This window comes from Cupriavidus sp. YAF13 (assembly GCF_052113425.1).
Taxonomy (GTDB): Bacteria; Pseudomonadota; Gammaproteobacteria; order Burkholderiales; family Burkholderiaceae; genus Cupriavidus.
Window position 1 is genome coordinate 1 of the sequence record NZ_JBFRDD010000051.1, and the last position, 57189, is coordinate 57189.

Sequence of the window (57189 nt, forward strand, 5' to 3'; positions counted from 1 at the left end):
CTGCGCTCAGGCCTGCCAACATTTTTCGCGACTTGCAGTTCGGTACCAGGCCTCACGAAAATCCTCGACAAATATAGGCGCCAAGACGGTCCCCTCCACGATTGGCCACCCATGCAGCGGGCAGCGTAGAAGAACTTGGCACTGTCCAGGTCTTCACAGTACTTGATGAATTGGTCGACGAAGCAAAGGCGGTTGAGGGTGAGTCCGACGAGCTTCTTCCAAACCCGTCTTAAGCAGGGTCGGCCGGGCGTTGAGCCCACGTCGCCGACTCGGTGCAGCCGGCATTCAGGATATCTAAACCTCACGATGAGCCGGTACGGTCTGCGATACCCTCGACACTAGTCGCCGGAAACGACGGGGCGCTGGCGCCTAGCTGCCCGCAATCATCCGAAATGGTGATGAGGTTTTGGTTATCACTGGCGGCAACACGCTGCTGACCGGTCATTTAACGGAGTTCCTCAAAGGACCGCAACGGGTCGAGAAAAGACAACTGGGTAGCGGCGGGCCGCGGTCGCTTCCCGGCCATCTACAGCCGCTGGCCTCCGCCGTCGCGCGGACGTTTGAACGTCGGCTCCGCAACAGACAACGGACCCTCGTGCGCTGATCAGCGGAAGCCCGGCGTTGATGCCGGGGGTGGAAGCCCGCTGGTTTAGCAGAACCTCTACTCGCACCGGTACCTTGATACCTGGGCACCCACTCGCGGCACGGCCTCCGACACTTGCTGAATCTGCACCGAATTCTGACTGAGCATTGCTTGCTCAGAGTTGGCAAGCAGCCTGATCTGACTGGCGAAGCGACGGACAGAGGATGTTCGACGTGAGCCGCGCCTGCCCGTTCGGATCGAAGACGGACGACGGCTCGGCGCGATACTCGGCGATTCGTTGGCCGGTGGAATTGCTACCCATCTCAGTTCTTGCGACGCTCTGGCACGGGCCATACTGCAACGTGACATATTAATAGTTGGTTTGGCCCGCGGCATTTTTGGTCATAGCTAGGCGCAATGGACGCAACCGGGTCGAGCTGAGCAACGGCTAACGCCCCGGTTGCCCTCCGGTCGGTCACGCAGTTAATGTAGTGCGGTCCAGATCGCCAAGACCCGGATCGATCCAGCGAGGCCGGGCAAAGCAGCGAAGTTCCCATTGGGCGAGCGACTGATTCTCCCTTGACGCCAGTTCACGAAGGAGAGCGATCGCATGGACATATTCGGCTACCGTGATCATCGCCGTCCACCGGATAAGTTCAGACGCCCATGTTGGTGTCAAGGGGCTGCGTGACCGTGAGGAACCTCTCGGGAACCGGCGCACGCAAGCTGCAAGAGTACGCGCCGTCACCGGTTGTGAATCGTGCGGGTCTAAATGGGAGGCAGAAGCCGAGCTTCCCCTGAAAACGCCCCCTATCTCAAGGGTATCCATGCTCGGCGATTGCTTTGTAGTTTTTCGGCGCGGTAAAGCCGTGAAATGCAAATGGCTCGGGGGAACCGTTACTCAACACTGCATCGCGAGATGGAAAAATCGTTATGCATAACAATATTACTTATCTCGCACAACCCATCGATTTCCCAATAGTGTAAATGATAATCATGTCCGATATCGCGTCGCCACGCGACAGCGTTACCTTGAGTTCGTGCGCCGCTATTCCCTCCCATCCCCTTTCTCAACTGATGTGTTTGGGGCAAATTTGCCATAGCAATGGTGTCCAAACACGATTCAAAGAAGGCCTTTGACGCAGTTCTGTCATTCCTTAAAAATAGGGCGTTGAAATTATTGTATAGTTCACCCCCCAATCGCCAGCTTCGTCCTTTAGCTCCTTGAGCGCATCTCTGGGCCACGCCAATACTGAGCAATTCGGCCAATGCGCCAGAATTGTAGCAATGCTCGACCTCATTACAGCAATCCAACGATTCGTGCCATTTCGATATTCTTCGAACATAGGGAAACTCACTTTCCAAGTCAAACGGATATTCGACATCCGGGCCATTGTGCCGACGATGCCACGTTGCAGTGCTTACGCTTCCCTCAACCTTTGCAGAATTTGACCCCTGCTCGGCTATATCCGCAAATAGTATCGTTTTCCCCGCCGTCACTTCTCCGATACTATGAGCAAATGCTAGAGATCCTACTGCCCGATCTTGCGCATCCTTCACATCATCGTCAAAAGAGATTCCCATGCGGGGTGCCATAGAAATATTCTCGAATGTCACATCGGAATTAATAAGGGGCTGCGAAAAAGGCATCTTTTTGACCAATAATTCAAAGACCCGATTTACATCGCGTGGATGATACACAGAATCCAATCCGGTTTCGATCAACAAATATTTTATATCAGAGAACAGCGGGTACAACCCGCTTTCGACAAGCAGATCCGGTAGATTTACATCCCCCCAGAACTGCACAAGGGAAGAATTCAGATTATCTTTTACGAAAATCAAGTCATGAATATATCCCTCCAACTCCTCCGATTTTTCCGTCCCTTCCAATATAGCCATTGGACACGCCAACGAAGATATATCGATATAAATATTCAAAGCCATATAATTATCCAATAGCGATTATTATTTCTTTTTCTTTGCCCGCTTTAGCATTGCAGCCTTGATCGTTTCAGCTGCGATTTCCTCGCTCTCATCAAAAAATCCGGGCGGCCAGTTGGCAATTACCCCAAATTCATTGAATCGCAGCGACTCATATACGGAAGTATCGTTTTCTTTGTTAACAAAATATACGGTAGACATCTCTGCGATACCATCATCATCCGAAACTGCAGCGAGATAGCGTAATTCATTGATTAGGTACTCACTATGAGTTTCAATGATGCATTGTTTTCCAAGCACCGCAACCGACGTAAAAAAATCTGCCAATTTAGTTTGCACCTTGGGATGCAAATGCAACTCTGGCTGCTCAAAGATCAAACATGCGCCAGGATTAACCAAAAGCGCCTGGACCAGAATTGGCAATACCTGACTTACACCAACGCCCACGTGTGTTAGATCATGCAGAGTCTTTGCATTGGAAGCTGTTGAAATGCGCAACTCGTGTCCAAGTTTGCCTTGATCTCGTGTTTGGAGCGCACTCGCAATGCCCATGTACTGCAGCCAATCTAATACTGCCTCGGAAAGCGTCCTAACTATCGCATCTGCCGAGCTTGGTGAATTCTTTACGGCGCTGGGTGGGATGTATAGTACTTCTGTATCCTTGTGCAAATCCAGTACGGCCGCAGTAAACTCTCCTTTTATACCAACATCTACCGAGTCGGTCGTACCTCCGTAAGGATAGATTGGCTTTGGCTCATCCCGAAGAGGACCTAGGTATGAGATCTGCTCCGAAAAAAAAGTGTTCACATAATTGGTGGCAAAATCAATCGGTTCAGGCAACCCACCACCACCGATTTTTCGCTCATCTTTCCTACCCCGCCTTATAGCAGATCGAATGGCGAGTTTCACAGAATTATTCGAAAATCGTTCTTGGAGACCTTGCCGCATATTTTGCGGCAACTGTGCGAGTAGAGCACGGCATCCATCCGGTGTTGCCTGCTCTATTTGCTCTTTATATTTTTGAATCAGCCGATTTATTGGCGGAGAAACAACCTTATTATTAACTTGGCTATCTATTTGGCCCTTAACTTCGCGCAAAAAGATTCCACACGCCTCGTCATTTCCGACCAACGACTCCCACCCCTCTCCATTTCGATCATAAAAAGCCGACGCCGTCCCGGACAGCACATTTTCTACTGCATTACACTCCTCCTCCATAACATCGTATGTGAAACACATCCATCGAGGTAGAAAATGCTGAAGATGCACGCCTAATGTGTACGGATTTTGGACAATTGGTCGGCTGTATCTCGGTCGATATGTGGTGGGGTGATCGACTTCAAATGAAAATGCCTTCTTTTCAACTGGCGTCACGCTTGCGGTTTCGATACGCTCCCGCCTAAAGAAATCCTCCATGTCAGATCTCCTCCGCCGGAGCGACATTGTAGATCTCAGCCCCTCCCCTCCCTCAGATCGCGCAACGCTCTGCAGTTGAACGCGCTCCAGTTCCGGCTGCAACTGCGCGAGACCCGTGCTCTCAGAATCCCCTCCCGAGAAACTCATATCGAACCCAATCCGAGAGACGGATCGAATTTGCTCTTCCGAATAGTAGACCCCACGGACACCGGAATAATTTCCRCCCAAAAGAGTCTGCGGCGAAATCTCAAAGCCGATTGTAATAACCTGCTCTTTGGCATTACTTGATAGAATATCCTGAAAAGTTCCCAATCTGACAATGGACCCGTTCAATACGACAGAGTGCCTATACACAGAACTTTTTAATGTTTGTGCAAGCAGCAATACACTTTGTATAAGAGTACTCTTTCCGGAACTGTTGGATCCAGCAAACACCGTCAGCGGCGTGAAGTCCACCGAGGTTTCCACCGAAATTGATTTGAAATTTTTCAGTTTTAATTTTTTCAGCATAATATACTTATTCCGATTAACCCGCTATCAGCAAGCAAATTTCGAAAAAGCCTCAAAATACTCGCTTTCTCAGCAACGACAAAAAAGCGGCTCACAAAAAAATGATATCACTAGCGACCACGACGCCRCGCGCGCCAATCTCRCCCACCCACTTCAGATGCCAGCCCTTGTCAGGCGATTATCCGACAGCCATCAGGGCGGAATAATCCTAGCCGCTGAGAGGAAGCTAAAATATGGCATTCTTTCACTTTCCGAGCCAGTCTGTCACCCCCCGAAAGCAGCATTAATTCTACCGACAGCAAAAAGCCCCCCATAGTTCAGTGGCGACTCACCTGCTGCTATGCAACTCCCCTCCAAGCAGAGGGCCAGGCGCGTGCCATTCGGCGGGCACAGTCGCGACCTGAGCCTCCACAGGTGTGACTGTTGACCGTTTTGCCACAGAACTTTATTCGGAGTCGTTCCGGCTCGAAGGGTGGAAATGAGTTCACCAGCGCGTGGTCATCGACCCTTCTAGCTAGATGACGCTTATCGGTGCCAATTCGGCCCTTCGACCGTGCACATCCAAATGACTCAGAAGGGTTGCGGATTCAACCGGTCGGCATTCTCAAAAGCATCCATTCGATGGAACCGCAGACTACTATGAGTTCACCATTCGATCTGGCAGTCTGACTTGGAAAGTTTGCCGCAATTTCTCCCGCGGCTTCTCGCAGCAGTGCCTCAAGGTCGTGACGCGGCGACCACCCTCGTCCGGCTCGCGAGTAGCGCAGCAGTGCCGTACGTTGTCGTAAGCCTACCTTCGCCGGCATTAATCGCTATCTTCGCGAAGAACTCGGGTATGACTCCCGCTGATAATCGGGATCCCTAAGCTTACCGGCTGCCTCGCGATCGCAACAGGCCGGCGCGAGGCGCGCCGCGCAGCCCTGCATACTATGGGTCAGAGCTTCGGCCGAAAGTCGATGCGGATGTCCGAGATCTGCTCTTGAGCCTCTGGTGGCAACTGCGCAAGCCGCTCTGGAGGAAGCACTTCGCCAAAAAGCTGCGCGCGCAACAAGTGGATCCGCTCCTGGACCACTGACGAACGCAGGTCGTCGTAGGTGCCCTGGACCGCGAGCGTATACACCTCGAGCTTCGGCGGCGTCACGCGATTTTGCAGCGCGTCTTCGCATGCGTTCATCCATGCGCTGTTCTGCCGGTCCACGCGTCCGATCTGTTGTTCGATCCGCCCCGGGTTCCAGTCCAGATGGAACAGGACCACCGTTCGGCATGCGCGATGGAGGTTCAGCCCTTCGCTCATCACGTCGGCCTGGCCCAGCAGCACTCGCGGATTGAGGCTCGGATGATTGAACGTGCCTTGCCGCGCACGACGCGTGGCCGGTTTGGTATCGCCGATCATCAGCTGCGCGAACGGGCTCATGCGAAAGACATAGTCGCCGCCTTCGTTGCGCTGCAACTCGTCCTTGATCTGGTCGACAATCCTGTTCCAGCTCAGGACTTCTCGACTGGCTTTCTGCTCGTCGCCGTCTTCGGGCGGATCGGGATCGCGCAGGCTCGCGAGGCGGTTGCGAGCTTCCGCGCGCACGGAATCCCGCTCGTCAGGCGCGTCGACGGCCCACAACTGGTCCTCGACACAGAGTTGCTGGACCAGCCACGTGGTCAGCACACCAAGCAGCTCCACGGAGAGCTTGGGAACGAGTCCGGCCTCTTCCAGCACGCGACTGCACACGTCACGCAACTGCTCGCGCTCCCGCTCGTACTGGACCGTGAACCCCGCGGCCTTCTCCGCGAATTGCTGGGCGCTCATTGCGGAGAGACCGAACTCCGGATCGAGACGCCAGCGCTGCATGTCGGGATCGGCGACCCGCACGCCGAGCGGCAACGGGATCGGTTTCTCGTCGCGAACATGCCGCAGGTAGTGGCGAATGTTCAGGCTGCGGTTCAGCGCATGCAGGGAGGCCAAGTATTCGCCGAAAACCAGCACTTTCTCGCCCTCGCGACCGACCGCAAGCTTCTCGATCAACCGCACGGTCTCCCGCACGCGCGGATGCCATTGCAATGCGTAACGCGGATCGGCACCGACCTCGCCGAGCTGCTCGCTATCCTCCCGCTCGGCGACCGCGCGCCAGTATTCGCAGCGCTGCAATCGCGCTTGCATAGCAGGGTCCGCGACGGGCGCCACGACCGCGACCGCCTCACTACCTTCGTGCAGCCTGTTCTTGTCGCCACCCGCGTCCCGAACGGCCTCCGGGAGCTGAGGCAGGGCCTGCGAAAAGCGAATGCCCGCCGTCTTCAGTTCGTGTCCGACGCTCGCACCCCGTGCCGCCGCGGCCAACGCCTCGGACAACGCGAGCTTGCGGCGCTCGTCCGGTTGCAAACAGGCCGGTGCAAGCGAGTGTGTGATGTATTCGCGATGAGGATGCGCGCTGTTCGGCACGCCGGGCAATTCCGAATAACGCTTGACCAACGGATGATCGCGCCACAGGCGCCGCGTGACAATGTCTCGCAACTTCCGCTGAAATTCGCCAGCGGCCTCTTTGAGTTCGACGATCTCCTCCTGCGACCCCGAGCGCAGCTCATCGACCGCGTCGGCGTAGCGTTCTACGACCTCGCCAAGGCTCTCGATCCGATCCGAGTCCAGGCCGAGCCGGCTGAAGATCGCCTTCCATTGATCGACACCGAGTTCCATGGGCGTGGCTGTGAGCGCGACTCGCTTCGACGTTTTTGCCCGCGAGTCCGGCATCAGGATGCGGTCGATCAGCTTGGTCAGCCGGCTGCGCAATTTGCCCTGCGCCTGCTTGTCCGCGAGACTGAGGTCTGCGCCCGCGCGGCTCTTGTGCGCCTCGTCGACGATGAGCAGATCGAAGTCGCCCAGCAGTTCGCCGATCGTGTTCTGAAACAGCTCGGCGCGCTGTTCGTCCTTGAAGGTTTCCGGCGCCGGCTTGCCGAGCGTGGCCGCCCCTAGTCGGTGGCGCAAGCCGGCGCTGCCACGTTCGCCGATATACCGCGCGGCGCGCTTCTGCATCGCGCTGACCACCAGTTTCCCGGCGCCATAGGCGTCAAAGCGCGCGGCTTTCCTGGCAAGGTAAGGCAGTGCCCACAGCTCCTGGTTCACCACCTTGCCCACCGGCGGCAATCCGAATCCGTGCGAGATGAACAGAATCGGGAATGAGTCGGCCAGTGGATACGGGCTGTCGTCGGCATCGTTGTCATCGTTGTCGTCAGCGAACAGATCCGCGTAAGTCCGCAGGAAGCGATGCGGGAGCACGTCCGGCAACCAGGGCAGCGACAGCTCGCCCAAATTCTCGAGGAAGCCTTGCAGTTCCTCGTTCTGCCATTGATAGGCCAGTCCTGGCGGAATCAGCACGGCAACGCGGCCTCCGCTCGCCGCCACGCAGACCGCGAGCGCTACGGCAAGACGCGTCTTGCCGAGCCCGACTTCATCGGCGACCAGCACGCCCGGCTCCTCTCGGAGCCGCTGCGCCATCCAGCGCAACGAAGCATGTTGATTGGCCCGCCACAACGCTTTGCCGCCGGGTAGATGTTCGAAACTGGCGAGCTGTTCGAGCCGCTCCAGCACCTTGGCCCAGTCCAATGTGCTCTTCTTTTTGCAATTTGCCTGGCTTACGCGCACAAGGCCTCCGCGTTCGAAGGCACGCACCATGCCGCGCGCAGGTCTTGAAGGAAAGTCCCGTGCAACTCGAGCAGGTCCGGTTGCTCTGCGAGCCACGTCGGCACGAAGCCCGGCTTGTCCAACGCGTCGAACAAGTCGACGCCGAGTGCCCGGATCGCCTCCCGCTCCGCGGCGGCCGCCTGCTCCAGCAGCAATACGCGCAGCTGCGCCAGCCAGTACGGAAATTCCTCGGGCGTCGTCAGCACGCTGCGCTGCGCGATCGTCTCGACCATCATCGCAAGCGTCCGCAAAGCGTAGCGGGCCGAGCTGGCGCGCGCGGCCGTGTCGGGTGCCACGGCATGGCTGACGTGGTCATCGTCCTCGTGATCGTGCGGCGGGAGCGCGGGGAATACGAGCAGTGCCTGCAGGATGCTCGCCATTTCCAGTTGCGGCATCGCGCGCCTGCACAACAGTCCGTTCGCGGAAAGCACGGCCACGTCCCAGCCAGCTCCGGCGGCTTGCGATGCCGGGTCCACGTTCGTCACACGCACCGACGGTGGACAGACAGCACCCCAACACACGGACTCTTTGTCCGGTTTGACCGGCAACCAGCGGCCGTCGGACGCTTGCAGCCACAGAGTCGCCGGCGGCACTTCGCTGCGAACGAGATGCAGGTACTCGCCAATCTGACGCAGAAGCAGCACGGGCGGCGGATCGAGCGGCTCGAACATCTCTTCGCCCTGGCCCTCGACCGTATTCTTCAGATCCGCCGCCGATGCCAAAGCGCCGCACGCGAGCCGCTGCCAGACGCGCGCGATGCGGTCTTTGGGCGACAGGATCACGCCGGCTTCGACATTGCCGATGCGCGCGGGACTCGAAGCACGGCCTTCGAGATTCGCCCGTGTGAGGAAGCCACGGTGCGAAAGGTTGCCGGAACCGAGATACAGAAAGGCGAGCGTCGCACTGGCATCATCCTCGCCGCGAACGCGATCGAGCCCGGCGATATATTTGGCGTGCAGAAACTTGCGGCCGACCTTCGGCTTCTTCTCCAACGGATCGCGCGGCAGGCATAGCCACCATTGCCCGGCCCGGCCTTGCTTCAGCCCGCGTTCGCCCACCTTTGTCTTGCGCAATTGCTCGAACCAGTCCGCGATGCCACCGGCTCGCTCAGGATTGAATACAATCAGACGCTTGCCTGGATTGCCCAGCGTTTCCAGCTTTTGCAGCACCGTGGGCGCCGAATCCGCAGTCGACTTGCTCGCTTGTTCGAAGAAGCCCGACCCGGCGACCAAGGTCGAGACGCCTTTCTGCGGGAAGCGCGTCTGGACCTGATCGAAAAGCGACCGGTCCAGACTATGAATGAACTGTGGTGTCAGACGCGATGCGGCCCCGTGCCCCTGCAACCGCTCGCGCCAGACTTCCAGCCATCCGGTGACGAGCGCATCGTCGGCGAGGCTGGAGTAGTGCTTGCCGTAGATGCTGTGCAACAAACGCTCGAAAAATCGGAAGGCGGCATGGACGTCGGCCAGCGCCTGGGGCGCGTCCGCCTCGTTGCTTTGCACGTCCCACTCCGTCGTCCAGAACAGGTCGATCTGCGCCTGCTGTCCCCAGGTCTCGGCGGTCCAGTTCCCGGTGGAAACGACGAGACGCCAGCGGCGCGGCGCCCCGAGCGTCGATGGCCCGAAGCCCATGAGTGCCACTTTCGCGTGCATCAGCGTCGTGCGGCTGCGCCATGTCCCCTTTAGGCATGGCGCGAGTTGCAGCAGGCCCGGAGCCGGCTGCGCCTGGGACTGCCGGTTCGATGCGTCGATCAGCAGCAGTCCGCGTACGAGGCCCCGGGCCCGGCGCTGCGCCGGAGTTTCATTGGTGAACGCAGTCAGCGCCCGCTCGAGGGTTTCGGCATCGCTGCTTAGTCCGCAGAGGAGCAGATGCGTGCCATGCTCGCCCTGCGGCGGCAAGAAGAGCGTTTCGAGGTCGCTGCGGTCCTTGACGGCACTCATGGTTGCTCCCCCGCGTCGACGAGCAGCCGTCGCAAACGCAGCAGCGGGCGCGGTACGCCGTAGGTGTCTTCCTGCATATCACTTTCCTGAAGATCGTAGGCGTCGTCGGCCACCAGCGGCTTGCCAGTGTAGGCCACCCCCTGATCGACGCGCCCATCGATCACGGAGAACACCACCGGCGCACGCCCAGCCAGCGACGCGACGCGCTCCTCCAACCCGCGCGAGCCCGATTGCTCCGCACAAAAGCCTGCTGCATCCACCGGCGCCCCCTGGGCAGCGCCCGCTCGCAGCACGTCGCAGTCACGGCCCAGCGCGGCGAAGGCTTCGGCCACATCCTGCCGTTCCGCCAGCGAGTGCACCTCCTGCGCCGAACTGCGGATCGCATTGCTCATCGCCTGCGCAGCCTGCAAGGCGCTTGCACGTACGTCCTCGAACGCGAAACACGTTGCGAGTCGCGCGGCATGGTCGGCGTCCTGCACCTTCGCAAGGAAACTGTCGCGGCCGCTTTTGGTCGCGAGCGTTGCGTCGGTGTGGCTACTCAGCAATCTCTCCAGATCTGCGCGACGTACATCGCCGCGCACGCGCGCCAACACGAGACGCTTTTCCGCATCGCTGGCTAGCGATGGGTTGAGGGCGGCCTTGATTGCTGGCTGCACTTTCTTCGTGTCCTTGTCGCCTTCCTCGATCCAAGCTTTCAGCCAGCGGCGCGCATCGCCGTCCAGTTCCCGCCCGCTTGCGAAGGCCAGCTCGGCGAGCTCGATGCCGGCAGGCGTCAGCTCCAGCGCGCTAAAGCGCGCCTCCTCACGGACGCACAGGTTGAGCCCCGGCAGCGCCCGCGTCGCGGAACGGCGGAACGGGACGGTGACATACGCGCCTCCCTTCACAACGTCGTTGAACGACAGGCTGGTGCGGCCGGCGAATTTGCGCTTGCCCTGGACGCGACGTTCCGACTTTGCTTGCGGGTCGTGGCGCACCACGATCCAGCTCGCGAACGCTTCCAGCGCCTCTGCGATGCGCGCGGGCGTAGCCGGCGTGTCAACCTCCTGCGCAAGACGCAGTCCCATGCACGCCCAGCTGAGCTGGCGCACGAAAGACGCACCGCCCAGGCCCGGCACGGCCCATTCATTGAAGCCCATGATCGCGCGCCGCAGGCCAAAGTCCAGCCGCAAACGCATCTGGGCGAAATCTCTCGGTTCCGCTGCGCCCCACATCTCGCCAATTCCCTCTTCGTGTTGTTTGTCAATGCCACCATCGGTGTCGCTGGTCGACCAACGAGCCATTTCTGGAGCGACCGGTTGCGAGCCGATCAAATTGCCCGGATTCGGATGGGTTCGTGATCGCTCAACTACCAGTCGATGTAGCTGATTCGAATGGCGATTGTAAATTGGAAGACGCCACTACGGTCGCTCAATCGATGAAATCTGTCGCGTCCATCCGAGCGTGATGTGCTTGACGGAAGGTTGTGGCCTTCGCGAATTTGTTTGTCTAGCGGAATAGATATTCTGCCCCTAAAGTGATATCCCAAGAGGTCGATTTGCAATAGGGTGGAGAACTCTTCCGCCGTTTCTCGTTTTCGGTGTGCACGGAGGTCACCGCCTCGAAAAGCGTGGATAAGCCGCTCAGAATGGATGAAAGTCACAACTGATTCACCTTGCACGCGGAGGCGCTGTTCATCCAGAGTCATGGCGAGTGGCGTGTCTGCCTTCGAATGACCGTTGGACTTTGCGGATTCAGCTGGTCGATGCAACACACTACAGATTGCGCGAGCAGTGAGAGGCGTTGAAAATGAGGCAAAAGTTGGTCAAATGTATACCGACCTCCTTACGACCAAGTGGACTGATTGCAAAAACAAAGTCCGCTCAAGGGCGGCCTTAGATCAGGCGCGCAAGCCGTTCAATCGGCCTCGAAGGTGATTGGCTGAGAGACGGTCACCTTAATTGGCTTTCCCCCATCCACATATGGCTTGCAACGCATGCCTTTCACCGCCACTTCCGCAGCATCATCAAGGGCTGGCACTCCGGAAGACTCAGTGACGGTCGTCTTAATAACAGCGCCATCCACGTCGATGAGCATCCGCACAACTGATTTTCCGCTCAGCGGCAACGCACGGCGCGGGTACGTAGGACGCGGCGCAGTACAGGCCACCTCGCTAGAATCCACGCTCGCCGCGTTCGGAATCACCATGGAGTCGACCCGGCCGAATTGGGCACTCTCCTGCTTTGCGGGAGGAACGCGCTCTTGGCGAATGACACGCAAGCGAGCTCGGAACGCATCGCTCTCTGGGCTTGCGAAGAACTCCTGGGTGCCACAGCGCAGAAGCGACTGCTCCAGGACCGACATCATTCCGTCCCATACGCCGGGGAGTGCCTGCAGATCTCCCGTCAGCTTTCGTCCAGCCGACGTGTTCGCGAACGCCCGGATCTCATCCAGTTCGGCGGCCGAGAATGTCGGCCAAACGTTGAATATTCCGTTCTTTTTTTCGATCGGGCGCTGCCGCTCCATGTACTTTCTCCCAGTCGGCGAGGCCAGGAACTGCAACGTGGCCGCGGCTTCAGAAATCGTCAGCACCTTTGCCAGATTGGGGGCCATCATGCCACTCGCGACGTCAGGGGAAAGACCCGCCACGCAATGAGTCATGTCCAAAGGCAGGACGCTCTTCGGGTCCCAGGCAACCGTTCGGAGCATCACCTGGATATCCGGTAGGAATATCGCTCTGGCGATCGGCGCTAGATCAGGATACGGGACCTCCACAACCGGCACGGCCGCCCGCTCTACAGACTTTGTCGGTGCCTTGGCAGGTTTCGCCATGACAGGAAGAGTGAGACCAATTAGTAAAAATGAGACTGCAGTGAACGAGCGACGCATCGTTATGTTCCTTCTGGGTTCTCGGTCCAGACGCTTTCGCGTGCTCGATATGGAGCAAGTCTGAGCCGCCTGGGTCTTTTTAGACAATCTGCCGCTTGTTGTCCGCTGCACAACTTCAAGCGATTGCGCGTTCGCTTCGAACGCCTCGCCATCATTCACGAAGCCTTCCTGAAAATTGCCTGTTGCATCCTCTGCTGGCGGCACCTCAGGAAGTCATCTTGTTAGACGTTCTAAGGGCGGCCGGTCGCACTTGAGACTTCAACTTCCCTGGTGCACTATCGCGTGCCGCGTCTTGCCGCATGATCCGGCGGCGGGGCATGCCGCGTCAAGCGCGGGCCGCCTTGCGATACCTGCGCCATCAAGGTGGGCCATTCAGGAAGCGAACGCCATGGCTTGCATGCTCTGTGGCACGCCAGCGCCTTACCCGGGCTTGCGTGTGTCGCAAGGCCGCCCGCCCAGGCCTTGCAGGGCCTCAGCCAGCGGCAGATTGCCGTTGCGAACCGCTTCGTCATAGGGCGTCGCACAGCCCGGCCCAGGGGCTACCCTGCCATGGATGTCCGCACCATGACTCACCAGAAAGCGCGCCTGCTCCTGGCTTGCTAGCTGACACTCCTTCCATTGGCGCTCAAGGAATTGCGTGGTTCGATGGGCATCCTCCTGCCGCTTGCAGTTGCGCGCCAGCTGGAGCAAGACACCGGCCCGTCCCGGCGCGGGCAATGCATCGGGCGACGCGCCATGGGCCAGCATCGTTTCTCCCAACTGATACTGGCCACGCTGCACCAGCAATCCGTAGGCGGTATCGTCCTTGTCGGGCAGATTGGGGTCAGCGCCGTTGTCCAGCAGTTGTTGCAGCACATCGACGTCTTCGGGGCGTGGGGGGATCCCGGCGGAGATGTTCTGCTTCACGAATTTGGTCAGGTTCACCGCCCTGGCGGATGCACCGTGCGCAAGCAGCAGTTTCACCAGCTCCAGCCGCTTGTCCCTGTAGAGAGAATGCCGCTCGGCCAACTCTTGCAGCAAGGTGTTGGGGTGCGCTTCGTTGATGTCCGGCGTGCGGTCGGCCAGGTAGGCCATGACGGCCAATTGCCGCGGCCGGATCGAAGGTTCGCCACTGCTGTCCCGATAGTAGTAGACCGTGCTTGCCAGGACGTCGAAGGGCTTGGCAGCGTCGGGGTGCATCTGAAGCAGCCATTGCAGTCGTTCGAGCTCGCCCTGCCTGGCCGCGTCAAGGATCAGCTCGCGGGCACTTCTTGGGGTCAGTGCCTGCACTGCCATCAGGCTGCCGCATAAGACCAGACCGAAGGGGCCATCACACAGTTGGCCATCGTTGGAGGCTTGCGCTGCGGGCTGCCAGGCTCCAAAAATCAGGGCGGTCACCAACGTTGGGATCAGGCGGAAGCGATTCATTGGAAGTTTGAGGTCCGTCGGAATCGGTGAACGCCAACGGTCAAGCTGTGACTTGAATTAGATAGTTACGCTGCGTGCATGTGAACAGACCCCACTGCGGGTACCTTGCCTGGATACGAGCGCGATATCGGCGCGGTATCGTGATGCAGGACGGAGTATGCCTTATCCAGGATGGTAAGAAGATGGTCAACGCGCTTTTGGGGGAGCACTGGGCGGCCCGGTTTTTTCCTACGTTGCGGCGATACTCTGATCGATGAGCATGCTTGCGCTGGTGCGCGGATCAGTGGCTCAGTTCGGCCAGAAGCGGTCGTTCGACACCAACTCTTAATTCGTTGACAATCTCACCTCGCCGGAGGGGGCCGGTGCTGCGGAGAAGAGGGTGAGAATTCCGGAAGTGGAGCAAATTGACGCGATATTGTCTGGCGGCGTGTGGAACCTCGTTCAGCGATACTGCGACGGCGCGTGGAATCGCTTGCCGGCGTGCTGGACTGCTTTATTCCCCGATGTCGTCGCGGAAGCGCGACGCCGGGGTCTCCACTGCTTTGTTACGGCAGGGCCGGCGACGGAAGGGTACTGGCTGACCCAAACAGATTCTGGTTACGCTACCTTTTATTTCGAACGAGGGGTTCGGATGTACCACAAAGACTTCATCCATCTTGAACACGCCTTTGACGCATGGCTGGAACAAGAAATGAGTTTCCGGCAACTTCCGATCAGGCGATAGCGCTGGCATATCTCGTATCGCGCACACACTGACATCAGTGGAGCGGCCGCACTGGTACGGGGTGGAGTCGTCGCCTCGCGGCCAGGAACAGTTCCGACTGATCAACTGTAGATATAGGGGGCAGATATGGGAATTTTTGGGTTCGGCAAGAAGCCGAATGCTATTGACAGTTATGAAGGGAAAGGGGACCAACTAGGGCCATCACCATTTTCCTTCCAAACGAATACTGAACTTGAATCTGTGGTGCGCTCCACTACCCAATGCCACCGTTTTGGTCATCCCGAATTCGAAATTCGCTTCTCCAGCCGCACAGTTTCGCAGGACGTCGACTGGCTGCTACGTTTTCTGGAAAACAACGTCTCAGGAGGCAGCATATTTCAAGACGGTGAGACCCTGCAGATCGGCTGGATGATCACCAGGATAGAGAAAGCTGGCGATGGGAAGCTGCGACTCAAAGAGCCCGACATGAAAGTCGTTCCCGTACAGTTTGTCGATTCGGTGACTGAAACGCTGTTGCATCTGCGCACCCAAAAGGACGTGGTCGAAAGTCTTGTGCCGTTGGTCGCCCCCGATTTCCCTTCACTCCTTCAAAGTGTCGTCGTGCATGCCAACTTCAAGACCGCACGCCGAGTTCTTCTGTCACGCGGCCTCGTCCAGGATACGGATTCTGGCTGGTGGCTGTCAGACCTGGATGATCCGGAGGGGGCACAAGATCCAGCACGGTTTCTCAAGACATCCCTATATCAGCTAGGCGTCGACAGACCGGATTTGATCAAGTTCTTCGCAGTGCCGAGTGATCTTCAAGTCGCGATCGATGGCCCTCATATCGGGGTCATCGACGCAAGCGGAGAATTGAAGCAGGCACCCGGGTCTTATTTGAGCGAATTGAATCGAATTCGACGCGGTACAGCGGGGTGACCCGGCACTGCGACGCAGCCCCCTACATCAGGTGGCCTGCGCTTGGTGCGCCGGTCTGGTCTGGCCATGGAGGTTCGCCACCGCGGCGGGAACTGCGACTAGCGTACTTCCGGAATCGGCCAGAAGCGGGCGGTCGCCCTCGCGTCTTGTATCGGTAATAATCACCACAGCGACCGACGCAGTTCTCAATAACTATCGTGAGTGGATACGTGAAGCCCAATTTACTTAATGAAACTGAGCAACCATCATGGTTTGCGTATCCGCGCCACTTTGTCCGGGCAGTTGAACTGAATATTCTCAATCTGGATCCGTGGCAGCTACTTGAGGGAAAATGGCTCCGCGTTCGGCTAGAAGGACTGGCCAAACGATACCCCGATAGGCAGTTGGTTCCCTTCTTCCGAGATATGGGTAGCGATGACATAGCCTGTTGGGAGGCGGGTAAGGGCGAACGAGTGCAGATCGTTCACGACTTCGCAACGCCAGGGTGGGAATGCTCTGGCGAATTCGAAAACTTCGTGAGCTGGTACAAGGCCACCGCAGAGATCGCATTGGACTTTGAGTGACCGTTTGTGGAATAGCCGTGCGACCGCTTCGGGTCGGCAGAAGAGCCGACCGGGGAGCGACCGACGGAGGGCGCTTGCCGGCCAGGAACGGCCGTTAGATCGGAAGCGCAGGTCTGTTTAGGGACTGAATCCGTAGGAGGGCATCTGGTAAAGTGCCGCAGCAGTCCTAGATTCGCAACGAACCTGCCCCCGCAGACAAGAAAAGGAAGGCCATACCGATGGATCTCCGGCTCTTCTTCATCTGCTTTCTCACTTTTGTGATCCACCTGATCGGGACGTTGGCCTATTCCATCCGAATTGCAGGTGTTCGCACAGGACGCATCGCCGTCTCCTTTGCGCTGTTCAGCGTGATGATGCTCATTTCCCGTACTTCCAACTCCTTCCTCGGCCCATTTTTGGCCAAGCGTGTGGAGACAAACCTTATGGGGGAGAGTGCCGGGAATTTGGTGATGGATTTTAGATGGTTACTGATGGCCGCCGCACTGGCGACGCTCTTCGGTGCCTTCCTCATCCCGACCTTTCAGCGTGTCTTTAGTAGGGCTGTTCTCCACTTTCAGGTTCATCGCTCAATCCCAAAGCTAATCCTGCATGGATTCTTCAAGGGAGGCATCAGCTATATCAAAGACGCGGCCACGGTGCCAGCGAAGGCGAACATCGTCGCTGCGCACCGGGGGCACGGTATAGCACCGTCGGTGATCTGCCTCAATATCATCGCTGTCGCACTGTGGACTGTCGGGGTTTTTGCGTCGTTATACGCAGGTTATCTCGATCCGAACGTGAGGGTCACCTCAAGTACGTTGTCGTCGATCATCAATGGAGGTGCGACCATCGCGATGGCGCTGTTCATCGACCCATATATGTCTGCGATGACCGATGATGTCGTCGAGGGAAAGGTTACCCAGTCGCAATTCAGGAAGGCCGTGGTTTGTCTGGTCGGAAGTCGGCTGGCAGGTACTCTGTTGGCGCAACTGCTCTTTGTCCCCGCAGCGGGCCTGATTGCCTATGTTGCGGCGGTACTCTGATTGATGAGCTAGGCTTGCGCCGATGTGCGGATCAGTGGCTCAGTTCGGCCAATAGCCGCCGTTAGAGTATTCTCTGACCGGATCAAAGCTAGCTCTGAAGCTTCAGAAAAACTAGCGTCCCGCAGCCGATGGGCGCTGACCAGCAGTATGTCATGGACCAATTACGCCCTCTGAAAGACAAGATTTGCCAAGCCGAAATCAAGGAGCCTCCTCTGCCGTGGCGAAAAGCAAGTGTATTTGCAGTGGGGGGGCTTGAATCAGTAGGCTTCGATAGAGAGTCCGAACATCTTCTCGTTGTGTCGAGCCAGGGGCGAGGCGTATTCGATTGCCGCGTGGGAAAGCGTGTTGCCCGTGACGATGCAAACCAGATTGGAGACTACCTTCACCTCGAGGCACAAGGAATTGGACCGCTTGACGGCAAGGTCATCCGAATGGCAGGCCTATATGGCGGAGGTCTACCGCTGGCAACCGAGGACCGTTGGTCTCTTGAGATCGTCACGTTAAACTGGCCCGCAACGAGTATTCTCCTGTTTGAGCCGGACTCATGGTTATTTGGCTCTTTGTACGGCAAGCCGGACAGCTTTCACAAGATTGCTCTCGAGTCGGAAGTTCGTGCATGCGGATTCTCGGCGTCCGGAAGATCGCTCGTTATCGCAACTTCCTCCGATCTAACTATTTTCGTACGGTGAGTAGTCGTTGCGACGGCTTGTCGGCCATCGTGCCGCCTGCAGCATTTAGTCTCGCAAATGACCGTTCGGGGGAGTCGCTACCGGCCGCTAAGGGTTGTGGCCGTTCCAGCCCGATATCTACAAATCTCTCCTCTAACTTGATCGCTGCTCTGTAATCGGGGTGATGCCGATAACTTCTACAGACGCGCAATTAATCCTAACATCGAGTCCGGATAGTGGAGTTATGTCGAAGAGCAGGCGCCCGTTAGAGTCCTCGGTTACACGGATCTCAGATATCCATCCGCCTGCCCCAGAATCCTGAATCTCAATATTTGCATATAATGGTCCTCTGCACCGGATTTCAATAATGCAATCGGGCTCATTTCCTGTGAAGGTAGGGTTATCCTGCCCCCAATGATGGATTAAAAGGATAACGTCGGAACCATAAGTATTACAGGATTTCGAGAAATTTATTGAGAGACCTATTATTTCAGCGTCATGGAAGCTTGGCCAATAGCCGAAGGCGTCTTCAACAAGCTTGCTCCCCTTTATTAGAGCGGCTGTCGCTGCACTCTCCTTGCTCATATGCCCTCCCTTGCTTCCAAGATCACTACGTCATAGATCTTCTTAGCCGGTTGCAGGCGTCCGATCCGGCGGGGTTCGCGACCCTGAGCCGCCTTTTGAGCTCGAGACGCCGTAACGACCGCCTCCGATGTACAACCGCCGCTTGCCCGGCCGAGTTGGCCGGAGAATGATTGCTCCAGGCGGATAGCGCTATCCAGCGGGCAGGTTCATCCGACCGGCAGACGAACCCGCTTGGAGCAAGCGGTCGCAATTGGGGCGAGTGCGGGTGACTTGACCTTGGACAGCGCTGCTAGTGATTTCCGCTCATATGCTTTAGCGACCCCAGGTTCTGGCTCGAGAAAAGGCGAGGTGCAGATGTTCGCCAAATCAAATCCATGACCGACCAAAGCTAAGACCCGATTTGGTGCTTTTGGGAGGGCAAACGCCACGGCATAGTCGAGGGCTAGGGATACGCCGGCATCTGAAAATGGTCGAAGAGCGCTTGCAACCTTTAGCCACGATGTGTCGCCGGACTCAATACCAGATAGCACGTGGCCAAAGTCCTTCTCGTGTTCCCACAGATCCCAGAGCACCTTGTGGCCCCCCTCTTTGGCGATGCGAGCAATCAGATTCTCTGCAGAGATTTCCGAGCTACCCGCAGCGAGAGCCGTCATAGGAAATAGTGCAAGGAGCAGAAGGATTTTGGCTAGTTGTCTCATAGAACGCGTTTCCACGTGCCGCACAGTGCAGCCAAACGAGATGGGGGAAGAAAGTGGCCCTCAAATTTCGGATTTTCTTCTCATCACAGCTTCATACAGAATAACAAGGGGCGGCCGGCTTGTGCGTGCGTTGGGAAACACAGGATGCCAAGCGATGCGGCCCGTAGCATGCTGCGATAACCTGACGCACGAGGCGAAGTGCGTAGCCGCCGTTGAAGGCGGCTTTGTGGGTACGCCAGTCGTCCAAACGTCTTAGGCAAGGGAATACCGAGCGACGCGTTATGGCCGATAGCGGCAGCTGACGTCTTCACTCCACAACGCTCCGAACGAGCTGGTCTCATTGCCGCCGCCGTCCCCTACGTGCCATCCTTAGGCCCAACCCCTACCGGATCAACCCAACATGACCCAAGATGAAAGCGCCATCCGCGACGTAGTCAACACATGGTTCACCGCCACCAAATCCGGCGACCTCCCCGCCGTCCTGGACCTAATGACCGACGACGTCATCTTCATGGCCCCCCGCCAGCCGCCCTTCGGCAAGAAAGAGTTCGCCGCAGCCTCCGAAGGCATGAAGAACCTCCAGTTCGACGGCACCTACGACATCCAGGAAGTCCAAGTCCTAGGCAACTGGGCCTACCTCCGCAACCATATCCGCATGACCGTCACGCCGCCTGACGGCAACCCTCCGATGCACCGCTCCGGCTACACCCTCACCATCCTGCGCAAAGACCCCGACGGCCGTTGGCGGCTCACCCGCGACGCAAACCTGCTGGCAGCGGAAACGGCAGCCACCCCGTGACGACAGCATCGCCAAGTGAATTGCAGGAGCGAAACAGTCATTGTGCAGCGCACTACAAAATAAGCGCCTGCTCACAGTCCCCTTCCCCGCATCCCCACCACGTACCTCGTCGCCACCCCGCCCCAGATCAGGATTCACCCCACATGGCGTTCCCACCCCATATCGCCAATAATGATCTCACTGCCATTGCCGGACGAGGGCGACCATGCTTTATAGTCCCGATGCAATTCGTACCGTCGCCCTGCTGGGGCACGCGGGGTGCGGCAAGACCTCCCTGGTCGAGGCGCTGCTGCACAAGGGAGGTGCGCTGCACATGCCCGGCAGCGTGGAGCGCGGCACCACGGTCTGCGACTTTGATCCGCTGGAGCGCAAGTACCACCACTCGCTCACCACCGCGGTGGCCCACCTCCACTATCGCGACACCCGCATCTACCTGCTGGACACACCCGGCTATCCCGATTTCTCCGGGCTGTCGATGAGCGCCCTGGCGGCGGTGGAGACGGCCGCCATCGTCATCAACGCGCAGACCGGCATCGAGATGACGACCCGGCGCATGATGGCGTGGGCGCAGGCGCGCAAGCTGTGCCGGATGATCGTGGTCAACGGCATCGACAAGGAGAAGGTGGATCTGCCCAAGCTGCTGGCCGATATCCAGGAGGCGTTCGGCAAGGAGTGCTTGCCGATCAACCTGCCGGCGGGGCGAGGCGGCGAGGTGGTGGATTGCTTCTTTAACCCGGCTGGCGAGGCGGATTTTCTGTCGGTGGCGTCGGCGCACGAGGCGCTGGTCGATCAGGTGGTGGAGATCGATCCGCAGCTGATGGAGCTGTATCTGGAGCAGGGCGAGCAAATTGCGCCGGAGCAGTTGCATGCGCCGTTCGAGCGGGCGCTGCGCGAGGGCCACCTGGTGCCGATCTGCTTTACCTCGGCGGCCAGCGGGGCTGGTGTCGCGGAGCTGCTCGATGTGCTTGTGCGCTTGCTGCCCAACCCGGCGGAGGGCAATCCGCCGTTGTTTAACCGTGATGCGGGCGAGCGCCAGGTAGCGATTCGCGCCGAGCCGGTGCCGGACAAGCATGTGCTGGCGCATGTCTTCAAGATCACCATGGACCCGTATCTGGGCAAAATGGCTGTGTTCCGCATCCACCAGGGCACGGTCACGCGCGACAGCCTGCTGTTTATCGGCGATGCGCGCCAGCCGTTCAAGGTGGCGCATCTGCTGATGCTGCAGGGCAAGGAGCGCGTTGAAGTGTCGCAGGCTGGGCCGGGCGATATCTGCGCCGTGGCCAAGATCGACGAGATTGCCTTTGATGCTGTGCTGCATGATGCCAGCGAGGACGGCAACATCCACCTGGCCCCGCTGGACTTTCCTACCCCGATCTACGGCCTGGCGATCGAGCCGTCGCGCCGCGGCAACGAGCAGCGCTTGTCGGAGGTCCTGCAGAAGCTTGGCGCGGAAGACCCTTGCCTGCGCATCGAGCATCCGGCGGGCACCAATGAAACGGTGATCCTTGGCCTGGGTGAGCTCCAGCTGCGTTGCGCGCTGGAGCGCCTGACCGGCCAGTACAAGCTGGAGGTGGTGACGCGCCCGCCGAAGATCGCTTATCGCGAAACCATCGGCGGCAAGGCCGAGGGGCATCATCGCCACAAGAAGCAGACGGGCGGTGCCGGCCAGTTCGGCGAGGTGCAGCTGCGCGTGGAGCCGCTGCCGCGCGGCACGGGCTTCGAGTTTGTCGATGCGGTCAAGGGGGGGGCGATTCCGGGCCAGTTCATTCCCGCTGTGGAAAAGGGCATCCGCCAGGTGCTTGAGTGCGGGCCGCTGGCGGGCTTTCCGATGCAGGACGTGCGCGTCACCGTGTTCGATGGCAAGAGCCATTCGGTGGATTCGAAGGAGGTGGCGTTCGCGGCTGCAGGCCGCAAGGCCTTTATCGAGGCCGTGCTCAAGGCGCGGCCGAGCGTGCTGGAGCCGATCGTGGATATCGAGGTGACGATGCCCGAGGCGGCGATGGGCGACATCATCAGTGACCTCTCCGCCAAGCGGGGCCAGGTGCGTGGCACGCGCACCGCGGCAGGCAATAGCGTGCTCGTTGCGGGACAAGTGCCGCTGTCGGAGTTGAACGACTACCAATCGCGCCTGAACAGCATCACAGGCGGCCACGGCAACTACACGATCCAGCTCAGTCACTACGAAGCCGTGCCGCCTGCCCAGCAGCAGCTGATGGCGTCGCACCATAAGGCGCATGGCAGCAGCGTGGACTGAGGGGATGCCAGGATACCGCGATGCCCCGATGGGCATGGCGATGAAAACCGTCGGGCTTGCGCTATGGCTCGGCTGTCTTCTGCCGTCCCCTGCCCTTGCGGCGCTGCAAGACCAGTTTCTGTATTTTCCTGCCAAGGCGGCGTTGCCGGAGCTGGTTGCTGGCGGGCTAAGGGCGTGGCCGTCTTCGCAAGATTTCAAGGGCTTGGTGGCCGAGCCCAGCGGGCCAGTGCGTGCCACCGCGATTGTGTTCCATGGCAATGCCGGACATGCCGGTCACCGTAGGGCATACGCCGCAGCGCTGGCACCGCAGGGCGTGCGCGTGATCCTTGCCGAGTACCCGGGCTACGGGCCGCGGCCGGGGCTGTTGAGCGAAGTCAGCCTTGTGGCCGATGCCGAGCAGATCATCGCGCAGGCCTATCGGCAATACGGCGCCCCGCTGCTGGTGATCGGCGAATCGCTGGGGGCCGGCGTTGCTGCCGCGGCCGCAGCGCGCCAGCGGGACAAGACGGCTGGCCTGATGCTGATCACGCCGTGGGACACGCTGCGGCATGTTGCCGGCTACCACTATCCCTGGCTGCCGGTGTCGTGGCTGCTGCGAGATCGCTATGACAGCGCGGCCAACCTGGCGCGGTTCGACCGGCCGGTTGTGGTGGTGGTTGCGCAGCGCGACAGCATCGTCCCGGCGCGCTTTGGCGTGGCGTTGCATGACGGGCTGACAGCGCCCCGGCAGTTGCGTGTGGTGCCTGGTGCCGAGCACAACGATTGGTTTGAGCGGGTGAACGGAGGCTGGTGGCGCGATGCCGTTCGTTTTTTGCTTGGCGGGGCGGATTGAGTTGGCGCTGCCACGACCCACATTGCATGGGCCGGGCACTCACGGCTTATCTAGTCGTCAACGCACGGATGAGGTTGGCAGCGTCGTTCTGCCGCGAACTATCCGAGCCTTCCCCACGACCGCGTCGACTACCGAAGCGTTCTCAGTCAATCGCTAAAGGGCACACAGCCGCGCGCGTCGCCTTGTGGCGCGCACTGCATGTCGAGGCCGCCCCCCTGCCGCATGTGCTGGAAGACCAAATCGGCCTTAAGCTGCTGGCCCCGGACGAGGGCTGGCGCAGCCGCGGGGATATGGACCCGCAGTTCACGCGTCCCTTTCGCGCTTCAATCGTGGCTCATGCTCACTTCATTGAGGATCTGGTCGCGGAGCAGGCCGCCCCCGGGGTTAGTCAGTATGTCATCCTCGGCGCGGGCCTTGACACCTTCGCACAGCGCAGACTACAAGCAGAACCCAGACTTATTGGCCTGAGGCCGAGTGGAGTGCTCATGGACACATTCAAACGTTTTAATTTCAAATTGAGCTTTGATAAACAAAAGATTTCTCGCGTTCCTGAACAAGTACAAATCGACAGAAGTCTTGCCTTTCTCAAAGCAATAGGCCAGATCGACCCCATTCTCAAGAACTGGTTTTTATGTGCAGATGGGAAAGATGAAGGTCTGACGCACAATGTTCTTCTGGACCGGAGCAGCCTCCTGCGTGAGATAGCGTCCTGGAAAGACTCGGATTCCGATGTCAATGACATGAGTTTTGTTCTTTGGAATGGTGTGTCCGATCCGCTCAAAGGCGGACTTTCGATCACCTACCACGCAAGAAGTGGTGGTTCGCTGCCAGCGGGCATCGAATTTTCCGAAGCAGGGACATTGATTCGTTGTTTACAAGATCCTCGACAGGGCATTGTCGAATTGATGGCCACGGCTACCGATCTCTGGCCGGAGATTTACTGGGGCGTGGCCGCCCCCAGTGAATACTTGCGCAAGCAGCGGACCTTTCAGGACCGGCAGACAGTCGGTTGGATCGGCTACTGCCCTCATCCATTGCCAACGGCCGACTTCCCGGACCTTGCTGAGCTACGACCCACGCGATCCCAAGGAACCATCATCGTTTCCTGTGCCGACATCATGGACGAGAAGAACGTCCAGCACGTGAAGGTCGTGGGTGAATCCGATATCAAATTGATGGAACTCGGGCTTTTGCCTGCGCGGTCTTGAGTCGGAATGCCTATCCGAACCACAGTACCGCGCTCAGAGCGCCCATAACCATGCCGGCCAGCGGCCCAGCCCATCACTGACCGGACATACGTAAGTCATTGCGCCGGCAGGCGAGTTCATTGAACGTCTGATCCTGAAGATACCGAACTTCCGCTTTGGGTCGCGAACGGCAGTTTGTCGCGGCTTGCTGAATGGCCGTTCCTCGGCCAAGGCAGCCATCAATTGAAGATGGCTTCTTGGGCCCAGAGACCTAGTCACCGATGCGCAAGCATTTGGCGGCATGGTTGTTGGCCCAATCACCGTTGAGCCGACGGGCAGTCTTGAACTCACTGGCATGTGTTGCTCTTCAGTGCTAGTCCGCGGCACTGCCGTCATCTCCGGAAGAATGCGACCCTATGGGGCGTATGCGATGGACCGTCCTACGCAAGCACGGGCCGTCATAGCACGCGAGAGAGTTCTTCGATCACGATATCGCCGTAGTCCGGATCCTTGATGGAGAACTCTCCTACGCCACCCACCGGGTCCAGGTTCAGGAAGACTTCACCCTCGCCGCCCCGTAGAAACATCTTCGTCGCGATCCAATTTCCAGCAGGCGTACTCGAAAACGTGCCGGCTATCTGGTTACCCGCAGGCTTGCCCGGCGATGCGCCGATGGTCACCTGCACGTTGCCATCCGTCCTGCTTAACCCGGTCCCCAGAATTGCCACGCCGAAAGGAAGCAACTTGACTTTATCAGTCATGGGCTTCGGCTCCCTGGCCATTAGTGCCGCAGAGAGCCGCTGGACCAATACGCGGGAGTCAGAGCCTTCCACGCCAGCGATGCTGCCTTTCGAGAAGGAAAACGGCATATTCGTGTCGCGATTGGGTTGTGTCATCTGTATGGAGATCAGGAACTTGGCAGTGGAACCCCACGACTCATGGGTAGCCATCCAGGTTTTTTCCTGAAGGTCCCCAACCGTTCTGCTGGAGATCTCGGCGATTTTGAACGACACCGTATTCGGGGCGGACTCTGTAGGTAAACAGGCAGACAGGACCAAAGCCATCATTACGGAAAGCAGGCGGATGGCAGATCCAAGATAGGATTTCATGGTGTTGGCGAGTTGCTTGTGAAGTAAATTCCGGATCGCGGAGGCGAATCGCCTATTCGTTAAAGGGACCTGCCTCAAACGTTACCATCCCGTTCGAAAACTCCCGAGTCCAGATATTGCGAGGGTCCTCGCCTACCCCTCGTACGGCAAAGTTCCTGTTCGGCAAGTGAACGGCCAGCGTGGTGAACAGAGCAATAATTGACCAGCTATCCAGATAGAAGAGCGTATTCGCCAGCTAGAACATGCCTGCGGAACACTATCCTATCGGCAGCACCACGCGGGCTTGCACCCCTACTTAGGAGGGGCCGCCCGAATTTCTCCGGTTCTCGGATTGAGTTAGCGCTGCCGCTACAGGGTGAAGGCGAAACCCAGATGTTGCATGTTCGGGCGGGCCGGCTCCTTCAGCCACTAAAGCGTGGCGCGGTCCTGGCTACCCGGCCTTTTCTCGATATCCGGCCAGACCAAGCCTTCAAACTGATCAGGCGGAACCGGCCGGGAATACAAAAAGCCCTGGGCAAAATCACAACCCACGGCGCTGAGAAAATCGCGTTGCTCTGTCGTCTCCACCCCCTCGGCAATGACCTTCAATCCCAGTTTGTGCGCCAGCATGACCATGGCTTCGCAAAGCGCCTGATTGTCGCCGTCAGAGCCGAGGTTCTGCACGAATGAGCGGTCGATCTTGAGGTAGTCGATGTCAAAGCGCTTGAGATAGGCCAGGGACGAGTAGCCGGTGCCGAAGTCGTCGATCGAGATGCCGATTCCCGCGTCACGGAAGGTCAACAGCTTCTCGTTCAATTCGGCATCCAGTAACAGGCCCTCGGTGATTTCAACCACAACGCTCTGCCCCGGCATCCCTTCGCGCATGAGATAGTCGGACCATCGCGTACAAACCTGGCCGTCTAGCCGAATCTGCATCGGCGACATGTTGACGCTGATCTGGAACGACGGATGGAATCGGCCGCGCCATTGGCGGGCCTGGTGCACGGCCTGCTTGAACACCCAATCCCCGATCGGAACGATGAGCCCCGTGTCCTCGGCCAGTGGAATGAAGTCCAGCGGACTGATGGTGCCGCGTTCGGGGTGCAACCAGCGGATCAGTGCCTCGGCTTTGCGGATTTCCCCGGTGGCCAGGTCTACGATGGGCTGGTAGTAGAGCTGGAACTGTCCGCCAGGCAGGGCGGCACGTAGATCGCTGGTGAGACGCAGGCGCTTTTCTGCGACGACGCGCAAGTCGGGCGTGAAGTAGCTGAAGCGGTTGCGCCCGGCGTTCTTGGCCGCATACATGGCCTGGTCGGCATTCTTGAAGAGAATATCCAGTTCGCTGGTGTCGTCGGGGTAAAGCGTGACGCCAACACTGGCGGAGATGAACGCCTCATCCGCGCCGAGCGCGAACGGCTCGGCCAGCTTGCGGATGATGGCCGTTGCGATCCGTTCAACGCTTTCGGTATCGTCCGTGTTGGGCAGAATGACGGTGAACTCGTCGCCGCCAAGGCGAGCGACGATGTCCGATTCGCGCACGCACGAAATGATGCGCCTGGCCGCCTCGATCAGCAGGATGTCTCCTGTGTCGTGCCCCAAGGAGTCATTGACTTCTTTGAAGCGATCCAGGTCAATCAGCATCAAGGCCATATGCTGCCCGGAGCGATGCGCTATGCTGGCTTCGTGCTCCAGACGGCTGTGAAACATCTGGCGGTTCGGGAGATGGGTCAGCGCATCGAAATTGGCCTGTTTCCAGATTGTCGCCTCGAATGCCATCCGGTCCGATAGATCACGGCCCACGGCCAGCACCGAGTTCACCGTGCCGGACCGGTCAATCTCTGGCGTCAGGCGGATATGGGTGCAATGCTCCTGTCCATCCCTGTTGCGCCATCTCAGCTCGAATTGCCCACTTTTCCCGCTTGAAATGGCTTCGCTGATCTTCTCTTCGTAGATCAGCGCATTGGCGCCGCCGGGGACTTCCGAGGGCCGCTTGCCGAGCGCTTCGGCGAGGCTGCAGCCTGCCGAGTTGCAGAAGGCGGGATTGGCGTAAGTGCGGCGAAGGTCTCGATCGTAGCGGGTAATGGTGTCCGGAGAGTTCTCAATCAACGTTCGCGACTCCTGCTCCCTGCTGACGAGTTCCGCGGTTCGCTCGTCGACGGTCTGTTCCAGGGAGGCGTTGATCTCGTTGATCTTCTGGATCTTCTGCTTGATGGCCCCGCTCATTCTTTCAAAACGCTGCGCGAGCCGGCCTAGTTCATCCTTGCCGCGGGCATCGGTGCGCGCCGGCGCCGGCGCCTCGGCGCCCGCATCGTTGCCGGTGTCGTGCATCCTTCGCACCAGCTCTCTGAGTGGTGCGGAAATGCTGTGGGAAATGAAGTAGGCCAGGAAGATCGAAAGCAGGAAACCCGAAATGCCAACCAGTACGATCTGATTGCGCACGGACTGTGCCTCTGCCGTCAGCTTCTTTTCAGGGACTGTGCTGACCACGAGCCATGTCGTGCCGGGAATTCCTGTGTACGCGGCAAGGTAGCGCTCCTCGCGCTTGCCCTCGAAGTCGACGAAGCCACTCGGCTCCCCATTTAGCGCGTTGTTCGCGATGCGTTTGATCAGGTCAGGCTCGGCCGTCCCGTCGGTGTTCGTGGATATGCCGTCGGTGCGGACAACCAGTTTGTTGTTGCTGGCGTCGAGAACGTAGATCTCTGTTCCGCTCCCCAAGGCGACGTCATTGAAGATGGTCGAGAAATGCTCGGGGCGAATGACCAGGACCAGATTGCCGATTCGCCGATTGTTGCTCTTGCCGATGATGGCACGCACCATCCCAAGGTTTTGTTGTCCGACGCCGTTGTCGTAACTGCCCCAGTAGGGCCGGCCATTGCGGTCAGGGGCCTGCTTGACCAGACGCATGACACCGCGCGTTAGTTGCGCGAACGCCTGGGTATCCATGATCCGGTTGTTCTTGTCGAGCAGATACTTCTGGTTGATGAAATCAACCGAGCCGTAATGCTGCAGCAGCAGCCGGGTCATATCCTGGCGCGCCTCGTTCTGCTCTTTTGCACTGCCATTTACCGCGTTGGTCAGCGCATTTTGCACGCGATCAGAAAGGACGAGAAGGCTGCTTTCCGTCTCGACCTGCTCCATGCGCAACGCGATGTTCTTGGATACCTGCTTGACCATCTCTTTCGAGAATATCTCCGCCTTCTCCTTGATGGCGGCGGTGGACTCCACATACGAGATGTAGCCTGAAATCAGTATCGGTATCAGCGACAGCAGGATGAACGCAGTCATCAACCGGTAGCGAATTTCGACACGGCGCAGCAGGTCCAGCGAGAGATAGGCGAAAGCGCTTCGCAGCGAACCTGGGATTGTGCTCATTTGTAGTGCATCTTTGCTTCATTCTTGACAGACGCGTCGAGGAGTTTGGCTGCCTGTGCGGGTGTGATCTTCCTGACCAGCACGTCCTGCATCAATCGATGAAGCTGCTCGATCGAGTTGGAGGGTAGAACCGAATAGTAGGGGCTGGCGGTCACCGGATAGCGGCTGACCATGTTTGTGTAGTCGACCATTCTCTGATCGCTCACCAGCGTCCCCGCGCCTTGTTTGAATGGGGGGATGTTCTGGCGTTTTCTTTGGAGAATAGAGAACCCCTTCCCGGCAATGAATTCGAGAAAACGCGTGGCCGCGGCCTTGTTGGGCGTCTCGCACACCGCAAACCCGGTTTCGCTGCCGATCACAGGCACCACCCGCTCGCCGGGCGCGTTCCAGGGCGGAATAAACACGCCAACCTCGAAGGGATTGCCGTGCAGCAGAAGGCCGGCCGCCCAACTGCCGTGAAAGGTCATCGCGGCCTTGCCTTCCTTGAACAGCCGTATGCCTTCATCGTAATCCGTCGCCATGAAGGCGTCTTGTACGTAACCAAGTTGCGGCATCAGCGCCATCCTGGCAAAAATATCAGCTACCTGCGGCGTGTTCAGATCCAGCGTGCCATCACCGATTTTCTGCTTCCAGGCTGGCTCGCGCGCCACCACATTGTTGGCAAAGCCGAAGCTGAAGGGGCCGTTGCCGAGCATGTTCGGGAAGCCGCCGCTCCACATGATGGGTGTCAAGCCGGCAAGCTTGAGCTGCTTGCCAACCATCAGGAACTCGTGGAAGTTGGTTGGCAGTTCCTTGATCCCAGCCTTTGCGAACAGTGCCTTGTTGTAGTAGATCAGCGTTGTCGCCACGCCGCCGGATATGCCAAAACGCCTGGATTGGCGACTGGTCCAGTCCCCTTTGAGTGCGCTGAGCATGTTGTGCCATGCCGATGTCGCGCTCACGTCTGTCAGGATGCCCTGATCGGCCAGCTCAGCGGCGTAGGCGTTCGGGTTGACACTCACCAGATCCGGCAAGTTGCCAGAGGCAATCCGGGGCTTGATGTTCTCCTCGACCGAGTTGCCAATCATGAACTGCACATTCACGCGGACGTCTGGATTGAGCTTGCTGAATTCCGCGGCAATCTGGAGCATCTCCTCCGGCCAGTCTGGCGCCCATATCAGCGCGGTAATGGAAGTCCTGGCTGGCTCGGCTGCGCCCGACGCAACGTTGTCTCGCTGTTGGCAACCGCACAAGAGCAAGACAATGAGGCCGAGCAGGCCAGCTAGCCGCGAGGAAAACGCAATGCGTCGCGCTTGGTGGTTCACTGTGCGGCTTCCGGATGGATTGGCCGTGCTTCAGCAGGCACTTTCGACGTGCCGGGAAGCGAACCGCTGGCGCTTGCAATCAGCAACGGATTCCCGACCAGACGGGGCTTGCAAACACAGCATGGATGCACGGCCAACCCGCATCAGGAAACGCTTACGACGGCTGCGATGCGTATGTTTAGCCATGACGTCGGGTTAGGCGAATTAAACGGGATGGTGCCCACATTGCATATCGACAACGAGCGCGAATACTGTACCGGGGCAAACCCGAATTTCCCCGCCACGGCGCGTATACCGGTACGACCGGAGCCAGCATGATAGCCGAATGAGCGCGCCTGACCGGGGATTCAACCGGTGGATTGCTGATTGATCAATGCTTGGTCCCACCTGCCCCACCCGCCCCACCTGCCCTACTTGCCACGCCCGCCCCACTTGTCGCATTTGTCGCATTTGTCGCACCAGGGCCAACGATGCGCAGCGTTTGCACCACCAGCGAAAACGCCGGCGAGGGCTGGCGCCTGCTGGGGTAGTACAGGTGGTAGCCCTCGAATTTCGGGCACCAGTCCTCCAGCACGCGCACTAGCCGGCCGGCTTCGATATGCGGCATCAGCTCATCTTCGGGCAGCAGGGTGATGCCCAGCCCGGCCAGCGCCGCGTCCAACTGGGGCTGTGCGGTGTTGAAGATCAACTGACCATCGACGCGCACGTTCACCCGGCGGCCTCGGCGCTCGAAATCCCAAACGTACAACCCGCCTGACGTGGCCATACGCTGATTGATGCAGCAGTGCGCCGTCAGCTCATTTGGCGTCCTGGGGATGGGGTGAGCAGCAAAATATGCCGGCGAGGCCACCACCGCCAGACGCAACGGCGGGCCGATGGGCACGGCAATCATGTCTTTATCGATGGTGCTGCCCAGGCGTACGCCGGCATCGAACCGGTCAGCCACGATGTCACGGAAGCCGTAATTCACGTCGAACTCCAGCTTGATGTCCGGATACTCGCGCAGCAGCGGCGTGAGCTTGGGCAGCAAAATGCTGTGCAGCACGTTGTCACCGCAGGTAATGCGCACGGTGCCGGCGGGCTTCTCGCGCAATTCGGTCAAGGCATCGAGCTCCGCCTCGATCTCGTCGAAGCGATGGCCGATGGCCTGCATCAGCCGTTCGCCCGCTACGGTTGGCGAAACGCTGCGCGTGGTGCGCGTGAGCAGCCGGATCTGCAATCGCTCCTCCAATCCGCGAATGGTCTGGCTCAGGGCCGATTGCGTCACGCCCAGCACAGCGGCGGCACGGGTGAAGCTGCCTTCGCGCGCCACGGTGACGAAAGCCAAGAGATCGTTGAGGTTGCGTCTGCCCACGGCGCAGTCTCCCAAGGCATATTCAGTAGCCTAGCTTATATCCCATTTAAGTATTCATTAGCTAGTCAAGGTGGCTTGGGTTCGCAAAGATACGGGGCGCTGCCGCTGGGGAATGTGGACGCTGGCCAAACTGACTGTTCCCGACCGCGTGAATCTGATCTCGTCGCGAAAGTGCAGCGTTCTTTAACCGTATATCTGGATGACACAGCGCCTTTCATGACAATGGACGTTTGTACTGCCCCTGCGGGCGACACCGCCGCCCGGCGAGAGGCTGGGGAGCAACCGGCATCTTGGAGCGGCGTCTTTGCGATGACGCTGTGCGTCTTTGCGCTAATCGCCTCGGAATTCATGCCCGTCAGCCTGCTGACGCCCATGGCTGCGGATCTCCATGTCACCGAGGGGATGACGGGGCAAGGCATTGCGATCTCCGGCGCATTCGCTGTGGTGACGAGCCTGTTCATTTCCGCGCTTGCCGGCAGCATGAATCGCAAGACATTGCTGCTGGGGCTGACGGGCGTCATGGCCCTGTCAGGCGCGGTCGTCGCGCTGGCTCCGAACTATTTCACCTACATGGCAGGCCGTGCGCTCATTGGCGTGGTCGTGGGCGGATTCTGGTCCATGTCGGCGGCGACAGCCATGCGGCTCGTTCCAGCCAGTCAAGTGCCGCGCGCCTTGGCCATCTTCAATGGCGGCAACGCACTGGCCACGGTGGTGGCCGCGCCGCTTGGTAGCTACCTGGGTTCGGTCATTGGATGGCGTGGCGCCTTCTTTTGCCTGGTGCCGGTGGCATTGATCGCGCTGGCGTGGCAATGGATCAGCCTGCCTTCCATGCGCGTCGAGCAGCGCAGCGCGGGCTGCGGCAACGTCTTCACGCTATTTCGGAATCCGGTAGTGACCTTGGGGATGCTCGGTGCTGGGCTCTTCTTCATGGGGCAGTTCACGTTGTTCACCTACGTGCGGCCGTTCCTGGAAACGGTGACGCAGGTTGGCGTATCCGCGCTCTCGCTCATTCTGCTGCAGATAGGTGTGGCAGGCTTCATCGGTACCGCGCTCATCGGCACGGTACTCAAGCGGCGCTTCTACCAGACGCTGATTGCCATTCCGATCTTGATGGCTGCCATTGCCGTGGCATTGATCGCCTTTGGAGGCTGGACGGCTGCCGTCGTTGCACTCCTGGGTTTTTGGGGGCTGGTTGCCACCGCAGCGCCCGTAGGATGGTGGGGCTGGGTGGCCAGGACATTTCCGCAGAACGCCGAGGCCGGCGGCGGGCTGATGGTGGCCGTTGTCCAGCTTGCCATTGCCATAGGCTCGACCGTGGGGGGCTTGCTGTTCGACAGCAGCGGCTACCAAAGCACCTTCGAAGCGAGCGTAGCCCTGTTGCTGATCGCGGCCTTCCTGATTTATCTGACATCACGCGCGGAGGCGGCGCAGACCACTTGATCGATGCACGGTATCAGCGTTGTCGCTGTGCAAACCCGTAGCGGGCGGGTAAGCCCGCCGGGTGCCTCAGCGAAGCGCACGGCAAAGTTCTGTCCTTTGTCAATGACGTGCCGGACGCATCGCCCGGCCAGGCTGGCAGCATGGCCATCGGCACGTTCTCAGTCACGGCCCAACAGCACGGCGGTGTCGGCATGCAGCGTGTTTATGCACTGATTGCGACTTGCATCATGTTGGTTGCCTGTGTATCGACGGGCGTCTACGTGAAACCGGAGCAATTGTCGAACTTCATTCCCGATTTCTCTACCCTTGACGACGTTACCGCGCAGCTCGGGGCTCCCACATCCAAGACGACGTTGAGAGACGGGTCCACGATACTGATCTATTCCTTTGCGACCTCCAAGCCTCACCCCGAGAGCTTTATTCCATTCATTGGTCCGCTGTTTTCCGGCGGCGAGATCCGATCGTCGACGGTCCTTTTCGAGTTCGACGTGAACGGTGTCCTCAGGAGTCAACGCAGGACGACGTCGAGTGGTGCTTCGGGGTGGAGCGTATTGCCTGCCGGCGCGCCGCCGTAGTCAGAGCCTGTTCGTGCCTGAAGCCACGGTCAAATGGCACCTTCACAACGGATGGCCGCCCTGAACAGCGTGAGCGGCTTGAGCGGCTTGAGCGGCTTGAGCGGCTTGAGCCGTGCCAGCCGTCTCGTTGCGCATCCATTGGCTGAACGCAAGGATGCGAGGGTCCTGGCTGCTGCGCGCCGGATAGACGAGATGATAGGCGTACGCCGGCGCGACGCTCACGCCGATCTCGAATAGCCGCACCAGGCGGCCTTGGGCCAGGTCATTGGCAATCATGGGCAGTTCCACGAGGCCAATGGCAGCGCCGTCGATCACGGCCTGCACGACATGGCTCGAATCGGCAAAGGCAACGCATCGGCTGTCGTCGAAATCGTCGACGCCGGCCGCGGCCATCCACATGCGCCAGTCGGGCCAGGCCATGCCGTCCACCGGGCAGTCGACATAGCACAGCGTGTGGCCAAGCAAGTCCCGCGGCGTTTGCAGCCGGGCACCGGCTTCGCGCAGTTTCGGGCTGCAGATCGGGGCGACAACCGTGTCGAACAGCCGGTCCGAGCGCGTGTCTTCGTAGTGCCCGGCGCCAAAGCGGATCGCGATATCCACGTCGTCCGCGTCGAAGTCCCGTACCTGATCGGAAATATCGAATGTGAGTTCGAGCGTCGGGTTGGCGGCCCTGAACCGCGCAAGCCGGGGCAGCAGCCAGCTGGTGGCGAACATCGCACCTAGCGAGATGCGCAGATGCGCCGGTCCCCGCGCCATTCTCCGCGCCCGGCTGGTGGCCCGCTGCAAGGTGTCGAGCGCGTCGGCAGCCGCCTCGAACAAGACGGCGCCGGCTGGCGTGAGCTGGATGCTGCGGCTGGTGCGCGCGAACAGCGTGATGCCCAACTGGTCCTCGATCTCCTTGATCTGGTAGCTGACGGCAGCCGGCGTCAAGCCCACCTCCTGCGCCGCGCGGGTGAAGTTCAAGTGCCGCCCGGCCGCCTCGAAGGTCCTCAGTGCTCGTGTGCCCGGCAGCATTCGCTTCATCGATCTTCAAGCCGTTCTTAATGATCCGGCAAGAAATACTCGTTTCTCAAAGCGCGGTCAATAGCAGATAGTTGCGGCCAACCCTGCGCATGCAGGTGGGACGCGATGTTCGCCAAGCCCATTGCACACAACTACCGGAGTCTCAGCGACCCATGTCAGCTAGCCAGTCTTCTTTTATCGTTCAACGCAATGGCCTGCCGGCGACCCTCGCCGCGTTGGCCCCCCTCGCCTTTGCGGGTTATGCGCATTTCACCGCGATGCAGGTGCGCGGCGGCCGGGTCCGTGGGCTGGATCTCCATCTCGAGCGGCTCAGGGCGGCCTCGATGGCGTTGTTCGGCCGCGCATTGCCCGACGATCAGGTGCGGTCCTATCTGCGCGCGGCGCTGGCATGCACGCCAGCGGACGTCTCGCTGGTAGCCACCGTGTACTCGCCGGCGGGTGAGTTCACCGTGGCCGGCGCGGATGCCGAGCCTGAAGTGCTGGTGCGTACGGGGCCGCCCGCGTCCGGCCCACAGGGGCCGTTGGCGTTAGCCGCCGTCCCCCACGAGCGGGTGCTCCCAGCCCTGAAGCACGTTGGCGAAGTGGCCAAGACGTATTTCCTGCGCCAGTCCGTGGGCAAAGGCTTTGACGATGCCGCTTTCGTTGACGCTCGGGGGCGGCTCAGCGAGGGGACCATCTGGAACCTGGTCTTTTGGGACGGAGAAGCGGAGACGGTTGTGTGGCCCGAGGCCGAGATGCTGGCAGGCACGACCATGGGCATGGTGCGCCGGCAGCTGGATCGCCTCGGTGTGCGTCAGCGCGTCCAGCCGGTGACGCTTGCCGATCTGCCTGGCCTGGCCGGGGCGGCGGTGATGAACTCCTGGACGCCGGGGGTGGCGGTGAGCCGGATCGGTTCCGCGCCCATGCCTGAGGCGCCGGGCTTGCTGGCGCTGCTTCACCGGGCGTATCTAGTGGAAGAACCCGTCTCGCCGTGAGCCCATGCCAACGATTGCCCATTGTCGCGGATTGCGGTTGAATAGCCCATGACTTCGGGCCAGCGGCTATGCGGGAGGGCGCATCGATGAAACCTGACGGCCAGGTCCAATCTCCGGGGCAAGCTGATCGTCGCCCCGTGCTGGTCTGGGACTTGCCGACGCGGCTGTTCCACTGGCTAGCGGTGGTGCTGGTAGCGGGGGCTTATGCGACCTGGCGGCTGAACTGGATGGACTGGCATGTCCGGATTGGCGAAACCCTGCTCGCGCTGGTGCTGTTCCGCCTGCTTTGGGGCTGCTTTGGCAGCGAAACCGCACGGTTCCGCAGCTTTGTGGCCTCACCCGGCGCCGCGCTGCGCCATCTGCGGCATGGGTTGCGCCGCGAGGCCGACGTGCAAGTCGGCCACAACCCGGCCGGCGGGTGGATGGTGTTGCTGCTGCTTGCGTTGATGCTGGGCGAGACGCTCAGCGGGCTCTACATCAACAACGACATCGCGGACAAAGGGCCGCTCACCGAATGGGTCCCCGCATCGGTCGCCAATGCGATCACGGCGCTGCACACGATCCTGTGGGACGCGCTGCTGGCCGCGGTGGTGTTGCACGTGCTGGCCATCGCGCTGTACGCGGTGGCCAAGGGCCACAACCTGCTGCTTCCCATGCTGACCGGCCGCAAACGCCTGCCGGCGCGCATCGCCACACCGCGCCTGGCGAGCGCGATGCTGGCGCTGCTTCTGCTGGGAGCCGGCGCCGCCGCGGCGGCGCTTCTCTCGGTGTATCTCTGAGCTGCGGCGTGGCTTCAGTAGCTCTTCGGTGGCAGCACCTGGCCGCGTATCTCGCCGTCCGGATGATCCTTTGTGTGCACGTTGATGTACATTTCGCCGGCAAGGAATTCTTGCGCATCGGCCGGGGACAGCGTGGCCTGGCCCTTGAGGGGACTGGCGACCGGAGCGCCCTTAACGGAGATCCAGATTTTCGCGTTCGCGTTCTTGCCGTTTGTGGCAGGCCCGTGGAAATGCGCCATGGTGGCCTCGCTGGGCAGACCGTTGAGCGTGACTGCCCAGGTGACAACCCGCGTGCCGGGGTCGTAGGTGAGGTCGACGGAACCACTGCCCTTGGTCTGGACAGGAGGTACCTCCTGCGCGCCGCTGAGCGGCACGGTAAACGAGAGTGGCGCCGCATGCACCCAGGTCATCGACCCCGCCAAGGCGAGGCCGGAGAGCCACATGAGGTTTCGCCGCGATATTGAAACACGCATTTGATTGTCTCCTGTCCGGTATGGCACCGGTTGAACAGCGGCCGCCTGCAGCCGTTGCGTGGCGGCGGGAGTACCCGATGCCGGCACTTCCGGCGCCGGGTAAAGCTGTCAGCCAACCGGTCGCTGGCACGAGTCCGAGAAAAGGATAGACCCGGCTGTCTGTCAAATCCAGAACCGTGGTTAGCAGCCAGGCCGACATGGCGCCGCGCGTCCCCGCGCTACTCGACTTCCTGCTGGCGCGCTCCCGCCCGCGCCTGCCGGTTGCTCAGCCCGCAGCGGTCTCCAGCGCCGCTTCATATTGCCCCAGGCAGGCCATGCCATTCAGCCGTGAGCGCTGCAGCAGCGCCCGTTGTGCTTGCGCCACGTTAGCGGCCTCGCCGCGCCAGGCCAGCAGGGGCGGCTCCTGCAAGGCGCGCCCGTAGGAGAAGGACAGCCGCCAGGGCAACGGGGCGAGCCGGTTCATGGCATCGAGATTGGCGGTGGCCTCAGTGGGCGTTTGGCCGCCGGACAGGAAGAAGATGCCAGGCACCGCCGCGGGCACCGTGCGCTTGAGCACCTGCACGGTCTCGATGGCAACCTCGGCCGGCGCCGCGTGCCCGGCCTCCTTGCCGGGGAGCACCATGCTGGGCTTCAGCAGCATGTGTTCGAGCACTACCGCATGCCGGTGCAAGGCGTGAAAGACTTCGTGCAGCACGGCCTCGGTGACCTCGGCGCAACGCGCCATGGCGTGCGCGCCATCCATCAGCACCTCGGGCTCGACGATGGGCACCACGCCCGTCTCCTGGCAGATCGCGGCATAGCGTGCCAGCGCTTGCGCATTGGCCTGGATGGCGAGCCGGCCAGGCAGTCTGTCGGACACGTTGTACACCGCGCGCCACTTGGCAAAGCGCGCGCCTTGCTGGCGATAGGCGGCAAGCCGCTTGGCCAGCCCGTCGAGGCCCTCGGTGATCTCGTCGCCGGGAGCGTGGGCGAGCGCGAGCTTGCCCTTGTCCACCTTGATGCCGGGCACGATGCCTTGGCGCGCAGCCAGTTCTGGCAGCGGCGTGCCATCGTCGGCGCGCTGGCCCAGCGTTTCCTCGTACAGGATCACGCCGCTGATGCATTCACCCAGACCCGGTGTCGACAGGAGCAGTTTGCGCCACGCCCGGCGGCTTTCCTCGCTCGATGCCACACCGATGCGCTCGAACCGCTTGGCGATCGTCGGCCCGCTCTCGTCGGCGGCCAGCAGGCCCTTGCCCGCTTGAACCAGGGCATCCACGGTGGCTTGCAGTTCGCTTCGTGTGTCCATGATGCGGCTCCGTGAAGGTGACATGGGAACAAGCATTGACGCATCAGCGCAATCGCGCAAGCGGGCCGGGGGGCGTGGCCGGTGCTGATGGTGGCCGACCGAACACTTCGCGCAGCTTGCCCTTGGCCTGCCCGAGCGTGGCGCGCGGGGCGTAGTCAGGCCCGAGGCATCTGCGCCGCCTTGGACAGCACACAGACGGGCACCGGGTCATCGCGGCCTCGCACGTGTGCGGCAAGCTGCGGCAGGCCCACGGCCGAAACGCCGGCTTGCTGGAAGACCTGCTCCGAGACGATCGCCTCGCAAGCCATCTCTTTGGTCAACTGCTCGAGTCTCGAGGCCACATTCAACGGGTCGCCAATTGCCGTGAACGTAACATGGTCGCGGAAACCAATCTCGCCCATGACGGCCCGGCCGCAATGCAATCCGATGCCAAAGCGGATCGGCGTTTGCAACTGCTGCTTGAGCGCAGCGTTGAGTTCGTCAATATTGGCGGCAACCAGCGGCACTGCGCTGAGCGCCTGGCGACAGGCCTCGGCCGGCTCGCAGCGCAAGCCAAAGATCGCGAGCACCGCGTCTCCCAGGAACTGGTTGGGCAGACCGCCCGCCTGAACCACCGCGGCGCAGACCGCACTGAGGAAGCGGCTGACCATGAACAGGCTGTCGAACGGCAATTGTGCCGCCGCAAGCTTTGTGGAGTCCCGCATATCCACGAACATGAACGCCGCAAATCGCTCTTGCGGCATGACGTCCCGCTGACGCCGCTGCAGGAAGGCCGCCGATGCGGCCGGCGGCACCAGTGGCCACACGCAGAGATCATGGGTCGGCCGCAACTGGCAGGCCAGGCGCACTGTCTGCGAATCCGCGCCCAGCCGCTCCAGAACGCGCCGCTCGGCCTCCCCCGGCGCGGGCAGCGGCACGGCACTGAGCACACGCACCCGGCACAACGTGCATCGGGCGCGGCCGCCGCAGGTGCTGGCATGGGGCACGCCGCCCATGCGGCTAGCCTCCAGCACCGAGAATCCGAGCGGCGCGAATACCTTTCGCCCGTCCGGATACAGAACGCAGAGCCGCCCGGCCCGGCGCTCCCGCGCCGCGCGCACCAGGCGCGCTGCGAGCACCAGCAGCAGCGCACCACCATCGAAGAGCAAAAAGTCGTTGCGCAGTCCGGCGAGCCAGAGGATTTGCAACCCCGTGCCGACGATCGTCGTCCGGGTCGCCGCGGCGCGCCAGACGGGATCCTGCGCAAGCGCGATCACTTCCCGTCCGCCCTGCAAGAAGCCGAGCAGCGCGAGCACCGGGAGCAGCACGGCGGCGCTCAGCAGCACACTCCGCCACGCCCCGAACCATGGTTTCAAGCGCAACCAGAACCAGATGCCGTAACACCCATGCAGCCAGGCGACCACCAATAGCATCAGTTGCACGCGGCCGAAGAACGGTGAATCGATCCAGAACGAGTACAGCAACTGCGCATAGCCCTTGTTCAGGCCGAACTCGGCAAAGGCGACCCGCGTATTCACAACATGGTTGGCCAGCAGCGGCGGTATGCACAAGCCGAGGACGAGTTGCGCTACCTCACCCGGGGTCCAATGCAACGAGCGCCGTTCGTACAGCGCCCACAGACCCAGGAAGAAATGCGTCAACAGCGCGCTGTACAGCAGGGCCGTTCCAAGCCATCCCTGCCAGATGAACTTCTGCACGAGCAGACCACGCTCCAGCCAGGCGAGCGAGATATTCCCCAGCGAGTGGTTCAGCAGGTGCGTACCCACATAGGTAAACAGCACCAGTCCGGTGGACAGCCGGACCGATCGCACACCCGCCGGCCGCCACCTTTGGAGATAGGGAACGTGTGACATGCTCTACTCTACCCCCCCACGCATCGCGATGCGCCAGCACTTGCGACCAGGCGCCTGAGGCGCCTTGGCGATTTCCGTTTAGGCTCATCCAGCTTTCGTGTGAGTCGATTCATCGCTGGGCTATTTCCAGCGCTGCCGTAGCTCCCCTCTCCCATTTCATGGGAGAGGGGAGCAAAACAGCGTTTTTCTCAGCGCTTTGCTCCCCCCGCCACTTGCACCCGCGTGCAGTACCCACACGACTGCCTGAAGAACCTCTATTCAAGCCGCCGGTGGATCTGGCAGCGTCTTAGCTGTGCGCGCCGTCGGTGAACGGATCGCGCCGATCCGTGATTTTTGCCCCGTCGGAATAAACGTCGAACTTGCCCGCTTTCGCGCCATCCGTGTAGGGATCGCGCGGCCCGACGATATGGGTGTTGCTGTCAGAGGTTGAGGGGACGCTGGACGACTGGGCCAGCGCTGCGAACGAAGCCAATGCCGCGACAGCGGCCGCAATCAGGATTTTCATGACGAGCTCCAAATACAGTAGGGATAGCTTCCAAAGCGCATCTCCGTGAAGGCTACGCCTGGGCACGTAACTCGCTTCCGGTTTCCGGGGGTATCGATCAATCCCGAGAACTGGTTCGCCGTGCATTTGTAGAACCGCGCAGCCACCCGCTTTATTCCCGCACAAGCGGTTGATGCGGTCAGCGGCCAAGGGAAATTCCTGTGCCCCGGTTCATGTTCCTTTGTCCCTCTATCGCTGATGCCGTGGATGCGTTCTTTCTGCGAGGGAAATCGGGGGAATAAGCAGACCGGTGCCGCGGTTTACCCACGCAGAGCGTCCAGCTGCGCAGTCGAGTCGACCGCGGGTATCGCTCGCTCGGACTACCAAGGAGTACTGACATGAAATCGAATTCGCTAAATCGGCTTTTCGTGCTGCCCACGCGCGCCTCGCTCATCGTGAGCGCTGCGTTGATGGCAACGTCCGTTGGTGTCTATGCGCAAACGCCACCGGCGCCCGCCACGCATCCAGTCACTCGTGCGCAAGTGCGACATGAACTCGAGGAATTGGAGTCGGTCGGCTACAACCCTTCCCTAGGCGACAATGGCGACTATCCCGCCGACATCCAAGCGGCGGAACAAAAGCTGGAAGCCAAACATCAGGCGGAAAGGAATGCGTTGATGGGTGGAAACCAGGCAGCACAGACCAGTGACAACCAGACCGCACAGACAAAGGCCGCGCCGTGATTCCGGGCGCAGGGCGCACACGGTTTCTCGAAAGAGGATACGGCTGGCAGGGCAACTGAACGACTTTTTGTGGCGTACCAATCCAGATCGGATGGGATCATGAATCGCGACCAGTTCAAGTTCTGGAACGCCGTTGGCATCATTGCCATCGGCCTTCTCTTCTACTACCTCTTGGTCAACTAGTGCCCTGCCCGAGAAGACGACGAATGCAGGCGGCACACCGGTCACATGATCGGCGCTTGCCATGCGGAATAAAACAGATGGCCCGGCGGTTTACCTGACGAACCCAATCGGGAGGTCCGTCGGATGGTCCGGTGATCCACCTCTCGAACTTTCATTGTGAGGGCAATATGTCGTCAGATCTTCCATCCAATCCGTCGCGCCGCGGCGCGCTGAAGTGCCTCGCTTTCAGTGGCGCGGGCACCGTGTTTGTCCTGGCAGGCGGCGTTCTCGCGCCGGTGGAACTGGGCCTTGCCGCCTCCGGGAAAGGCCCGTCATCGGCCGCGGGCATCCCTCTTTTCCTGCAGATCAGCGACACGCATATTGGCTTCAACAAGGAAGCCAATCCCGACGTCGCGGGTACGCTCAAGCAGACCATTGACTTCGTCAATGCCATGCCGGTCAAGCCGGCGCTGACGATTCACACGGGCGACATTACGCATCTTTCCAAGGCGGAAGAGTTCGACCACGCGGCCCAATTGATGTCGGGGCTGAATATCACCGAGTTGCATACCGTGCCCGGCGAGCATGACGTGACCGATGGGCCTGGGACGGAATACTTCAACCGCTTCGGTCAAGCCTCCGGCAACAAGGGCTACTACAGCTTCGACCACAGTGGCGTCCACTTTATCGGCCTGGTCAACGTGATGCATTTCAAGCCAAACGGTTTGGGCAGCCTGGGCGACGACCAGCTCGCCTGGCTGAAAGCCGATCTGAGGGGCCGCTCATCCAGCACGCCGATCGTCGTCTTTGCACACATGCCAATGTGGACGATCTACCAACCATGGGGTTGGGGCACCGGCGACGCCGGCGAGGCCATGAGCTATCTGACGCGCTTCGGTTCGGTCACGGTCTTGAACGGCCATATCCACCAGATCGTGTCGAAGGTGGAAGGCAATATCACCTTCCATACGGCGCGCTCGACGGCCTATCCGCAACCGACCGCCGGCAATGGACCCGGACCCATGCCGCTGACGGTACCGGGCGATCAGCTGCCCAGGATGCTTGGCGTGACCAGCATCAAGATCATGCGCCACCCGCTCGCAGCGACGCTTGCCGACACCACGCTCGCCTGAATTGCCAGGTACCGCTCACCAACCAGGACCCAGATCATGCTAACCACTATGCTTCGCCGCGCCTTCGTCGTCCCCCTTGGGGTCGGGATTCTCATGGCGGCATTGACTTGCGAATTCTCCGTCGCGCAAGCGCAGGAGAACCATGTCGCCGTTGTGAAGAATTTCATGTTCTCGCCGATGTCGCTCACAATCAAAGCTGGCTCGACCGTGACCTGGAAGAATCTCGACGGCGAACCGCACACGGTTGTCAACGACGCCGGCCTGTTCCGCTCCAGCGCGCTCGATCAGAACGACACCTACAAGTTCAAGTTCGACAAACCGGGGGTCTACAAGATCTTCTGCGGCATACACCCGAATATGATGGCGACAATCACCGTCCAGTAGGGGCCGGCGAACCCGCCGGCCAGCCCCCGCTCGCCGAGCAGCCGGCGGGCGGGGGCGGCCATCCAGTTCGCGGTGGGCGATCGTCGCTTCAGCGGCCATCGCGAACGTTGTCCACACGAAACAAATGTAAGCATCTGTTAATGCCACGCGCCGCGGCCCCGCATTGATCACAGAAGCGCCCTTGCGCTTTGGTACGATCGCGCTCTTTCCGCCAGCGCCCCGCCACCGTGAATCGCCGATTTGCATCGTTGTTTTGTGCGCATTGCACACGGTGGCTCGCCCGCGTCCAACCGCTGGCCGCTGCCGGCAGCACGATCACCAGACTCGCTCTCAGTAGCGCGCTGCGCCGCCTGCGCCACCCGACACGACGCGGCGTCGCGCTGACGCTCGCCGCAGTGCCGGCGCTCTTCCTGCTGTACGTGCTTGCGCTCGTGCCGTTTACGCCGGGCATCGGCGACATCCGCAAAGCCCGCGTTGACCGGCCAGCGTTGATCGTGTCGGCCGACGGCAAGCTGCTCGATGCGTTCAAACCGGTCAATCGCGAGTGGGTGTCGCTCAGGCAGGTCTCGCCGCACATGGTGGATGCATTGATCGCGACCGAAGACCGCCGCTTTTACGAGCATCATGGCATCGACTGGAAGCGTACCGCGTCGGCCGCGCTGCATACGTTCTCCGGCGACCGGCAAGGTGGCTCGACGATCACGCAGCAGCTCGCGCGCAACCTGTATCCCGACGAAATCGGCCGCGCGCCGACCCTCACGCGCAAGCTCAGGGAAGCGATCACGGCATTCAAGATCGAAGCCGTGTACAGCAAGGATCAGATCCTGGAGACGTACCTGAACACGGTGCCGTTCCTGTACAACGCTTACGGCGTGGAAATGGCCGCACGCACCTACTTCGGCAAATCGGCCAATCAGCTCGACATTCTTGAAAGCGCCACGCTCGTCGGCATGCTCAAGGCCAACAGCACCTACAACCCTGTGCTCAACCCCGAGCGCGCGTTGCAGCGGCGAAACACGGTGCTCGGGCAGATGAACAAATACGGCAAGCTCAAGCCCGATGCCTACACCGCATTGAAGCGGCAACCGCTCAACGTCGATTTCGAGTTGCAGACCGCGCAGCCGGGCGCCGCGCCGCATTTTTCGGCGCAATTGCGCAAGTGGCTGATCGCATGGGCCGATCGCAACGGCTACAACATCTATGCCGACGGGCTGGTCGTGCGCACGACCATCGATTCGCGTCTGCAGGCCATGGCGACGCAGGCGATGGACTGGCAGACGAACCAGTTGCAATGGATAGCGAACGGCGCATGGAACGAACGCACGGGCTGCTGGCCGGGCAACGACCTGTTCCGGACGTTCATCCGGCAGTCGCCCGACTACCGCGCCGCACGCGATGCGGGTCAATCGGATGAGGCCGCGCTCAGGAAGCTCGCCACGAACCCCGCGTTCGTCCGCGCGCTCTGCCGGAGCAAGACGCAGATCCAGGCGGGTTTTGTCGCAATCGACCCGCGCAACGGAGATGTCAAGGCATGGGTCGGCAGCCGCGACTTCCGTGACGAACCGTTCGATCACGTGCAGCAGGCCCGGCGCCAGCCGGGTTCGACGTTCAAGCCGTTCGTCTACGGCGCGGCCTTCGCGCACGGTGCACGGCCGAGCGATACGATCGTAGACCAGAACGTCGCCATCGCGCTGACCGGGCATGCGATCTGGCGGCCTACCGACGCGGAACCGCCCACCGGCCGGCCGATGACGCTGCGCGACGCGCTAGTGTATTCGCGCAACCGCGTCACCGCCCAGCTCATGCAAAAGGAAGGCCCCGAGAAAGTCGCACGGCTCGCGCAGGCCATGGGGGTGCGCGCGAGTCCGCTCGAAGCGGTGCCGTCGCTCGCGCTCGGCACAAGCCCGGTCACGCTCAAGGAAATGGTCTCGGCGTACAGCACGATCGCGAATCGCGGCGCCTATATCGAACCGCGCATGGTCACGCGCATCGAGGATCACGACGGCAAGGTGCTGGCCGAATTCGCGAGCGCATTGCCGGAACAGGCGCTGCCCGCCGGCGCGGCGCAAACGCTCGTCGACGTGATGCGCGACGTCGTTAGCCGGGGCACCGGCGCGGCCATCCGGACGCGCTTCGGGATTCGCGCCGACGTGGCCGGCAAGACGGGCACGACGCAGGACAACACGGATAGCTGGTTCATCCTGATGCATCCGCAACTGGTCGCGGGCGCGTGGGTGGGTTTCGACGATGGACGTGTGACGCTCGGCAACTATTGGGGCGAGGGCGCGCACAGCGCCCTGCCCATGGTGGGCGCGTTCTACGACATGGCGCTGCGCGCGCGGGTGATCGATCCGGATGCGCGGCTCGGCCCCGAAACCCGGCCCCCTCGCCCGGTCCATGAGCGACGGCATCGACACTTCCTCTTCTGGAGGTTCTGATGTCGCCGCTGGCTCGCACGTCGGCGGACGCCCTACATCATCCGGTGCGCGAAATGCCCGCGCCGAGCTTCGGTCATGAGGGCGGCAAACTGCTCGGTGCTCATGTGCACCAGTTCCTCATGGTCGCCCGCCTCGAAGTAGACGTCGGGATGCGTCAGCAGGCTGTCGTCGAGCCAGGTCAGCGTGCCGTACGCCATACCGACCGGCGGGAGCGCGCCGATGCTGCAGTCCCTGAACACCTCCCGCACGCCATCCCCATGCGCCAGCGACAGCTTGCGGCCGGTTTGTTCGCAGATATCTAACAGCTTCAGCTGGTGGGTGGAAGGGATTACCGCGGCGAGGTAGCCTCGGTCGTCCTCCAGCAGGATAGTTCGGGCGAGCCGGTCTCCGGGGACATACGCAGTCTGCGCAGTTGCCGGGCCGCTTGGGCGACGAACGGTTTCGAACCGGCTCTGCCTCTTGCTCAGGCATCTTGCCAGCGTGGTAGCCATGGCCATGATTGCAACCTCCGAGCGCTGATCGCTGCAGTTGCTTACGTATCGGAACTATAGGTCAAGCACCGGGTGACAATTGGTGACAATCGGTGGGGCTAACCCCGGCACCGTCGCGGGCGGCCGATAGCGACGTGCTATTGAGGCGATTGCAAACTCATATTCTGTTGCCGAACGCTTTCAACTATATTTTGTGTGCGGCAGGCCTGCCAATGCAGGTCCCGAGTGGAAGCATTGACGCGGAAATACTAGAACTCACTAGAACTCACGTTTGGTACGCCTCCGAAGGAGAGAGCATGTCTAACGAAAAGTGCCCCTTCAACCACGCCGCCGGTGACGGCACCACCAATCGGGACTGGTGGCCGAAGCAGTTGCGGCTAGAGTTGCTCAGCCAGCACTCCGACAAGTCCAACCCACTGGACAAGAGCTTTAACTATGCCGAGGCGTTCAAGAGCCTCGACCTCGCTGCAGTCAAGAAGGACCTCGCGGCGCTGATGACCGACTCGCAGGACTGGTGGCCGGCGGACTTCGGCCATTACGGTGGTTTGTTTATCCGTATGGCCTGGCACAGCGCCGGCACGTACCGCATCGGTGACGGCCGTGGCGGTGGCGGGCGGGGCCAGCAGCGTTTCGCACCGCTCAACAGCTGGCCGGACAATGTCAGCCTGGACAAGGCTCGCCGGCTGCTCTGGCCCATCAAGCAGAAGTATGGCCAGAAGATTTCCTGGGGCGACCTGATGATCCTCGCGGGTAACGTTGCCCTCGAAACCATGGGATTCAAGACATTCGGTTTTGGTGGGGGCCGTGAAGACACCTGGGAACCGGACCAGGACGTCTATTGGGGGAATGAAAAGACCTGGCTGGGCGGCGACGTCCGTTACGGCAAGGGCGGCAACGAAGGAGGGATCGTGGCCGACGAGGCATTGCACGGCGGTGAAGTCAGCCGTACCGACCCCGGGCGCAACCTCGAGAATCCCCTGGGTGCCGTGCAGATGGGCCTGATCTACGTGAATCCGGAAGGCCCCGATGGCAATCCGGACCCGCTCGCCGCGGCGTACGACATCCGGGATACGTTCGGCCGCATGGCCATGGACGATGAGGAGACCGTGGCGCTGATTGCCGGCGGCCACACCTTCGGCAAGACACACGGTGCCGGTCCCGCTGATCACGTGGGCCCCGCGCCCGAAGCCGCCGGCCTCGAAAACCAGGGCCTGGGATGGAAGAGCAGCTTTGGCACAGGGAAAGGCGCGGATTCGATTACCAGCGGTCTGGAAGTCACCTGGACGACCGCGCCGACGAAGTGGGACAGTGGCTTCTTCGAAAACCTGTTCGGCTATGAATACGAGCTGACCAAAAGCCCTGCAGGGGCCAACCAGTGGGTGGCCAAGGATGCCGGCGAAACGGTTCCGCACGCTTACGATCCGTCGAAGAAGCTCAAGCCGACAATGCTGACCACGGACCTGTCGCTGCGCTTCGACCCCATCTACGCGAAAATCTCGCGGCGCTTTATGGCGAACCCCGAGGAATTCGCTGACGCATTCGCCCGTGCCTGGTTCAAACTGACCCACCGGGACATGGGACCGCGCGCCCGCTACCTCGGTCCGGAAGTCCCGGCGGAAGAATTGCTCTGGCAGGATCCCATTCCGGCGCTAGACCATCCGCTGGTCAATGACCAGGACGTGGCGGCGCTCAAGCAGAAGATCCTGGCATCGGGGCTGTCGGTCTCGGAACTGGTGAAGACTGCCTGGGCATCGGCATCGACGTTCCGCGGTTCGGACAAGCGCGGCGGCGCCAACGGCGCGCGCATTCGCCTGGCTCCGCAGAAGGACTGGGCGGCCAATGAGCCGGATCAGCTGGCCAAGCTGCTGAAGACCCTGGAAGGTATCCAGAGCGAGTTCAACGGTGCCCAGTCGGGTGGCAAGAAGATCTCGATGGCCGATCTGATCGTGCTGGCGGGCAGCGCCGGCATCGAGAAGGCGGCGGAGAAGGCCGGGCGGAAGCTGACCGTACCATTCTCGCCGGGCCGCATGGATGCTTCGCAGGAAAAGACCGACGTGAAATCGGTTGGCGCCCTCGAGCCGACGGCCGATGCCTTCCGCAATTACCTCAACCCGAGAGCGCGTGTTCCGGCGGAAGCAATGATGCTTGACAAGGCGCAGCTGCTGACTCTGACCCCGCCCGAAATGACGGTGCTGATCGGCGGCCTGCGCGTGCTGAATGTCCACACGGGGAACGATGCGCACGGCGTCTTCACCGACCGCCCGGAAACGCTAACCAACGACTTCTTCCGTAACCTGCTCGACATGGGCGTGGAATGGAAGGCGCTCTCCCAGGATGTGTTCGAGGGACGTGACCGCAAGACGGGGCAGGTCAAGTGGACCGGATCGCGGGTGGATCTGGTGTTCGGCTCGCATTCTCAGCTCCGGGCCCTGTGCGAGGTGTACGCAAGCGAGGACGGCGCGGATAAGTTCGCCAAGGACTTCGTCGCGGCCTGGGTCAAGGTGATGAACCTCGATCGCTTCGATCTGCGTAACCGAGCGTGAAGTAAGGGGCAAATCAGGGCGCCGGACCACGTTCCGGCGCCCGTCCGGGCCGATTGATCGTGGTAGAGTCGATCACATCATCCTCTACCGCGTAGCCTTATGTCGCCACCCATTGAACGTGGATCCGTCGATTCATCAGACCATCGACAGGGCATGGAAAGCGCCGCTGATGCGCACAGTGTGACCATGCGGATTCAGCCAATTGTTGCAGCGCAAACCGCTCTGGTGGTCATGCATTATCAGACCGACATCCTGGCGTTATTTCCATCGGTCGCGCCCACTTTGCTCTCCAATACGCGCAAGCTGTGCGATGCCGCGCGGGCCAAGGGCGTCAGCGTCTATTTCGCCAAGATTCACTTTCGTCCAGGCTATCCGGAAGTCAGCCCGTTGAACAGGAACGGGCAGGGAATCAAGCAACTTGGTCTTTTCGTCGACGACCAGATCTCGCCGGAACTCGGCCAACAGGCCACTGAACCGCTCATCATCGCGCATCGCGCTAGCGTGTTCTTTGGCACCGACCTGCAGGTGCGGCTTTCCGCGCAGGGCATCGATACCCTGCTCATGGTGGGCATTGCGTCGACCGGTGTGGTGCTGTCATCGGTGGCGTACGCGAGCGATGCGGACTTCCGTTTGTTCACGGTCAAGGATTGCTGCTACGACCCAGATCAGGTCGTGCACGATCATCTTTTTTCAACGGCGTTCGATTCGCGCACAACGGTGCTCTCGCTCGCTGATGCCTTGCGGTTGCTTGCCTAGCCTTTGCTGGGATTTCTGTCGCTACGACTTGAAGACCGCGTTTCCGATATCAGAAGCCAGGCAGGCATTGGCTCGCAGACGGCTCTCATCGTTCTTTGGCAAGACTTTCGGCCTGTCGCCGAACCCGGGCAAGCATGCGCCGCCGGATTAGCCCGCTGACAGGACGGATGATGTACCAGTAGGGAGCAAATCGGCGACGAACTGCCGCGGTTGGACAAAACACCCGGGTCTCCGTGCTCAGCACCGATGCGCCGGACGCATTGGCATCTACGTTGAAGCTCATGACGAGCTGGCAGACGTCCATTCTGACGGTCGCCTTGAAGGCTTCGGGGGACCCAATGTCCAGCAAACCATAATCTGCCCGCCAGAAAGCGCCGGTCAGTCCGAACGCCAGCCCGGCATCCCCTTCGCGACCAAGAAATGTGAAATCGTCGAGATCAAGCGGGCGTCTGCTCGACCGGTTCATCAATCGCGACGGCAGTTCGCGCAGGCCAATGGCCAGTCGTACCAGCGGATCGTCTTGCGCTCGTTGGCGCATAACGCAATCCAGAATAATGTTCGCTGGAGCGTGTACGAGCGCAGCGTGGCGCTCGCGGAAATCATAATGAGGTAGAAAATCGTCAATCAGGGTCATTTATATTTCTCCCGCCGCACGCGAGATTTGCATCCTATGGTCAGCAGTTCGCTCCACGAAGAGAATTCGTCCGCCATCCACACGTCGATTGTCGATGATCCAGGCTTCCGTATCGACCAACCGATACTGGCCGGCAGGCGACTTCCATCAATCCGTTCAAATCTGTTACGTAACAGATTCTTCGCTATTGTATATAGTCCGAAGCTGGCCGGGATGTCACGATGAAAGCTCTTTCACTGAGACTGCCATGAAATGAAAGCAGAGAATTTTACGTTGCAACACTACTTCGACCGGATCGGTTTTGAACGGCCCGCGGTGGCAGATATTGCCACCATTGCTGAAATGATGCGGCGGCAGCTCTTCACTGTTCCATTCGAAAATCTGGACGTGCAGGCAAAAAAAGGCGTTTCCCTCGTTCCCGAGAGAATTGCCGAAAAGATCCTTCATCGGAACCGAGGCGGGTACTGCTATGAGGTGAACGGAATGTTCGCGATGGCCCTGCAAGAGCTTGGGGTACCTTACCAGTTTGTCGCGGCGAGACCGATGTTCTACGCGGTCGAAAGACCCAAGACCCATATGGCACTCGTGCTGACCGTGGCCGGTGAACGCTGGCTATGCGATCTCGGCTTCGGAAGTTATGGAATCAGAGCTCCGATGCGACTCGACTTGATTGACGTCGAAGTCAAACAGGATGCCGATACGTTTATGCTGACCAGGACAAGCGATGGAGAGTACTTGCTGAAGGCGCTTGTCGATGGGCAATGGGCGAACCAATACGCCTTCGACCTGTCTCCACAGAAATGGATTGATTTTTCCCCCGCCAACTATCTGAATTCGACACACCCCGACGCGATTTTTGTGCAAAAAATGTTGATCGTCCTGCACAACGAGACTGGTCGAAAAATCCTGTTTGGCGACGCACTGAAGATCATCGCAAACGGACAAGCAGAGCAATACACGATCTCGCCAGACGACCGCGCATCTGTTCTGTTTCGCGAATTTGGCCTAACCACCCCGGGCAATTAAAGGTAGTGCATTCGTGTTCGAGATTACTGTCTAGCGCCGCTATGCGACCAATGCATCATCGATGTGCGTAGCGGATCTCCATCGAATGACCGGACTCGGCGGCACTCCGGTCGCACCACGGACGTTGATGTCCGTATAAACACGGTTAGGCTGCGGACGCCCTCCCCCGCACATGTGCCCAACCATTCAGGATAGTGACATGGCCGAATGCGTTCTAACATTTTCCAGTCAGACCGAATGGGAAAGTTGGCTAGGGCAAAACGGCAGCACTTCGACGGGAGCATGGCTGCGTCTAGCGAAAAAAGGCACCGAGCAGCGAACCGTAACCTACGAACAGGCGTTGGAAAGCGCGCTCTGTTATGGCTGGATTGATGGTCAAAAGAAGGCTGAGAGCGAGAAATACTGGTTACAACGCTTCACCCCACGCTCCGCAAAAAGCATCTGGTCCAAACTTAACAAAGACAGGGCTGAAGCGCTGATCGCCGCAGGCAGGATGCGCCCGCCCGGCATGTGCGAAATCGAGAAAGCCAGGAAGGACGGCCGCTGGAAGGCTGCTTATACGTCCGCCAGTAACTCGAGAGTGCCGGACGACCTGCAGGTGGCTTTGGACGCAAATCCGGAAGCCAAGAAGTTTTTTGCAACACTGAACAGCCGTAACCGCTACGCCATCCTGTTTCGGGTACAGAATGCCAAAAAACCAGAAACAAGGGCGCGTAAAATCGAGGAATTCGTCAACATGCTGAACCGTGGCGAAACCTTCTATCCATAGGCTGCCCCCGGCCGGCAAGCGACGACCGCAATCGCCGGGCGACCTGTCGTACCGGGTATGAAGATCAGGGGGTAGTCCACCCCCCCAAAGAAGACAGGGGGCAAAGTTTGATGCATTCTCGGCCTGCCCAGACGCGGAAGAGGCTGATCAGTATGCTGTAAAACTCCATGACTTGTTGATCGCCACATCATTTCGCGAGCCGACGAAAGTCGCTGTGTATGTGCCGGCAGCGATGGGCTGCGTGGGGAGCAGGAACACTACCCCTCGAAACAAGCTCGCGTCCTCGACAGCCGAAGCAACCGAGCCAGCCTTGGATTCGGCCGGCACCAGGATGCGAGCCGGTACGCGACTGCCGCCAGGCCCCGTCAGGATGAAGTTCGAGACCGTCAGCACGTCAGATGGCTTTTCAACGTTGACGCGGAACATGATCGGGGGACCGGCTCTGGCCAGATCGGGCGCTGGATTCGGGATCTCGTGGCCAGGAATGAACAAGCCGTGGACGTTGGCATTGTCGGCTGGGTAGTGGGCGCCAGTGCCGGGAGGCAGTTGTTGGCCGCCCCATTGGGCGAGGCCGTAGCCGCCGGTTCCGGCTGCGGTCACCACACCAAAGTTCGTCACGCAGTAATTGTCATGCATGGCGAGGCCGATGGTCTCCTGATTGCTGGTAATCCCCTGCAAGTGGTAAACCGAGTTCGCCATCGAGGCAAGGCAGCGACCAATCTCGCCGTTGTAAGCATTCTGTCCAACCCATTGCTTGTGCCATCCGCCCACGGTGAGTACTTGCTGGTACGGATCGGGACTGGTAAAACCAGGATTCCCGGGGATCTCCGTGTGGCTCATCACCGCGTTGAGCTTCATATACTCCAGGTGGTTCTCGGCCGCGGCGTCCAGGGCGGCGTCTTGCCGCAACGCGCCTACACCCATTGCGATGCGCAGGGAGTTGAGCGCATTGAAGAATTCGAGGCGCGGGTCGGTTCTGGAGTAAGTGGATGTGAGCGCGATCGCAATCGAAGCAGAAGAAGGCGGTTCCTTCCTGATGCTCGGTGTGCGTGGCAGGTTTGAAGCAATCGTTGGAGGGGTGGCGCCAGCGCTACCAATGCTGGCGCAGACCGCGACGAAGGTAGACATCGCGGCAATTGCGAAGAGGCTCTGTTTCACGTCTTTCCGGTTATTTTAGGTCTGTACAAGCGGGGCTGAGGATCAGCGGGTGACCCTGGCGAATCCGCCTCCAGAGGCTTAACGCAAGATGGGGAAGATTCGTGCACAGGAGCATGCGCGCGTGGTGCGGCAAGCTGGGGCAGTAGGTAGGGCGCGCCGTCGGCGCCCATGCAGATGCAGGAACCTAGAGACGGTCCAGGTGCCCACGGAGAGGGATCTGAGTAGTAGTGCCTGACCCTGCGATTGGGTGGGCGGCACAGGAAAAACCGCTTATCGCACAACCTGCGGGGAGAACGAAGGTCGCAGATCGACCCACTTCAGCCCGTCGACCCGGCGCGACCTCTACGGCGGCTTCCAAGGTACAACGGCCGTTGCTTGGGCACTGCCAACATGCCAACCAACAGGATTGCCTTCGTCTCCAAAAGGACTCTCTATTTGCGCGTGGGTTGCCCATCACTGCGGGCAAGTACACCTGACATTCATAACCCTTTCAACGCGCGGTCGTTTGCCCGTGGTAAACGACGACTGTTCGGCCGGCTATAGGGCCGCCCTTTCACGAACCAGCACCTCAATTTCATCGATCGAGTCTATAAGATTGACGTCAAAGTCAACGGTGGCGAAATCAATATCGAATTCCGCCTCCAAATGAGCGACGAGCATCAGCATCGAGAGCGAATCAAGTCGGCCGCTGATAAAAAGCGATTCATGATCGGCAAGTTCGCCGTTGTCATTGCGATTGCGCAGTGCGTCAACGACGAACGCACGAATCTGTACTTTATGTTGATTATCCATCAATCGACTCCGATAAGACTAGCCATGAACGTGATGCGCTGTTCGAGGGTATAGAAACGCGTTTCGTTGCCAAACGGATGAAGGCATATGACGAACAGCCAAATCCCAACGAATGCGGCCAGGGGGGCCGCCCGTGTGCGTGGCACTCGTGGACCGGCAAGTGAACGGACTTGCGAAATGCCGATGCCCAGCGCCAGTACCACGCAATAAAAGACATAGCTCGTAAATGTCTCGCACGTGGCCTTGAACCCGATCACCGCGACAAGTCCGATATCTCGAACGAAGTGGTATATTGCATTGCCGACGCCCGCCGCCATGAATGTCGCGAAGAAAATCCGCAAGCGCGGATGTTGGCGGAAGGCCCTAAGAAAAGTCGGCAGGAAAAAAAAATCAACCAGTAGTTCCTTGAAATAGTAGTAGTACCGGTTCCAGAAATCCGCGAGCGAGCGCGACTCGAGCGGGCGCCACGTATTGCGCGGCAGACGATAGCCGGCAAGGCGCGCCACCGCGATCGCCTGATGCCCCGCAGCGGCGAGCGTCAATGCCGAGAACACGACATCCAGCACGAGCGCTGTCCAGCCGATCGCAATCGGATATGGCCGATGCTGAAAATACGCGGCCTGCACACCTTCGAGGGTAGGAATTCGCAGAACCGACGCGCCCATCCAGTGCGCCGCTGTGTTGATGTCCGCCAGAACGCACGACCAGAGTAGCAGCTTGACCGCTTTGAGTTGTGTCACCGCGATTTCGCGCCGCGTCGTCGACTGGACCTTGCGCAGGAATGCTGCTCCTTTACCCCACGGCGTTGAGGTCGAACCCCAGAACGGGTGAAAGAGACCTAGCTGGTACAGCATCGGCCCCCGTGCGCGGGAACGCTGATCGACGAGCGCATAGGCGAAAAACCAGATGTTCGGCGTCGCGATCGCCAGAAACGCCCATACGCCGACTCTTAGCCATCCGTGGACGAACGGCATGCACGTGAGGCCGCACAGCACCGCTTCGGTGGCGAGCAGCGTCGATACCGGTCGGCGCGCTACGAACAGCGCGTCGTTGTGTCGAGCCGCGCTCAGCGTGAGCCACGCGACCAGCATGAAGGCGATCAGCGCCATGTACGCCAGCACAACCGCCGACACGCCCGTGACCCGTTCATGCGCCATCGCCGCGGCGATAATGTCGAACGAAAACCATAGGCCCGAAGCCGGCAGCAACGATAAGGTGGCAACAAACGTGGCGATGCCGCGAAAGCGCGGCGCATATGCCGACAACGCAGCGGCCCCGCCGGCGATCAACATTGGCCAGCCATTCACTCGTATCAGCACGAGGGTAAACAACGTGACGATCAGCAGCCGGCCGCGCGCGGTCTCTGAAAATGCGACGATCGGTTCGCGTCTGTCGATCGAGATGATTTCGCGGAGCGACCGTCTGGGCGTCCTTGCAACGGTCTGCGGATTCTCGATGGCCGGGTCGATTATCAGGTCGCGCCGCTGGCTCACTTTCAGCTCCCCCGTTCGAGCAGATCCAGCAAGGCATGGCGGTCTACTTTTCCGTTTCGATTGAGCGGCATGCCGGGCAACGCGATAACCCGTGAAGGCACCATGTACGCAGGTAGACGCCGCGCGAGATCGCGCCGCACCTTTGCAGTGTCGACCGCGTCGCCGGCGACGAACGCTACGATGCCGCGTGTTGCGTCGACATCGCTTGGCCAGCCTACGGCCCCCACCAGGTCGGCACCAGCGACGATCCTCAAATGGGCCTCGACTTCTTCGAGTTCAACGCGATGACCGAGCACTTTCACCTGGTTATCCACCCGGCCCAGGTAATGCAATGTTCCGGACGCATTGCGCACAACGCGATCGCCGGTTAGATACCACCGCGCGCCCGCGCGAGTCGGAAAGCGCTGTGCCGTGAGCTCCGGCGCATCCAGGTAGCCGATGGCGAGCTGCGGACCGCCAATTCCCAACTCGCCGGATTCGCCGTCGGCGAGCATCGCCCCCGTCTCGCTGAACACGGCTGCGAGATTTCCGGRCAATGGCCGCCCGATCGCCACCACATCGCGCCCAGGCGTCAGAGGCGTCGGCTTGCCGACAACCTCATTCAGACAGTACACGGTAGTCTCGGTGGGACCGTAAAGGTTGTGGATCGTGCTGTTGGGCGCTGCAACTCGCCACGCATCGACGATTCCAGCCGACAACTGTTCACCGCCAAAAGCAGCAATGCGAATATCGGGCAGCACGCCAGGACGCAACGATTTTAGCTGACGCAGCATCCCAACCAGCGACGGCACGGAGTTCCACACGGTGAGCCGCGCTTCGACTGCGCGCTTGACCGCATTCATTGCCTGGTGCTTCGGAAGGACATATAGCGATGCTCCGGCTTCCCATGTCGAAAACATGTTATGCACCGATGCGTCGAAAGACAGTTCAGCGGTTTCAAGCACCCGGTCATCGGAGGTCAATCCTAGTATCGCGGAGATCGAGTCGATATAGTGGTGTACAGCGCCCGCCGGGATGACGACGCCCTTTGGTGTGCCGGTCGTGCCTGACGTGAAGATGATGTAGGCCGGGTGTCCCGCGCCGACATGCTTCGGTTCCGACACCCGCGCGGACGGCAGCGCATCGGTCGAGACCACCTTGACGGCACCACCACTCAATGCACTCAACGCCTGTGGATCAGGCGCGACGACAAGTGGTGGGCAAACATGAAGGAGCTCCCGGGCGAGTAACGCCGCACCTTGTGTGTCCACCACGATCGCGGCGAGGCAACAGCGCGCCAGGATTTCGGCGATCCGCTCGGGCGGGGCACTTATGCTGATCGGCACATAGGTGCCCCCCGCCCAGCACGTGCCGAGCAGTGCGACATACGCCTCGATGCTTTGCGGCGCGAGAACGCCAATGCGCGGCGGATGCCCACCGTTTATGCCCCACTCAGGGCTTTCACGTAGGAAGTGAGCCAGCCGCGCGGCACGTTGTGCGAGGTCGGCATAGGTCAGGGAACGGCCGTCACAGCAAATGGCGATTGCCTCGGGCGTCTCGATACTGTGATGGTAAAGCGTCAAAGCCAGATTATGGTTGTCCATAAATTGCTCGACTGCGATCGATTTTCGTTACACTGATCCGGCAAACCGGCCGGCAATATCGATGCGATGCTCTCCGTGGGCATCGTTCTCGTGCACGTGATTCTAATGTGAAAAAAAAAGCGCGAGGAGCTTTTTTGTAATGTGGGGCGGGTCCGGCGGCAGCAACTGGCCGCCAGGACACGGCTGGAGGGAACAGGGGGGGCGATAACAAGCTGGCCTATCGGGGAGCCAGAGTTTCTGCCTTCAGTGCGTTGATGTTTCAGGGAAGCATATGGGTATCCCCGGCAGCCTGCGGCGGCAACTTGATTGCCAGCGCCTTGAAATCGCCGCTGGTTGCGATCGAACCCGCGTGCGCGACACCCTTTGGAATGATAATCAGGTCGCCCGGGCCGACCTCGCGCTGTTCACTGCCCAGCCAGAATGTGCCCTTTCCTGAAATGACATACTGGATCTCGTCGGCGCTGGTGTGGTAGTGCTTCGGAACGTTGCCCGATT

General features: G+C 60.3%; 45 protein-coding genes and 1 pseudogene. 21 read left to right on the plus strand and 25 right to left on the minus strand.

Annotation, left to right across the window (positions count from 1 at the left end; translation table 11 throughout):
- Positions 1 to 1480: 1480 nt before the first annotated feature.
- The 6 genes from AB4061_RS31350 to AB4061_RS31375 form a co-directional block, all read right to left on the minus strand.
- The gene (locus AB4061_RS31350) at positions 1481 to 2530 is read right to left on the minus strand and encodes a hypothetical protein (protein ID WP_441640108.1); all 1050 of its coding nucleotides are present in this window, start codon (positions 2528 to 2530) and stop codon (positions 1481 to 1483) included.
- A gap of 21 nt (positions 2531 to 2551) precedes the next feature.
- Positions 2552 to 4453: a DUF3696 domain-containing protein gene (locus AB4061_RS31355; protein WP_441640109.1), complete on the minus strand. Its 1902-nt coding sequence runs from the start codon at positions 4451 to 4453 to the stop codon at positions 2552 to 2554.
- A gap of 934 nt (positions 4454 to 5387) precedes the next feature.
- A complete protein-coding gene (locus AB4061_RS31360; RefSeq protein ID WP_441640110.1) occupies positions 5388 to 8042 on the minus strand; it encodes a DEAD/DEAH box helicase in 2655 nt (884 codons plus the stop codon).
- A 29-nt stretch (positions 8043 to 8071) separates the two neighbouring features.
- Positions 8072 to 10060 (minus strand): hypothetical protein, encoded by a 1989-nt coding sequence (locus AB4061_RS31365; RefSeq protein ID WP_441640111.1) that lies wholly within the window; start codon positions 10058 to 10060, stop codon positions 8072 to 8074.
- Entirely contained in the window at positions 10057 to 11370 is a 1314-nt protein-coding gene (locus AB4061_RS31370; protein ID WP_441640112.1) for a hypothetical protein, read from the minus strand. Before AB4061_RS31370 ends, AB4061_RS31365 begins: the two co-directional genes overlap by 4 nt.
- 583 nt (positions 11371 to 11953) lie before the next feature.
- Entirely contained in the window at positions 11954 to 12925 is a 972-nt protein-coding gene (locus AB4061_RS31375) for an energy transducer TonB (protein ID WP_441640146.1), read from the minus strand.
- A 105-nt stretch (positions 12926 to 13030) separates the two neighbouring features.
- On the opposite strand from AB4061_RS31375, the pseudogene AB4061_RS31380 reads away from it, so the two are divergent.
- A pseudogene (locus AB4061_RS31380) lies at positions 13031 to 13150 on the plus strand (IS5/IS1182 family transposase); the annotation flags it as partial.
- Positions 13151 to 13345: 195 nt separating this feature from the next.
- On the opposite strand, the gene AB4061_RS31385 reads toward AB4061_RS31380, so the two are convergent.
- Positions 13346 to 14332: an ankyrin repeat domain-containing protein gene (locus tag AB4061_RS31385; protein ID WP_441640113.1), complete on the minus strand. Its 987-nt coding sequence runs from the start codon at positions 14330 to 14332 to the stop codon at positions 13346 to 13348.
- Between the two features lie 850 nt (positions 14333 to 15182).
- Here AB4061_RS31385 and AB4061_RS31390 point away from each other — a divergent pair.
- The 4 genes from AB4061_RS31390 (at position 15183) to AB4061_RS31405 (ending at position 18248) form a co-directional block, all read left to right on the plus strand.
- The gene (locus AB4061_RS31390; RefSeq protein WP_441640114.1) at positions 15183 to 15974 is read left to right on the plus strand and encodes an immunity protein Imm33 domain-containing protein; all 792 of its coding nucleotides are present in this window, start codon (positions 15183 to 15185) and stop codon (positions 15972 to 15974) included.
- Between the two features lie 209 nt (positions 15975 to 16183).
- Positions 16184 to 16537, plus strand: a complete 354-nt coding sequence (locus AB4061_RS31395; protein WP_441640115.1) for a hypothetical protein — start codon at positions 16184 to 16186, stop codon at positions 16535 to 16537.
- 218 nt (positions 16538 to 16755) lie between these two features.
- Positions 16756 to 17559 (plus strand): lipid II flippase Amj family protein, encoded by an 804-nt coding sequence (locus AB4061_RS31400; protein WP_441640116.1) that lies wholly within the window; start codon positions 16756 to 16758, stop codon positions 17557 to 17559.
- A gap of 152 nt (positions 17560 to 17711) precedes the next feature.
- Positions 17712 to 18248, plus strand: a complete 537-nt coding sequence (locus tag AB4061_RS31405; RefSeq protein WP_441640117.1) for a hypothetical protein — start codon at positions 17712 to 17714, stop codon at positions 18246 to 18248.
- 132 nt (positions 18249 to 18380) lie between these two features.
- On the opposite strand, the gene AB4061_RS31410 is transcribed toward AB4061_RS31405, so the two are convergent.
- Positions 18381 to 18812: a hypothetical protein gene (locus AB4061_RS31410; protein WP_441640118.1), complete on the minus strand. Its 432-nt coding sequence runs from the start codon at positions 18810 to 18812 to the stop codon at positions 18381 to 18383.
- Positions 18813 to 19018: 206 nt separating this feature from the next.
- Positions 19019 to 19510: a hypothetical protein gene (locus AB4061_RS31415; protein WP_441640119.1), complete on the minus strand. Its 492-nt coding sequence runs from the start codon at positions 19508 to 19510 to the stop codon at positions 19019 to 19021.
- A gap of 400 nt (positions 19511 to 19910) precedes the next feature.
- Here AB4061_RS31415 and AB4061_RS31420 point away from each other — a divergent pair, with 400 nt between their 5' ends.
- The 4 genes from AB4061_RS31420 to AB4061_RS31435 all read left to right on the plus strand — a co-directional run bounded on the left by AB4061_RS31420 (position 19911) and on the right by AB4061_RS31435 (position 24603).
- Entirely contained in the window at positions 19911 to 20309 is a 399-nt protein-coding gene (locus tag AB4061_RS31420; protein WP_441640120.1) for an SgcJ/EcaC family oxidoreductase, read from the plus strand.
- Between the two features lie 205 nt (positions 20310 to 20514).
- A complete protein-coding gene (gene fusA / locus AB4061_RS31425; RefSeq protein ID WP_441640121.1) occupies positions 20515 to 22563 on the plus strand; it encodes an elongation factor G in 2049 nt (682 codons plus the stop codon).
- Positions 22564 to 22603: 40 nt separating this feature from the next.
- Entirely contained in the window at positions 22604 to 23395 is a 792-nt protein-coding gene (locus AB4061_RS31430; protein WP_441640147.1) for an alpha/beta hydrolase, read from the plus strand.
- 149 nt (positions 23396 to 23544) lie between these two features.
- Entirely contained in the window at positions 23545 to 24603 is a 1059-nt protein-coding gene (locus AB4061_RS31435; protein WP_441640148.1) for a class I SAM-dependent methyltransferase, read from the plus strand.
- Between the two features lie 437 nt (positions 24604 to 25040).
- On the opposite strand, the gene AB4061_RS31440 is transcribed toward AB4061_RS31435, so the two are convergent.
- From AB4061_RS31440 to AB4061_RS31455, 4 genes are all read right to left on the minus strand, one after another.
- Complete coding sequence (locus tag AB4061_RS31440; protein WP_441640122.1) at positions 25041 to 25691, minus strand: hypothetical protein; 651 nt, start codon at positions 25689 to 25691, stop codon at positions 25041 to 25043.
- Between the two features lie 408 nt (positions 25692 to 26099).
- Positions 26100 to 29042 carry a bifunctional diguanylate cyclase/phosphodiesterase gene (locus AB4061_RS31445; protein ID WP_441640123.1) on the minus strand — a complete coding sequence of 981 codons (2943 nt, stop codon included), beginning with the start codon at positions 29040 to 29042 and terminating at the stop codon, positions 26100 to 26102.
- On the minus strand, positions 29039 to 30274 hold the full coding sequence (locus tag AB4061_RS31450; protein WP_441640149.1) for an extracellular solute-binding protein: 1236 nt from the start codon (positions 30272 to 30274) through the stop codon (positions 29039 to 29041). Before AB4061_RS31450 ends, AB4061_RS31445 begins: the two co-directional genes overlap by 4 nt.
- 442 nt (positions 30275 to 30716) lie before the next feature.
- Positions 30717 to 31700, minus strand: coding sequence for a LysR family transcriptional regulator (locus tag AB4061_RS31455; RefSeq protein WP_441640124.1), 984 nt, complete (start codon positions 31698 to 31700; stop codon positions 30717 to 30719).
- A 309-nt stretch (positions 31701 to 32009) separates the two neighbouring features.
- Here AB4061_RS31455 and AB4061_RS31460 point away from each other — a divergent pair, with 309 nt between their 5' ends.
- Positions 32010 to 33140 (plus strand): MFS transporter, encoded by a 1131-nt coding sequence (locus tag AB4061_RS31460; protein WP_441640150.1) that lies wholly within the window; start codon positions 32010 to 32012, stop codon positions 33138 to 33140.
- 191 nt (positions 33141 to 33331) lie between these two features.
- A complete protein-coding gene (locus AB4061_RS31465; RefSeq protein WP_441640151.1) occupies positions 33332 to 33715 on the plus strand; it encodes a hypothetical protein in 384 nt (127 codons plus the stop codon).
- Between the two features lie 42 nt (positions 33716 to 33757).
- Here the strand turns inward: AB4061_RS31465 and gcvA are convergent, their stop codons facing one another.
- Positions 33758 to 34738 (minus strand): transcriptional regulator GcvA, encoded by a 981-nt coding sequence (gene gcvA / locus AB4061_RS31470; protein ID WP_441640125.1) that lies wholly within the window; start codon positions 34736 to 34738, stop codon positions 33758 to 33760.
- A 152-nt stretch (positions 34739 to 34890) separates the two neighbouring features.
- Between gcvA and AB4061_RS31475 the strand changes: the two genes are divergently transcribed.
- Entirely contained in the window at positions 34891 to 35712 is an 822-nt protein-coding gene (locus tag AB4061_RS31475; RefSeq protein ID WP_441640126.1) for an aminotransferase class IV family protein, read from the plus strand.
- 86 nt (positions 35713 to 35798) lie between these two features.
- Positions 35799 to 36491 (plus strand): cytochrome b/b6 domain-containing protein, encoded by a 693-nt coding sequence (locus AB4061_RS31480; RefSeq protein WP_441640127.1) that lies wholly within the window; start codon positions 35799 to 35801, stop codon positions 36489 to 36491.
- A 14-nt stretch (positions 36492 to 36505) separates the two neighbouring features.
- On the opposite strand, the gene AB4061_RS31485 is transcribed toward AB4061_RS31480, so the two are convergent.
- From AB4061_RS31485 to AB4061_RS31500, 4 genes are all read right to left on the minus strand, one after another.
- Entirely contained in the window at positions 36506 to 36934 is a 429-nt protein-coding gene (locus AB4061_RS31485; RefSeq protein WP_441640128.1) for a CHRD domain-containing protein, read from the minus strand.
- Positions 36935 to 37229: 295 nt separating this feature from the next.
- Entirely contained in the window at positions 37230 to 38252 is a 1023-nt protein-coding gene (locus AB4061_RS31490; RefSeq protein WP_441640129.1) for a class I fructose-bisphosphate aldolase, read from the minus strand.
- Positions 38253 to 38407: 155 nt separating this feature from the next.
- Positions 38408 to 40105, minus strand: a complete 1698-nt coding sequence (locus tag AB4061_RS31495; protein ID WP_441640130.1) for an adenylate/guanylate cyclase domain-containing protein — start codon at positions 40103 to 40105, stop codon at positions 38408 to 38410.
- Between the two features lie 286 nt (positions 40106 to 40391).
- Positions 40392 to 40610, minus strand: coding sequence for a hypothetical protein (locus AB4061_RS31500; protein WP_441640131.1), 219 nt, complete (start codon positions 40608 to 40610; stop codon positions 40392 to 40394).
- Between the two features lie 377 nt (positions 40611 to 40987).
- Here AB4061_RS31500 and AB4061_RS31505 point away from each other — a divergent pair, with 377 nt between their 5' ends.
- The 4 genes from AB4061_RS31505 to AB4061_RS31520 all read left to right on the plus strand — a co-directional run bounded on the left by AB4061_RS31505 (position 40988) and on the right by AB4061_RS31520 (position 45449).
- Entirely contained in the window at positions 40988 to 41332 is a 345-nt protein-coding gene (locus AB4061_RS31505) for a DUF4148 domain-containing protein (protein WP_441640132.1), read from the plus strand.
- Between the two features lie 350 nt (positions 41333 to 41682).
- Positions 41683 to 42627: a metallophosphoesterase family protein gene (locus tag AB4061_RS31510; protein WP_441640152.1), complete on the plus strand. Its 945-nt coding sequence runs from the start codon at positions 41683 to 41685 to the stop codon at positions 42625 to 42627.
- Between the two features lie 36 nt (positions 42628 to 42663).
- On the plus strand, positions 42664 to 43011 hold the full coding sequence (locus AB4061_RS31515; RefSeq protein ID WP_441640133.1) for a cupredoxin domain-containing protein: 348 nt from the start codon (positions 42664 to 42666) through the stop codon (positions 43009 to 43011).
- Positions 43012 to 43238: 227 nt separating this feature from the next.
- On the plus strand, positions 43239 to 45449 hold the full coding sequence (locus tag AB4061_RS31520) for a penicillin-binding protein 1A (RefSeq protein WP_441640134.1): 2211 nt from the start codon (positions 43239 to 43241) through the stop codon (positions 45447 to 45449).
- Between the two features lie 32 nt (positions 45450 to 45481).
- Here AB4061_RS31520 and AB4061_RS31525 read toward each other — a convergent pair whose 3' ends face one another.
- Positions 45482 to 45946, minus strand: coding sequence for an aminoacyl-tRNA deacylase (locus tag AB4061_RS31525; RefSeq protein WP_441640135.1), 465 nt, complete (start codon positions 45944 to 45946; stop codon positions 45482 to 45484).
- 290 nt (positions 45947 to 46236) lie between these two features.
- Between AB4061_RS31525 and katG the strand changes: the two genes are divergently transcribed.
- Positions 46237 to 48483, plus strand: a complete 2247-nt coding sequence (gene katG, locus AB4061_RS31530) for a catalase/peroxidase HPI (protein WP_441640136.1) — start codon at positions 46237 to 46239, stop codon at positions 48481 to 48483.
- A 153-nt stretch (positions 48484 to 48636) separates the two neighbouring features.
- Positions 48637 to 49239 carry an isochorismatase family cysteine hydrolase gene (locus AB4061_RS31535; RefSeq protein ID WP_441640137.1) on the plus strand — a complete coding sequence of 201 codons (603 nt, stop codon included), beginning with the start codon at positions 48637 to 48639 and terminating at the stop codon, positions 49237 to 49239.
- Positions 49240 to 49324: 85 nt separating this feature from the next.
- Here the strand turns inward: AB4061_RS31535 and AB4061_RS31540 are convergent, their stop codons facing one another.
- Positions 49325 to 49873: a hypothetical protein gene (locus tag AB4061_RS31540; RefSeq protein ID WP_441640138.1), complete on the minus strand. Its 549-nt coding sequence runs from the start codon at positions 49871 to 49873 to the stop codon at positions 49325 to 49327.
- 252 nt (positions 49874 to 50125) lie between these two features.
- On the opposite strand from AB4061_RS31540, the gene AB4061_RS31545 reads away from it, so the two are divergent.
- Both AB4061_RS31545 and AB4061_RS31550 read left to right on the plus strand, forming a co-directional pair.
- On the plus strand, positions 50126 to 50899 hold the full coding sequence (locus AB4061_RS31545; protein WP_441640139.1) for an arylamine N-acetyltransferase family protein: 774 nt from the start codon (positions 50126 to 50128) through the stop codon (positions 50897 to 50899).
- A gap of 199 nt (positions 50900 to 51098) precedes the next feature.
- Positions 51099 to 51668, plus strand: coding sequence for a YdeI/OmpD-associated family protein (locus AB4061_RS31550; protein WP_441640140.1), 570 nt, complete (start codon positions 51099 to 51101; stop codon positions 51666 to 51668).
- Between the two features lie 147 nt (positions 51669 to 51815).
- Here the strand turns inward: AB4061_RS31550 and AB4061_RS31555 are convergent, their stop codons facing one another.
- From AB4061_RS31555 to AB4061_RS31575, 5 genes are all read right to left on the minus strand, one after another.
- Positions 51816 to 52826 carry a CAP domain-containing protein gene (locus tag AB4061_RS31555; RefSeq protein WP_441640141.1) on the minus strand — a complete coding sequence of 337 codons (1011 nt, stop codon included), beginning with the start codon at positions 52824 to 52826 and terminating at the stop codon, positions 51816 to 51818.
- A gap of 537 nt (positions 52827 to 53363) precedes the next feature.
- Positions 53364 to 53618 (minus strand): phosphopantetheine-binding protein, encoded by a 255-nt coding sequence (locus AB4061_RS31560; protein ID WP_441640142.1) that lies wholly within the window; start codon positions 53616 to 53618, stop codon positions 53364 to 53366.
- A complete protein-coding gene (locus tag AB4061_RS31565) occupies positions 53618 to 55111 on the minus strand; it encodes a hypothetical protein (protein WP_441640143.1) in 1494 nt (497 codons plus the stop codon). Before AB4061_RS31565 ends, AB4061_RS31560 begins: the two co-directional genes overlap by 1 nt.
- 2 nt (positions 55112 to 55113) lie before the next feature.
- Positions 55114 to 56694, minus strand: a complete 1581-nt coding sequence (locus AB4061_RS31570; protein ID WP_441640144.1) for an amino acid adenylation domain-containing protein — start codon at positions 56692 to 56694, stop codon at positions 55114 to 55116.
- A 259-nt stretch (positions 56695 to 56953) separates the two neighbouring features.
- Positions 56954 to 57189: cupin domain-containing protein (locus AB4061_RS31575; protein ID WP_441640145.1), on the minus strand; the 236-nt coding region annotated here is incomplete at its 5' end.

Coding starts and splice junctions, on each gene's coding strand:
- AB4061_RS31350 (WP_441640108.1), bottom strand. CDS start 2,530: ATGGCTTTGAATATTTATATCGATATATCTTCGTTGGCGTGTCCAATG.
- AB4061_RS31365 (WP_441640111.1), bottom strand. CDS start 10,060: ATGAGTGCCGTCAAGGACCGCAGCGACCTCGAAACGCTCTTCTTGCCG.
- AB4061_RS31375 (WP_441640146.1), bottom strand. CDS start 12,925: ATGCGTCGCTCGTTCACTGCAGTCTCATTTTTACTAATTGGTCTCACT.
- AB4061_RS31385 (WP_441640113.1), bottom strand. CDS start 14,332: ATGAATCGCTTCCGCCTGATCCCAACGTTGGTGACCGCCCTGATTTTT.
- AB4061_RS31390 (WP_441640114.1), top strand. CDS start 15,183: ATGGGAATTTTTGGGTTCGGCAAGAAGCCGAATGCTATTGACAGTTAT.
- AB4061_RS31400 (WP_441640116.1), top strand. CDS start 16,756: ATGGATCTCCGGCTCTTCTTCATCTGCTTTCTCACTTTTGTGATCCAC.
- AB4061_RS31405 (WP_441640117.1), top strand. CDS start 17,712: ATGGACCAATTACGCCCTCTGAAAGACAAGATTTGCCAAGCCGAAATC.
- AB4061_RS31410 (WP_441640118.1), bottom strand. CDS start 18,812: ATGAGCAAGGAGAGTGCAGCGACAGCCGCTCTAATAAAGGGGAGCAAG.
- AB4061_RS31415 (WP_441640119.1), bottom strand. CDS start 19,510: ATGAGACAACTAGCCAAAATCCTTCTGCTCCTTGCACTATTTCCTATG.
- AB4061_RS31420 (WP_441640120.1), top strand. CDS start 19,911: ATGACCCAAGATGAAAGCGCCATCCGCGACGTAGTCAACACATGGTTC.
- fusA (WP_441640121.1), top strand. CDS start 20,515: ATGCTTTATAGTCCCGATGCAATTCGTACCGTCGCCCTGCTGGGGCAC.
- AB4061_RS31430 (WP_441640147.1), top strand. CDS start 22,604: ATGAAAACCGTCGGGCTTGCGCTATGGCTCGGCTGTCTTCTGCCGTCC.
- AB4061_RS31440 (WP_441640122.1), bottom strand. CDS start 25,691: ATGAAATCCTATCTTGGATCTGCCATCCGCCTGCTTTCCGTAATGATG.
- AB4061_RS31445 (WP_441640123.1), bottom strand. CDS start 29,042: ATGAGCACAATCCCAGGTTCGCTGCGAAGCGCTTTCGCCTATCTCTCG.
- AB4061_RS31460 (WP_441640150.1), top strand. CDS start 32,010: ATGACGCTGTGCGTCTTTGCGCTAATCGCCTCGGAATTCATGCCCGTC.
- AB4061_RS31465 (WP_441640151.1), top strand. CDS start 33,332: ATGCAGCGTGTTTATGCACTGATTGCGACTTGCATCATGTTGGTTGCC.
- gcvA (WP_441640125.1), bottom strand. CDS start 34,738: ATGAAGCGAATGCTGCCGGGCACACGAGCACTGAGGACCTTCGAGGCG.
- AB4061_RS31475 (WP_441640126.1), top strand. CDS start 34,891: ATGTCAGCTAGCCAGTCTTCTTTTATCGTTCAACGCAATGGCCTGCCG.
- AB4061_RS31480 (WP_441640127.1), top strand. CDS start 35,799: ATGAAACCTGACGGCCAGGTCCAATCTCCGGGGCAAGCTGATCGTCGC.
- AB4061_RS31485 (WP_441640128.1), bottom strand. CDS start 36,934: ATGTGGCTCTCCGGCCTCGCCTTGGCGGGGTCGATGACCTGGGTGCAT.
- AB4061_RS31490 (WP_441640129.1), bottom strand. CDS start 38,252: ATGGACACACGAAGCGAACTGCAAGCCACCGTGGATGCCCTGGTTCAA.
- AB4061_RS31495 (WP_441640130.1), bottom strand. CDS start 40,105: ATGTCACACGTTCCCTATCTCCAAAGGTGGCGGCCGGCGGGTGTGCGA.
- AB4061_RS31500 (WP_441640131.1), bottom strand. CDS start 40,610: ATGAAAATCCTGATTGCGGCCGCTGTCGCGGCATTGGCTTCGTTCGCA.
- AB4061_RS31505 (WP_441640132.1), top strand. CDS start 40,988: ATGAAATCGAATTCGCTAAATCGGCTTTTCGTGCTGCCCACGCGCGCC.
- AB4061_RS31510 (WP_441640152.1), top strand. CDS start 41,683: ATGTCGTCAGATCTTCCATCCAATCCGTCGCGCCGCGGCGCGCTGAAG.
- AB4061_RS31515 (WP_441640133.1), top strand. CDS start 42,664: ATGCTAACCACTATGCTTCGCCGCGCCTTCGTCGTCCCCCTTGGGGTC.
- AB4061_RS31525 (WP_441640135.1), bottom strand. CDS start 45,946: ATGGCCATGGCTACCACGCTGGCAAGATGCCTGAGCAAGAGGCAGAGC.
- katG (WP_441640136.1), top strand. CDS start 46,237: ATGTCTAACGAAAAGTGCCCCTTCAACCACGCCGCCGGTGACGGCACC.
- AB4061_RS31535 (WP_441640137.1), top strand. CDS start 48,637: ATGGAAAGCGCCGCTGATGCGCACAGTGTGACCATGCGGATTCAGCCA.
- AB4061_RS31540 (WP_441640138.1), bottom strand. CDS start 49,873: ATGACCCTGATTGACGATTTTCTACCTCATTATGATTTCCGCGAGCGC.
- AB4061_RS31545 (WP_441640139.1), top strand. CDS start 50,126: ATGAAAGCAGAGAATTTTACGTTGCAACACTACTTCGACCGGATCGGT.
- AB4061_RS31550 (WP_441640140.1), top strand. CDS start 51,099: ATGGCCGAATGCGTTCTAACATTTTCCAGTCAGACCGAATGGGAAAGT.
- AB4061_RS31560 (WP_441640142.1), bottom strand. CDS start 53,618: ATGGATAATCAACATAAAGTACAGATTCGTGCGTTCGTCGTTGACGCA.